The 55,603-nt window shown below is 73.0% G+C and carries 58 protein-coding genes (2 of these 58 running past the window's edge); 39 read left to right on the top strand and 19 right to left on the bottom strand.

The annotated features are described in order from the left end of the window. Together AC2H4J_RS18375 and AC2H4J_RS18380 are read left to right on the top strand one after the other, a co-directional pair. Window positions 1–200 carry the 3' portion of a Dabb family protein gene (locus tag AC2H4J_RS18375; RefSeq protein ID WP_487466337.1) on the top strand. The gene continues 94 nt to the left of window position 1, outside the view, so only the last 200 of its 294 coding nucleotides appear in the window; its start codon lies beyond the left edge, outside the window; its stop codon occupies window positions 198–200. 95 nt (window positions 201–295) lie between these two features. Beyond that, window positions 296–1,384 carry a DUF4192 domain-containing protein gene (locus AC2H4J_RS18380; RefSeq protein ID WP_487466338.1) on the top strand — a complete coding sequence of 363 codons (1,089 nt, stop codon included), beginning with the start codon at window positions 296–298 and terminating at the stop codon, window positions 1,382–1,384. Between the two features lie 19 nt (window positions 1,385–1,403). Here AC2H4J_RS18380 and AC2H4J_RS18385 read toward each other — a convergent pair whose 3' ends face one another. Both AC2H4J_RS18385 and AC2H4J_RS18390 read right to left on the bottom strand, forming a co-directional pair. After that, window positions 1,404–3,473: a S9 family peptidase gene (locus AC2H4J_RS18385; protein WP_487466339.1), complete on the bottom strand. Its 2,070-nt coding sequence runs from the start codon at window positions 3,471–3,473 to the stop codon at window positions 1,404–1,406. 69 nt (window positions 3,474–3,542) lie between these two features. Further along, window positions 3,543–4,268: an iron-dependent transcriptional repressor DtxR gene (locus tag AC2H4J_RS18390; RefSeq protein WP_487466340.1), complete on the bottom strand. Its 726-nt coding sequence runs from the start codon at window positions 4,266–4,268 to the stop codon at window positions 3,543–3,545. Between the two features lie 159 nt (window positions 4,269–4,427). Between AC2H4J_RS18390 and AC2H4J_RS18395 the strand changes: the two genes are divergently transcribed. Together AC2H4J_RS18395 and AC2H4J_RS18400 are read left to right on the top strand one after the other, a co-directional pair. Then, entirely contained in the window at window positions 4,428–5,609 is a 1,182-nt protein-coding gene (locus tag AC2H4J_RS18395; RefSeq protein WP_487466341.1) for an acetoin utilization protein AcuC, read from the top strand. Beyond that, window positions 5,602–8,301 carry a bifunctional acetate--CoA ligase family protein/GNAT family N-acetyltransferase gene (locus AC2H4J_RS18400; RefSeq protein WP_487466342.1) on the top strand — a complete coding sequence of 900 codons (2,700 nt, stop codon included), beginning with the start codon at window positions 5,602–5,604 and terminating at the stop codon, window positions 8,299–8,301. The genes AC2H4J_RS18395 and AC2H4J_RS18400 overlap by 8 nt, the downstream gene beginning before the upstream one ends. Before the next feature lie 167 nt (window positions 8,302–8,468). On the opposite strand, the gene sigB is transcribed toward AC2H4J_RS18400, so the two are convergent. Both sigB and dtd read right to left on the bottom strand, forming a co-directional pair. Then, a complete protein-coding gene (gene sigB / locus AC2H4J_RS18405) occupies window positions 8,469–9,461 on the bottom strand; it encodes an RNA polymerase sigma factor SigB (RefSeq protein WP_487466343.1) in 993 nt (330 codons plus the stop codon). A gap of 288 nt (window positions 9,462–9,749) precedes the next feature. Continuing rightward, window positions 9,750–10,181 (bottom strand): D-aminoacyl-tRNA deacylase, encoded by a 432-nt coding sequence (gene dtd, locus AC2H4J_RS18410; protein WP_487466344.1) that lies wholly within the window; start codon window positions 10,179–10,181, stop codon window positions 9,750–9,752. Window positions 10,182–10,256: 75 nt separating this feature from the next. Between dtd and AC2H4J_RS18415 the strand changes: the two genes are divergently transcribed. The 13 genes from AC2H4J_RS18415 to AC2H4J_RS18475 all read left to right on the top strand — a co-directional run bounded on the left by AC2H4J_RS18415 (window position 10,257) and on the right by AC2H4J_RS18475 (window position 19,129). Further along, entirely contained in the window at window positions 10,257–10,613 is a 357-nt protein-coding gene (locus tag AC2H4J_RS18415; protein ID WP_487466345.1) for an ArsR/SmtB family transcription factor, read from the top strand. Beyond that, on the top strand, window positions 10,606–11,049 hold the full coding sequence (locus AC2H4J_RS18420) for an SRPBCC family protein (RefSeq protein WP_487466346.1): 444 nt from the start codon (window positions 10,606–10,608) through the stop codon (window positions 11,047–11,049). Before AC2H4J_RS18415 ends, AC2H4J_RS18420 begins: the two co-directional genes overlap by 8 nt. Continuing rightward, window positions 11,049–11,672 carry a maleylpyruvate isomerase family mycothiol-dependent enzyme gene (locus AC2H4J_RS18425; RefSeq protein WP_487466347.1) on the top strand — a complete coding sequence of 208 codons (624 nt, stop codon included), beginning with the start codon at window positions 11,049–11,051 and terminating at the stop codon, window positions 11,670–11,672. Before AC2H4J_RS18420 ends, AC2H4J_RS18425 begins: the two co-directional genes overlap by 1 nt. Before the next feature lie 78 nt (window positions 11,673–11,750). Then, window positions 11,751–12,104: an STAS domain-containing protein gene (locus AC2H4J_RS18430; protein WP_487466348.1), complete on the top strand. Its 354-nt coding sequence runs from the start codon at window positions 11,751–11,753 to the stop codon at window positions 12,102–12,104. A 55-nt stretch (window positions 12,105–12,159) separates the two neighbouring features. Then, a complete protein-coding gene (locus AC2H4J_RS18435; protein ID WP_487466349.1) occupies window positions 12,160–12,624 on the top strand; it encodes a hypothetical protein in 465 nt (154 codons plus the stop codon). A gap of 98 nt (window positions 12,625–12,722) precedes the next feature. Further along, window positions 12,723–13,745, top strand: coding sequence for an FUSC family protein (locus AC2H4J_RS18440; RefSeq protein WP_487466350.1), 1,023 nt, complete (start codon window positions 12,723–12,725; stop codon window positions 13,743–13,745). Between the two features lie 62 nt (window positions 13,746–13,807). Further along, window positions 13,808–14,188, top strand: a complete 381-nt coding sequence (locus AC2H4J_RS18445; protein WP_487466351.1) for an ArsR/SmtB family transcription factor — start codon at window positions 13,808–13,810, stop codon at window positions 14,186–14,188. A gap of 20 nt (window positions 14,189–14,208) precedes the next feature. After that, window positions 14,209–15,891 (top strand): SulP family inorganic anion transporter, encoded by a 1,683-nt coding sequence (locus AC2H4J_RS18450; protein ID WP_487466352.1) that lies wholly within the window; start codon window positions 14,209–14,211, stop codon window positions 15,889–15,891. Between the two features lie 355 nt (window positions 15,892–16,246). Continuing rightward, on the top strand, window positions 16,247–16,888 hold the full coding sequence (locus AC2H4J_RS18455) for a DUF5994 family protein (RefSeq protein ID WP_487466353.1): 642 nt from the start codon (window positions 16,247–16,249) through the stop codon (window positions 16,886–16,888). Window positions 16,889–17,061: 173 nt separating this feature from the next. Continuing rightward, window positions 17,062–17,496 (top strand): LapA family protein, encoded by a 435-nt coding sequence (locus AC2H4J_RS18460; RefSeq protein ID WP_487466354.1) that lies wholly within the window; start codon window positions 17,062–17,064, stop codon window positions 17,494–17,496. Between the two features lie 218 nt (window positions 17,497–17,714). Then, window positions 17,715–17,954: a hypothetical protein gene (locus tag AC2H4J_RS18465; RefSeq protein WP_487466355.1), complete on the top strand. Its 240-nt coding sequence runs from the start codon at window positions 17,715–17,717 to the stop codon at window positions 17,952–17,954. Between the two features lie 163 nt (window positions 17,955–18,117). After that, window positions 18,118–18,699 carry an HhH-GPD-type base excision DNA repair protein gene (locus tag AC2H4J_RS18470; RefSeq protein ID WP_487466356.1) on the top strand — a complete coding sequence of 194 codons (582 nt, stop codon included), beginning with the start codon at window positions 18,118–18,120 and terminating at the stop codon, window positions 18,697–18,699. Between the two features lie 88 nt (window positions 18,700–18,787). Then, window positions 18,788–19,129, top strand: coding sequence for a DUF3099 domain-containing protein (locus tag AC2H4J_RS18475; protein WP_487466357.1), 342 nt, complete (start codon window positions 18,788–18,790; stop codon window positions 19,127–19,129). A gap of 3 nt (window positions 19,130–19,132) precedes the next feature. Here the strand turns inward: AC2H4J_RS18475 and AC2H4J_RS18480 are convergent, their stop codons facing one another. Next, window positions 19,133–20,005: a carbohydrate kinase family protein gene (locus AC2H4J_RS18480; protein ID WP_487466358.1), complete on the bottom strand. Its 873-nt coding sequence runs from the start codon at window positions 20,003–20,005 to the stop codon at window positions 19,133–19,135. Then, on the bottom strand, window positions 20,002–20,946 hold the full coding sequence (locus tag AC2H4J_RS18485) for a pseudouridine-5'-phosphate glycosidase (RefSeq protein ID WP_487466359.1): 945 nt from the start codon (window positions 20,944–20,946) through the stop codon (window positions 20,002–20,004). The genes AC2H4J_RS18480 and AC2H4J_RS18485 overlap by 4 nt, the downstream gene beginning before the upstream one ends. Window positions 20,947–20,994: 48 nt before the next feature. Between AC2H4J_RS18485 and AC2H4J_RS18490 the strand changes: the two genes are divergently transcribed. Then, entirely contained in the window at window positions 20,995–21,222 is a 228-nt protein-coding gene (locus tag AC2H4J_RS18490) for a DUF3039 domain-containing protein (RefSeq protein WP_487466360.1), read from the top strand. A gap of 119 nt (window positions 21,223–21,341) precedes the next feature. On the opposite strand, the gene AC2H4J_RS18495 is transcribed toward AC2H4J_RS18490, so the two are convergent. The 5 genes from AC2H4J_RS18495 to ppgK form a co-directional block, all read right to left on the bottom strand. Beyond that, window positions 21,342–22,391, bottom strand: a complete 1,050-nt coding sequence (locus tag AC2H4J_RS18495; protein WP_487466361.1) for a YihY/virulence factor BrkB family protein — start codon at window positions 22,389–22,391, stop codon at window positions 21,342–21,344. Window positions 22,392–22,500: 109 nt separating this feature from the next. Further along, window positions 22,501–24,675, bottom strand: a complete 2,175-nt coding sequence (locus tag AC2H4J_RS18500; protein WP_487466362.1) for a VanW family protein — start codon at window positions 24,673–24,675, stop codon at window positions 22,501–22,503. A gap of 139 nt (window positions 24,676–24,814) precedes the next feature. Further along, a complete protein-coding gene (locus AC2H4J_RS18505) occupies window positions 24,815–25,039 on the bottom strand; it encodes a DUF7455 domain-containing protein (RefSeq protein WP_487466363.1) in 225 nt (74 codons plus the stop codon). Window positions 25,040–25,561: 522 nt separating this feature from the next. Next, window positions 25,562–26,944, bottom strand: a complete 1,383-nt coding sequence (locus AC2H4J_RS18510) for an RNA polymerase sigma factor (RefSeq protein ID WP_487466364.1) — start codon at window positions 26,942–26,944, stop codon at window positions 25,562–25,564. A 337-nt stretch (window positions 26,945–27,281) separates the two neighbouring features. After that, entirely contained in the window at window positions 27,282–28,028 is a 747-nt protein-coding gene (gene ppgK, locus AC2H4J_RS18515) for a polyphosphate--glucose phosphotransferase (protein WP_487466365.1), read from the bottom strand. A gap of 97 nt (window positions 28,029–28,125) precedes the next feature. Between ppgK and AC2H4J_RS18520 the strand changes: the two genes are divergently transcribed. After that, the gene (locus AC2H4J_RS18520; RefSeq protein ID WP_487466366.1) at window positions 28,126–28,956 is read left to right on the top strand and encodes an inositol monophosphatase family protein; all 831 of its coding nucleotides are present in this window, start codon (window positions 28,126–28,128) and stop codon (window positions 28,954–28,956) included. Here AC2H4J_RS18520 and AC2H4J_RS18525 read toward each other — a convergent pair. Beyond that, window positions 28,953–29,489: a LytR C-terminal domain-containing protein gene (locus tag AC2H4J_RS18525; protein ID WP_487466367.1), complete on the bottom strand. Its 537-nt coding sequence runs from the start codon at window positions 29,487–29,489 to the stop codon at window positions 28,953–28,955. The genes AC2H4J_RS18520 and AC2H4J_RS18525 overlap by 4 nt on opposite strands. Before the next feature lie 72 nt (window positions 29,490–29,561). Continuing rightward, window positions 29,562–30,608, bottom strand: a complete 1,047-nt coding sequence (locus tag AC2H4J_RS18530) for a phosphotransferase family protein (protein WP_487466368.1) — start codon at window positions 30,606–30,608, stop codon at window positions 29,562–29,564. Between the two features lie 264 nt (window positions 30,609–30,872). Between AC2H4J_RS18530 and AC2H4J_RS18535 the strand changes: the two genes are divergently transcribed. The 6 genes from AC2H4J_RS18535 to AC2H4J_RS18560 all read left to right on the top strand — a co-directional run bounded on the left by AC2H4J_RS18535 (window position 30,873) and on the right by AC2H4J_RS18560 (window position 34,521). Further along, a complete protein-coding gene (locus AC2H4J_RS18535; RefSeq protein ID WP_135159094.1) occupies window positions 30,873–31,172 on the top strand; it encodes a DUF4193 domain-containing protein in 300 nt (99 codons plus the stop codon). Between the two features lie 42 nt (window positions 31,173–31,214). Then, window positions 31,215–32,099, top strand: a complete 885-nt coding sequence (locus tag AC2H4J_RS18540) for a hypothetical protein (RefSeq protein WP_487466369.1) — start codon at window positions 31,215–31,217, stop codon at window positions 32,097–32,099. Window positions 32,100–32,165: 66 nt separating this feature from the next. Next, on the top strand, window positions 32,166–32,660 hold the full coding sequence (dut, locus tag AC2H4J_RS18545; RefSeq protein ID WP_487466370.1) for a dUTP diphosphatase: 495 nt from the start codon (window positions 32,166–32,168) through the stop codon (window positions 32,658–32,660). A 1-nt stretch (window position 32,661) separates the two neighbouring features. Next, window positions 32,662–33,378 carry a DUF3710 domain-containing protein gene (locus AC2H4J_RS18550; RefSeq protein WP_487466371.1) on the top strand — a complete coding sequence of 239 codons (717 nt, stop codon included), beginning with the start codon at window positions 32,662–32,664 and terminating at the stop codon, window positions 33,376–33,378. Continuing rightward, entirely contained in the window at window positions 33,375–33,752 is a 378-nt protein-coding gene (locus tag AC2H4J_RS18555; RefSeq protein ID WP_487466372.1) for an OB-fold nucleic acid binding domain-containing protein, read from the top strand. The genes AC2H4J_RS18550 and AC2H4J_RS18555 overlap by 4 nt, the downstream gene beginning before the upstream one ends. After that, window positions 33,742–34,521 (top strand): DUF3159 domain-containing protein, encoded by a 780-nt coding sequence (locus tag AC2H4J_RS18560; RefSeq protein ID WP_487466373.1) that lies wholly within the window; start codon window positions 33,742–33,744, stop codon window positions 34,519–34,521. The genes AC2H4J_RS18555 and AC2H4J_RS18560 overlap by 11 nt, the downstream gene beginning before the upstream one ends. 4 nt (window positions 34,522–34,525) lie before the next feature. Here the strand turns inward: AC2H4J_RS18560 and AC2H4J_RS18565 are convergent, their stop codons facing one another. Beyond that, complete coding sequence (locus AC2H4J_RS18565) at window positions 34,526–35,197, bottom strand: potassium channel family protein (RefSeq protein WP_487466374.1); 672 nt, start codon at window positions 35,195–35,197, stop codon at window positions 34,526–34,528. After that, window positions 35,197–35,865, bottom strand: coding sequence for a potassium channel family protein (locus tag AC2H4J_RS18570; protein ID WP_487466375.1), 669 nt, complete (start codon window positions 35,863–35,865; stop codon window positions 35,197–35,199). Before AC2H4J_RS18570 ends, AC2H4J_RS18565 begins: the two co-directional genes overlap by 1 nt. A gap of 183 nt (window positions 35,866–36,048) precedes the next feature. On the opposite strand from AC2H4J_RS18570, the gene AC2H4J_RS18575 reads away from it, so the two are divergent. The 8 genes from AC2H4J_RS18575 (at window position 36,049) to AC2H4J_RS18610 (ending at window position 43,355) form a co-directional block, all read left to right on the top strand. Continuing rightward, window positions 36,049–38,088, top strand: a complete 2,040-nt coding sequence (locus tag AC2H4J_RS18575) for an APC family permease (RefSeq protein ID WP_487466376.1) — start codon at window positions 36,049–36,051, stop codon at window positions 38,086–38,088. Next, window positions 38,081–39,379 (top strand): class I SAM-dependent RNA methyltransferase, encoded by a 1,299-nt coding sequence (locus AC2H4J_RS18580; RefSeq protein ID WP_487466377.1) that lies wholly within the window; start codon window positions 38,081–38,083, stop codon window positions 39,377–39,379. The genes AC2H4J_RS18575 and AC2H4J_RS18580 overlap by 8 nt, the downstream gene beginning before the upstream one ends. A gap of 38 nt (window positions 39,380–39,417) precedes the next feature. Beyond that, entirely contained in the window at window positions 39,418–39,648 is a 231-nt protein-coding gene (locus AC2H4J_RS18585) for a DUF4177 domain-containing protein (protein ID WP_487466378.1), read from the top strand. Between the two features lie 40 nt (window positions 39,649–39,688). Continuing rightward, a complete protein-coding gene (locus AC2H4J_RS18590) occupies window positions 39,689–40,021 on the top strand; it encodes a hypothetical protein (protein WP_487466379.1) in 333 nt (110 codons plus the stop codon). A 119-nt stretch (window positions 40,022–40,140) separates the two neighbouring features. After that, window positions 40,141–42,051, top strand: a complete 1,911-nt coding sequence (gene dxs, locus AC2H4J_RS18595; RefSeq protein ID WP_487466380.1) for a 1-deoxy-D-xylulose-5-phosphate synthase — start codon at window positions 40,141–40,143, stop codon at window positions 42,049–42,051. A gap of 76 nt (window positions 42,052–42,127) precedes the next feature. Continuing rightward, window positions 42,128–42,328, top strand: coding sequence for a thiamine-binding protein (locus AC2H4J_RS18600; RefSeq protein WP_487466381.1), 201 nt, complete (start codon window positions 42,128–42,130; stop codon window positions 42,326–42,328). A gap of 164 nt (window positions 42,329–42,492) precedes the next feature. Continuing rightward, the gene (locus AC2H4J_RS18605; RefSeq protein ID WP_487466382.1) at window positions 42,493–42,813 is read left to right on the top strand and encodes an ArsR/SmtB family transcription factor; all 321 of its coding nucleotides are present in this window, start codon (window positions 42,493–42,495) and stop codon (window positions 42,811–42,813) included. After that, window positions 42,810–43,355 carry an SRPBCC family protein gene (locus AC2H4J_RS18610; RefSeq protein ID WP_487466383.1) on the top strand — a complete coding sequence of 182 codons (546 nt, stop codon included), beginning with the start codon at window positions 42,810–42,812 and terminating at the stop codon, window positions 43,353–43,355. The genes AC2H4J_RS18605 and AC2H4J_RS18610 overlap by 4 nt, the downstream gene beginning before the upstream one ends. Window positions 43,356–43,415: 60 nt before the next feature. Here AC2H4J_RS18610 and AC2H4J_RS18615 read toward each other — a convergent pair whose 3' ends face one another. Continuing rightward, window positions 43,416–45,503, bottom strand: coding sequence for a 3-hydroxyacyl-CoA dehydrogenase NAD-binding domain-containing protein (locus AC2H4J_RS18615; RefSeq protein WP_487466384.1), 2,088 nt, complete (start codon window positions 45,501–45,503; stop codon window positions 43,416–43,418). Further along, a complete protein-coding gene (locus AC2H4J_RS18620; protein WP_487466385.1) occupies window positions 45,500–46,723 on the bottom strand; it encodes a thiolase family protein in 1,224 nt (407 codons plus the stop codon). Before AC2H4J_RS18620 ends, AC2H4J_RS18615 begins: the two co-directional genes overlap by 4 nt. A gap of 206 nt (window positions 46,724–46,929) precedes the next feature. Here AC2H4J_RS18620 and AC2H4J_RS18625 point away from each other — a divergent pair, with 206 nt between their 5' ends. From AC2H4J_RS18625 to AC2H4J_RS18635, 3 genes are all read left to right on the top strand, one after another. Further along, window positions 46,930–48,033 (top strand): sugar ABC transporter substrate-binding protein, encoded by a 1,104-nt coding sequence (locus tag AC2H4J_RS18625; RefSeq protein ID WP_487466386.1) that lies wholly within the window; start codon window positions 46,930–46,932, stop codon window positions 48,031–48,033. Window positions 48,034–48,117: 84 nt separating this feature from the next. Next, the gene (locus AC2H4J_RS18630; protein ID WP_487466387.1) at window positions 48,118–48,924 is read left to right on the top strand and encodes an ATP-binding cassette domain-containing protein; all 807 of its coding nucleotides are present in this window, start codon (window positions 48,118–48,120) and stop codon (window positions 48,922–48,924) included. Between the two features lie 7 nt (window positions 48,925–48,931). Beyond that, window positions 48,932–50,221 (top strand): sugar ABC transporter permease, encoded by a 1,290-nt coding sequence (locus tag AC2H4J_RS18635; protein WP_487466388.1) that lies wholly within the window; start codon window positions 48,932–48,934, stop codon window positions 50,219–50,221. 127 nt (window positions 50,222–50,348) lie between these two features. Here AC2H4J_RS18635 and AC2H4J_RS18640 read toward each other — a convergent pair whose 3' ends face one another. Both AC2H4J_RS18640 and AC2H4J_RS18645 read right to left on the bottom strand, forming a co-directional pair. After that, the gene (locus tag AC2H4J_RS18640) at window positions 50,349–51,599 is read right to left on the bottom strand and encodes a ribonuclease D (protein WP_487466547.1); all 1,251 of its coding nucleotides are present in this window, start codon (window positions 51,597–51,599) and stop codon (window positions 50,349–50,351) included. A 66-nt stretch (window positions 51,600–51,665) separates the two neighbouring features. Then, a complete protein-coding gene (locus tag AC2H4J_RS18645; protein ID WP_487466389.1) occupies window positions 51,666–52,307 on the bottom strand; it encodes a DUF3000 domain-containing protein in 642 nt (213 codons plus the stop codon). A gap of 116 nt (window positions 52,308–52,423) precedes the next feature. On the opposite strand from AC2H4J_RS18645, the gene hemE reads away from it, so the two are divergent. From hemE to hemQ, 3 genes are all read left to right on the top strand, one after another. Next, complete coding sequence (gene hemE, locus AC2H4J_RS18650) at window positions 52,424–53,467, top strand: uroporphyrinogen decarboxylase (RefSeq protein WP_487466390.1); 1,044 nt, start codon at window positions 52,424–52,426, stop codon at window positions 53,465–53,467. A 22-nt stretch (window positions 53,468–53,489) separates the two neighbouring features. Next, entirely contained in the window at window positions 53,490–54,869 is a 1,380-nt protein-coding gene (hemG, locus tag AC2H4J_RS18655; protein ID WP_487466391.1) for a protoporphyrinogen oxidase, read from the top strand. 286 nt (window positions 54,870–55,155) lie between these two features. Next, window positions 55,156–55,603 carry the 5' portion of a hydrogen peroxide-dependent heme synthase gene (hemQ, locus tag AC2H4J_RS18660; RefSeq protein WP_487466392.1) on the top strand. It continues 272 nt past the right edge of the window, so only the first 448 of its 720 coding nucleotides appear in the window; the start codon lies at window positions 55,156–55,158; its stop codon lies off the right edge, out of view.

Genomic DNA, 55,603 nt, shown 5'->3' on the forward strand with positions numbered 1-55,603 from the left:
AGGTCGGCGGCATGACGTCGCTCGTGGTCGCGGACGATGCCGGGCTCTCCGACGGCAACGCCGACACCGTGCTGATCGCGGACTTCCCGGACGTCGAAGCGTTCTACCGCTACGCCCAGGACCCGGTGCACCTGGCGGTACTCGCCGAGCACGTGCGCCCGTGGCTGGCTCAGCGCACCGCGGTCCAGTACCAGATGTGACCCGGATGGGGTTGACGGTCGTCCACAGCGGGGCCGCTGTCCACAGATGACGGTCGGGTGACCTCACGGGGTCGCCGCGCGGCCAGGGTCGGGGCATGAGCAAGCGCACCCGTCGACAGCCCGCCCCGCCGGACGAGCCGGTCGTCGTCCGCATCCGCGACGTCGGCGAAATCGCCGCCGGCCTGCCGCACCTGCTGGGCTTCCGGCCACGGGAGTCCGTCGTGCTGCTGGCGCTGGGCGGGCAGAGCGGTCGCCGGGTCGGGCTGACCGTACGGGCCGACATCCCGCCGCCGGAGCACGACGGTGCCCTGGCCGGAATGCTGTCCGGGAGCCTGAAGACCGACCGGCCGGCCGGCGCCGTGGTCCTCGTCGTTTCCGAGGCCGCGAACGAGACCCGCGCCGGGGAGCCCGCGCTGCCGCACGCCGAGCTCGTCCGGGAGATGTGCCGGGGACTGTCAGGGGTGGGGGTGCCGGTCGCGGACACGGTCCTCGTGCGCGGCGGCCGGTGGTGGTCCTACGACTGCTCCGACCCCTGCTGCGCGCCCGACGCCGGCACCGCCCTCCCGGGTGGGGTCAGCGAGCTGGAGGTCGCCTCGATCGCGACCGGAACCGTCGTGCAGGACGCCCGGGAGGACCTCGTCGCCCTGATCTCGCCGCCACCCGGCCACGACGCCTCGGCCATGGCGGGGGCCTGCGCGCGAGTGGGTGTCGCGCTCTCGGCGGACCTACTCGACACCGGCCCGGAGCCGGCCGGCCTGGAGTCGTGGACGGCGATCATGGGCGGGATCGACCGCTGCCGTGTCGGCGCGGCGCTGCGCAGACCGCTCGCCGACGAGGAGGTGGCGCGCATCGTGTGGGGCCTGCGCGACGGCGAGGTCCGTGACCTGGCGCTGCAGCTCGCACTGGACGAGTACGACGCGGAACTGCCGGCGGCCGCCGAGCAGTTGTGGGCCGAGTGCACCCGTCGCGCACCCGCGCCGCTGGACGCGGCACCGGCCAGCCTGCTTGCGGTCAGCGCCTGGCTGCGTGGCGACGGCGCTATGGCCAACGTCGCCCTCGACCGGGCACTGACCAGCGCCCCCGACTACGCCCTGGCCGCCCTGCTGCGCGACGCGCTGGGGGCATGCATGACACCGGGCGACCTGCGTGCGTTGCTCGTCCGGGCTGCGGCGTCGGTCTGCTGACGGCGGCGCAGCCATGGACTCAGAGCAGCTCGGGACGCTTCCAGGGCTCGCCCAGGACGTGCTCGGCGAGGAAGGCGATCACCGTCTCGTACCAGACCTGGGAGTTGCCCGGCGCGAGCACCCAGTGGTTCTCGTCCGGGAAGTACAGGAACTTCGAGGGGATGCCGCGCTTCTGCAGGTCGTACCAGAGCCGCAGGCCCTCGCCGATCGGCACGCGGTAGTCCTTGTCGCCGTGGATCACCAGCATCGGCGTGCGGATCGCGTCCGCGTAACGGTGCGGCGAGTTCTGCTCGTAGCGCTTGGGTTCGCGCAGCGGGTCGCCCCACTCCTTCTCCCAGTAGTAGGCGGCGTCGGTGGTGCCGGTGAAGGAGTCGAGGTCCCACAGGCTGGCGTGCGTCACGATCGCCCGGAAGCGGTCGGTCTGGGTCGCCACCCAGTTGGCCATGTACCCGCCGAAGGAACCGCCCATCGCCGCCGTGCGCGACGCGTCGATGTCGGGGCGCCGCTCGACCGCGTCCACGGCCGCCATGAGGTCGGTGAAGGGCGCGCCACCCCACTCGCCCCAGCCGCGCCGCACGAACTCCTGGCCGAAGCCCTGGGAGAGCGCGGGATTGGGCAGCAGGACCGCGTAGCCGCGGGCGGCGAGCACCCAGGGGCACCAGCGCCACGACCACGAGTTGAAGCTCATCAGGGGCCCGCCGTGGATCCAGAGCACCAGGGGTGCCGGGGAGTCCGCGGAGGCGCCCTCGGGGAGGACCAGCCAGGACTGCACCCGGGCGCCGTCGGCGGCGGTGGCCTCCACCTCGAGCACGCGGCCCGGCAGCGGGTCGACGCCGCCGGGGCTGGGCAGCACGGTCGGGTCCTGCAGCGGGGCGAGCGGGTCCAGCCGCACCGGCAGCGGCGGCGAGTCGTAGGCGGACCGCAGCGCGTACAGCGCGCTGCCGTCGCGGGCGACCTGCAGGTCGCTGTACGCGCCGTCGTCGGTGAGCCGCACGGGTTCGCCACCGGACAGCGCCACCCGGAACACGGCGTGCCGGCCGTCGTCGTCGGCGAGGAAGTAGACCGCCGCGCCGTCGGTGGCGAACTGCGGCGCGCTCGGCCACCGGTCGAAGCCCGCCGTCACGTCGCGGGCGTCGCCCGTGGCGACGTCGACCACCAGCAACGTGTAGTCCGGCGGCTCGGCGTAGGTCGCGAGCCGCTCGCGGACGCAGACAAGGGACGTGCTGTCGGGGGAGAACGCGGGGGCGTACACGTCGGCCAGTTCGTCGTCGACGAGCACCCTCGTGTCCCCGGTCGTCGGGTCGGTGAGCAGTACCCGGGTGCGGCGCCCGGCGGGACCGTCGGGGACCTGCTCGGTGCGGGCCAGGAGACGACCGTCGGGGGAGAGGGCGAAGTCGTCTCCGGCACCGTGCGGAGGAACGGCGTCCGGGGTCAGATCGCGGAGCTCGGCGCGGCCTGCCGTGGTGCCGTCGTCCGCGGGGATCTGTCCCGCCCAGAAGAGGTGTGGGGCAGCGGGCCCCAGGTCGTGGTCCCAGTACCGCACCGGATACGTCTCGTGCAGGACCGCGGTGACCCCGGCGTCCTTGCGCTGGGTGCGGTGCTGCTCGTCGGCCGCGGCGTCGGTCGCGCCCGGCATGGTCGCTGCGGCGACGACCAGGTCGCCGGTGTCGGCCGCCACCGCGAACCCGGCGATCCCGGCCGAGCGGGTGACCACCGGTCGGGCCTCGCCCCCACCGGCCGGCAGGCTCCACAGCGCCGGCGTGGGGTCGCCGTCCTCCTTGGCGCCCGGCACCGGGCGGGCCGACGTGAACAGCAGCGAACCGTCCGGCAGCCAGGCGGGCGCCGACTCACCCGGCGCGCTGCGGGTCAGCCGGCGTGCCGCCGCCGCGCCCGCGGGATCGACCTCCCAGAGCGCGGACTGCCACTTCTTCTTCTCCGGATCCAGCGTGGCGACCGACACCGCCAGCCGCGTGCCGTCGGCGGAGAGCGCGAGGCCGGCCAGCCGCGGGATCGCCAGGAAGTCCGACATCCGGTGGAACGGGCTGGGCGCGGCGTCGGACTGCTCGGGCGCAACGGAGGGCGTGCTCACCTGGCGGGCCTCTTCTCACATGTTCGTCGGTCGACCGCACACGGTAGGTCGACCGCGCACGGTAGTGAGTCAGGCGAGCGTCGCGGCCTCGAATGCGGCGGCCTGTTCGTCGGCGAGGGTGACGAAGAGGTGGTGGGCGACCCCCGCCGGCAGTGGCGTGCCGTCGAGGCTCACCGAGCCGTCGACGAGCCGGGCGATCATGGTGGCGCCCGGCCGCACGCCCTGGTCGGCGAGCACGCGCAGGAGGTCGGCGTTCTCCTGCAGCTGTTCGCTGATCCGCCGGATGACGACGGGCCGGCCGCCGGTGGTCGCCGTCGTGGAGAGCAGGGACAACGCGGGCACTGCCGCGGTCGCCTGCCCCGCCGCCGGCGCGTCGCCGCGCAGCGCCTCCAACCCCGGGATGGGGTTGCCGAACGGGGAGACCGACGGGTTGCCCAGGAGGGTCAGCAGCTTGCGCTCCACCGCCTCGCTCATGACGTGCTCCCAGCGGCAGGCCTCCTCGTGGACGTCGGCGTAATCCAGGCCGATGACGTCCACGAGCAGGCACTCGGCCAGCCGGTGCTTGCGCATCACGGCGGTGGCGAGCTGGCGCCCCTCGTCCGACAGCTGCAGGTGCCGGTCACCCTCGACCGTCAGCAGGCCGTCGCGCTCCATGCGGGCGACCGTCTGGCTCACCGTGGGGCCGCTCTGGTGCAGCCGCTCGGCGATCCGTGCCCGCAGCGGGACGATCCCCTCTTCCTCCAGCTCGAAGATCGTCCGGAGGTACATCTCGGTCGTGTCGATGAGGTCGTTCACAGGTACTCCTCCGTGTCGGCGGCAAGTCTACGGGCGGGCCGCGCCGCGCCCGGTCAGCCGGACGGGTGGGCCGGTCGACCGGGGCCCCGCCTGCGACGTCACCGGGTAGCGTCCGGAGCGAGCCGAGGCACGGCAGCGGCGAGAGTGCGAGGGGGCCCGATGAGCGACTCGGTCGCCGTGGTCTGGGACGAGTCCCTCCTCGGCTACACCATGGGTGGGGACCACCCGCTGCACCCCGTCCGCCTCGACCTGACCATGCGGCTGGCCGACGGCCTGGGCGTGCTCGCGACCGACCGGATCCGGATCGTGACGCCGACCCCGGCCGACGTCGGCCTGCTCACCCTGGTGCACGACCCCGCCTACCTGGACGCCGTCCGCCGGGCGCCGGCCGACCCGTCCGTGGGCCACGGCATGGGCACGCCGGACAACCCGATCTTCGAGGGCATGTACGACGCGGCGGCGCTGATCACCGGCGGCAGCGTGCAAGCCGCTCGGGAGGTGCACGAGGGCACCGCGCAGCACGCGGTCAACATCTCCGGTGGGCTGCACCACGCGATGCGGGACGCGGCCTCCGGCTTCTGCGTGTTCAACGACCCCGCCGTCGCGATCGCCTGGCTGCTCAGGCAGGGGTACGAACGCATCGCCTACGTCGATCTCGACGTCCACCACGGCGACGGCGTCCAGGCCGCCTTCTACGACGACCCACGCGTGCTCACGGTGAGCATCCACCAGACGCCGCTGACCCTCTTCCCCGGAACCGGCTTCCCCGAGGAGACCGGCGATCCGCACACGGCCATGGGCAGCGCGGTCAACCTGGCCCTGCCCAACGGCACCGACGACTCCTCCTGGCTGCGCGCGTTCACCGCCGTCGTCCCCAGCGTGCTGCGGGCGTTCCAGCCGCAGATCCTGGTCACCCAGTGCGGCTGCGACGCCCACCACGAGGACCCGCTGGCCGACCTGGCCCTCACCGTCGACGGTCAACGCGCCAGCTACAAGGTCATGCACGACCTGGCCCACGAGATCTGCGACGGCCGTTGGGTGGTGCTCGGCGGGGGAGGCTACGGGCTGGTCCGGTGCGTCCCGCGTGCGTGGACTCACCTGATCGCCGAGGTCAGCGGCGACCGGCTCGACCCGTCCACCGAGATCCCGCAGTCCTGGCGGAACGACGTCGAACGTCGCGGCCTGCGCGCGCGGCCGCCCACGCACATGACCGAGGGCGGCTACACGGGCTTCTCGGCGTGGGACCCGTTCACCGAGTCACGCGTCGACCGGGCCATCCTGCGCACCCGCCGGGCCTGCTTCCCCTACTTCGGACTCGACCCGGACGATCCCCGTGACTGAACAGCCTTCCCAGCCGCAGGCCGACAACCCCACGCCGCCGCCGCACTGGGAGGCCGACATCGTCGCGGCCGACGGCGGGACGGTGCACCTGCGGCCGATCTGCCCGGAGGACGCCGACGGCATCAACGGGCTGATGGAGCGCAGCAGCGACCAGACCCGCTACTACCGGTTCTTCGGGCCGATGAAGAGGCTGTCGGAGAAGGACCTGCACCGCTTCACCCACGTCGACCACGTCGACCGGGTGGCGTTCGTCGTCCTGCTCGGCGACCAGATCATCGCCGTGGGCCGGTTCGACCGCTATCCCGGCACCGACGACGCGGAGGTCGCCTTCCTCGTCGAGGACGCGCACCAGGGGCGTGGGCTGGGCTCGGTGCTGCTCGAGCACCTCGCGGCGGCGGGCCGCGAGCAGGGCATCAAGCGCTTCGTCGCCGAGGTGCTGGCCCAGAACAGCAGGATGGTGCGCGTCTTCCAGGACGCCGGCTACCACTCCGAGCGCTCCTACGAGGACGGCGTCGTCCACCTCACCTTCCCGATCGACCAGACCGAGGACGCCCTCGCCGTGTCCTACGAGCGGGAGCAGCGCAGCGAGTCCCGCTCCATCGCCCGGCTGCTGACGCCGTCGTCGGTGGCCGTCGTGGGCGCCAGCACCGATGAGCGCAAGATCGGCAACGCCCTGCTGCGGCACCTGCTCGACTACGGCTTCGCCGGACCGGTGTACCCGGTGAACCCGGGCGCCCGGCACGTGCGCGGCGTGGCCGCCTACGCCGACATCGAGTCCATTCCCGACGACGTCGACCTCGCCGTGCTGGCGGTGCCCGCCGACGAGGTCGCCGGCGTCGTGGAGGCCTGCCGCCGCAAGCGCGTGCGGGGCCTGGTGGTGGTCTCGGGCGGGTTCGGCGAGTCCGGTCCGGAGGGCCGGGCCGCGGAACGGCAGCTGGTCGCCGCGGCCCGCGCGTCGGGGATGCGGGTGGTCGGCCCCAACTGTCTCGGGATCGTCAACACCGATCCCGAGGTGCAGCTCAACGCCAGCCTGGCGCCCATGATCCCCGGCCGCGGCCGGGTGGGGTTCTTCGCCCAGTCCGGATCACTCGGCGTGGCGCTGCTCGAACGGGCCCGCAGCCGACACCTCGGGCTGTCGACCTTCGTCTCCGCCGGCAACCGCGCCGACGTCAGCGGCAACGACCTGCTCCAGTACTGGGCCACCGACCCCGCCACCGAGGTCGTGCTCCTGCACCTGGAGAGCTTCGGCAATCCGCGCAAGTTCGCCCGGCTGGCCCGCAGCGTCGGCCGGACCAAGCCCGTGGTGGCGGTGAAGAGCGGCCGGCACGTCCAGGTCACCCGCGGGCTCGCCGGCACCTCGGTGGCGGTGCCCGAGCAGTCCGTGGCGGCGCTGTTCGCCTCCGCGGGAGTGATCCGCGTCGAGACCGTGGCGCAGATGTTCGACGTCGGCTCGCTGCTGGCCCACCAGCCGCTGCCGGCCGGCCCACGGGTGGCGATCGTCGGGAACTCGACCGCGATCGGCTGGCTGGTCGCCGATGCGGTGCTCGAGGAGGGCCTCGAGCTGGCCCACGAGGAACCGGTGGACATCGGCGCCGGCGGCACCCCGGAGGACTTCAGTGCCGCGCTGCAGGCGGCCATCGACGACGACGGCGCCGACGCGGTGGTCGCTGTCTTCCTGCCGCCGCTCATGTCCGGCTCCACGGAGTTCGGCGCGGCCCTGCGCGAGGTCGCCCGGGGCTCGGACAAGCCGATCGTCGCGAGCTTCCTGTCCACCGAGGGCATCCCGGACGAGCTCACCGTGCTGGGCGAGGACGGCATGCCGGCCCGCGGCTCGGTGCCCTCGTACTCCACCCCGGAGCGAGCGGTGATCGCGCTGGCCAAGGCCGTGGAGTACGCCCGCTGGCGGCGCCGGCCGGTCGGCGAGCTGCCGGAGCTGCCCGACGTCGACGCGGCGACGGGCAAGGCCGTCGTCCACGCGGCGCTGGGTGACGCCCCGAAGGGTCGCGAGCTGACCGACGACGAGCTGATCGCCCTGCTGGCCGCCTACGGCGTTCCGCTTCTCGGCACCCGCACCGCCACCGACGCCGAGGAGGCGGTCGCGGCGGCCCGGGAGATCGGCTACCCGGTCATCCTCAAGTCCACCGCGCCCTGGCTGCGGCACCGCGCGGATCTCGGCGGCGTCCGCCTGGACCTCGCCGACGACGACGCCGTCCGGACGGCGTTCGGGGCGATCCCCTCCGGCGACCCGGTGATCGTCCAGCAGATGGCCGCCCCCGGCGTCGCCACCGTGGTCGAGATCGTCGACGACCCGTCGTTCGGCGCGCTGGTCAGCTTCGGCCTCGGGGGAGTGGCCACCGACCTGCTCGGCGACCGCGCCTACCGCACCTTGCCGCTGACCGACCTGGACGCCGCCGAACTGGTCCGGGCCCCGCGCGCCTGGCCGCTGCTCGACGGTTACCGGGGATCCGAGCCGGTCGACGTGGCTGCGCTGGAGAACCTGCTGCTGCGGGTCGCGCGCCTGGCCGACGACCTGCCCGAGGTGCTGCGATTGCGGCTGGAGCCGGTGCTCGTCGGTCCGGCGGACCCGTGGCACGGGGGACGCTCGCTCGTCGTCGCCGGGGGCACCTGCTCGGTGGGCCCGCCGACCGCGCGGGTCGAGCCGGGGCCCCGCCGAATGCGCACCGCGGACTGACGACGGCGCGTCGCGGTGCCCGGGCGCTGCGTCGCGGGCGTTGGGCACGCATGCGGGGTCTTGCAGAACCCGCAGAGCGTGCACGACACCCCCGGAGCGGCCGAGAGCCGGTCACCCGATGGTGACCGGCTCTCGATCTCAGGGCCCCGTTCTCAGGGCTGTGCCACTCAGGCCAGGTAGTCGCGCAGGGCGTCGGCCCGCTCCGGGTCGCGGAGCTTGGCCATCGTCTCCCGCTCGATCTGCCGCACCCTTTCGCGGGACAGACCGAACTGCTTGCCGATCTGCTCGAGCGTGCGGGGCTGGTGGCCGTCGAGCCCGAATCGCAGGATCACCACGTCCCGCTCGCGGTCCTCGAGGGTCTCGAGCACGTTGCGGACGTCGCCCTTCATCATCTGGAAGGCGACGGCGTCCTCGGCCACCGCGGCGTCGGCGTCCTCGATGAAGTCACCGAGCCGCGACTCCTCGTCGGCGCCCACGGTCTGGTCGAGGCTGACCAGGTCGCGGCTGTACTCGAGCAGCTCGACGATCCGCGCCTCCGGGATGTCCAGCTCGAGACCGAGCTCCTCGGCGGTGGGCTCACGCTCCAGCTCCTGGTGCATGCGCCGGCGCGTGCGGACGACCTTGTTGACCTGCTCGGCGAGGTGGACGGGCAGCCGGATGGTGCGGCCGGAGTCGGCCATGGCGCGGGTGATCGCCTGGCGGATCCACCAGGTCGCGTACGTCGAGAACTTGAAGCCCTTGGTGTAGTCGAACTTCTCGACCGCACGGATCAGGCCGACGTTGCCCTCCTGGATCAGGTCCAGGAACGTCATGCCGTGGCCGGTGTAGCGCTTGGCCACCGACACGACGAGACGGAGGTTGGCTTCCAGCAGGTGCGCCTTCGCGGCCTTGCCGTCGATGGCGAGCGTCTTGTAGTCGCGCTGCTTGGCGGGGGAGAGGCCCTGCTTCTCCGCCAGGAGCTTCCCGGCGTACAGGCCGGCCTCGATCCGCTTCGCGAGCTCGACCTCTTGCTCGGCGGTCAGCAGCGCGGTCTTGCCGATGGTGTTGAGGTACACGCGCACGAGGTCCGTCGACACCAGGCCGGTGGTGTCGGGGTCCCGACGGGGCGTGCGCGAGCGCACCCCTAGGGTGTCGTTGGGGGAAGACTGAAGCAGCGTCACGGTGTGTCTTCGTCCTTGCCTTCGGTTCGGATGGGATGCCGCGTCGTCGGTGGCGGCGGCGATCCGTCCGGGCGTCAAGTGCGGGGGCTCCGGGGTGGCCGGGTGAGGCCCCTAGCTCTTCTGTCCGATGTGGTACGTCCTGCACAACGGTTCGCACCGGGCTCCGTGTTCCATGAACCGGCGCTTCACAGCAAATCGGCAGGGAGTGTCTTCCGTCACCCCCCTTACCCGGCCCCGTCCACCCTGCAACACGGACACGCCGGCCGGGTAGTTCAGCCAGGAGCGGGGTCAGGTCTCCAGCAGCAGGGTCATCGGACCCTCGTTGACCGACGAGACCCGCATGCTGGCCCCGAACAGCCCGGTCGCCACGGTGCAGCCGCGTGCCCGCAGTTCCGCCACGACCGCGTCCACCAACGGCTCGGCCAGCTCGCCGGGGGCGGCCTCCTGCCAGGACGGACGACGTCCCTTCCGCGTGTCGGCGTAGAGCGTGAACTGGCTGACCACGAGTACCGGCAGGCCGAGGTCGGACGCCGACAGCTCGCCGTCGTCGCCGGGAAAGATGCGCAGTTCGTGGATCTTGCGGGCCATGGCGGCGGCCGCCGTCCCGTCGTCCTGCCGCCCGACGCCGACCAGTGCCAGCAGGCCGCGGCCGATCTCGCCGACCACGACGTCGTCGACGACTACAGCGGCTGTACCGACCCGACTCACCACGGCGCGCACCAGGGCATCGTGCCTCCTCGACCCTGCGGTCATAGTTAGCTTGACAGCTAAATAGCTCGCTGGTTAACTACGCCCATGACGGCAGCGGTCGACGAACGGCTCGACGCGACCTTCGCTGCGCTCGCCGACCCGACGCGACGGGCGATCGTGGCGCGGCTCGCAGAGGGCGACGCGACGGTCAACGAGTTGGCGGCGCCCTTCGCGCTGAGCCTTCCGGGCATCTCGAAGCACCTGAAGGTCCTCGAACGCTCGGGGCTGATCACCCGCCGCCGGCAGGCGCAGTTCCGCCCCTGCCACCTGGAACGGCACGCCCTCGATGCCGCAGTCGACTGGATCGAGGCCAATCGCCGCCTGTGGTCGGAGCGCTTCGACAAGCTCGACGACCACCTCCGAACCCTCCACACACCCTCGAACGGAGCTCCCCATGACTGAGCAGGTCCTGCGCTTCACCCGCGAGTTCGACGCCCCTCGGCACCTCGTCTTCAGCTGCATGGTCGAGCCCGAGCACCTGACCCACTTCTGGGGTCCGATCGGGGTCAGCGCACCCCTGGACGCGATCACGGTGGACGCCCGCCCCGGCGGCGCCTTCGCGACCGTCATGGTCAACGACGCCGACGGCAGCAGGTACCCGACCAGCGCCCACTACGTCGAGGTGAGCCCGCCGGAGCGGCTGGCCTGGGTCGAGGACGCCTCGGGGATGACGGTGACCATCACCTTCACCGAGCTCGGCGCGGACCGCACGCAGGTCGACATCGAGCAGACCGACGTGCCGGCCCGCATGATGGAGCCCGCCAACCAGGCCGGTTTCCGCACCTCGCTCGACCGTTTCGCCGCCCATCTGGCGCGGCTGACCGCAGCGGAGCGGTGATGAGCGACGACCTGCGGACGACGATCACCGCCGAACGACGCGCGTTCGGGGACGTCCTCGCCGCGCTGTCCGAGGCCGACTGGGACGCCCCGTCGCTCTGCGCGGGCTGGCGCACCCGCGAGGTGGTCGCCCACATGACGATGCCCTTCCGCTATCCCGCGCCCCGGTTCCTCGCCGAGCTGGCCCGCTCGCGCGGCAACTTCGCACGGATGGCCGACCGTCTCGCCCGCCGGGACGCCGGGACGTCGACCGCCACGCTGCTCGACGGCTGGCAGAGCAACGTCGGCCACCCGTGGAAGCCACCGGGCGGCGGCCTCCCGGGTGCCCTGACGCACGACGTCGTCCATGGTCTGGACATCACCGTCCCGCTGGGGCTGGAGCACCCGGTCGGCGAGCGGGCCCTGCGCGTCGTCCTCGATCACGCGACCGCCCCGTCGAGCCGGAAGCACTTCGGGGCGGACCTGGCCGGCATCCGGCTCGAGGCCGACGACCTGGACTGGGCCTACGGCGACGGTGAAGTGCTCCGTGGCGCCGCACGGCACCTGCTCCTGGTCCTCATGGACCGCCGACTGCCGGACGGCGTCCTCACCGGCGCCGCGACCGGCCGGTTCACCGCCGGCTGACCCTCCCTCCGCAGGGCCCACGGCCCTTCCGCCCCGCGGACGACGGTCGTAGCGTCCGCGGCGGGCGAGGAGGCGCACATGGACGTCTGGGAGCACCCGCGGCCTCCGGCGGGAGCCATCACCATCGAGCGCGAGGAACCCGACCGCCGCGTGCTGTGCCTGCGCGGCGACGTGGACACCGCGGTCGCCACGCAGTTCACCAGCTCGCTCCGGCGCGAGCGGATCGTCGTCGACGCGATCGATGCCGCGGGCGTGACCTTCATGAGTTCGTCCGCCCTCGCGCTGCTGCTGACCGCCGTGGAGGCGTCGACCGCCGCCGGTCGGCACCCGGTGCTGCGCGCCGCCTCGCACCAGGTCGACCGCGCGCTGCAGCTCGCCGGCATCGACAGCGTCTTCACTCGGCCGGAACCGGGCGTGCCGTCGCCACCGTGAAGCCGCTGCGCGGGTCACGGCTACCCTCCGCGCCGTATACGTCGAGGAGGTCCAGGTGCCACAGGTCGTCGATTTCGAGAACGTGTCCACCGCCGGCCTGGAGTCGTCGCCCGTCGCGGACGCGCTCGCCGGGCTCCGGGCCAACGAGGCCCGCTACTACAGGAACAAGTTCGGCCACGTGTTCGCCGTCGACCCTGCGGACCAGGTGCAGGACGCCGTCGACTACGTGCATCGCGTCCTGAAGGAGGAGCGCGACCTCGTCATCGCGTCCCGACCCCTGGAGGCCACCTCCTTCGAGGTCGACGGCACGCGGATGACCTACGTGTTCTACGAGTCCGGTTTGTCGATCAACGTCATGTACGGCCTGGCGGACGGCACGAAGCGCGCTGTCGGGTTCAAGCTCTCCGACGGGATGGAGGTCCCCGAGGAGTTGGCGTCCCGCTTCAAGTTCGCGCGCCAGAAGTCGAAGCTGGCCGGCACGATCCGCGGATCCTTCTTCGTGATCAAGGGCGAGTACTGACCCTCGTCCGTGCTCGTGCAGCTCCCGTAGCGACGGACGACACGTCCCGAGCCGGAATCGCAGCCCGTCCGGACCGCGCTGTGCAGGCGGAGGTGCTCATGAGGGAGCCGTTGCAGCTGAGGGTGCGGGACCTCCTGGAGGTGCGCCCGGGTCCGTCTGCGCACCGGGTGGCCCTGCGCGCCGGCGCCAGCGTCCTCGTCCCGCTGCTGGCGGTGGTGGCGCTCGGGCATCCGGAGTGGTCGGCCTACGCCGCGTTCGGCGCCTTCACCTCGCTGTACGGGCGCAATCACATCCACCTCTCCCGGGCGACCATGCAGCTCAGCGCGGGCACCCTGCTGGTCGCCGCGGTGGTCGCCGGCGTCCTGGTCGGCACGCTGGACTCGCGGGCGTGGGTCGCCGTCGGGGTGACGGCCGGGTTCGCCGTCCTGGGCTCGATGGTCTCGGCGGCGCAGGACTGGCACCCGCCGGGCCCGATCTTCCTGGTGTTCGGCTTCGGCGCCGTGGCCTCCGCGCCACACACGCTCGCGGACGTGCCGGTCGCGGCCGCGGTCGCCGGGGCGAGCGCGGCCTTCGCCCTGCTCGTCGGCAACGCGGGCGCGGTCCTGCGGCACCAGCGCAGCCGCCCCCGCCCGCTCGCCTCCCCGCGGCCCGCGGAAGCGGTCCGCAGCGGACTGGCCGTGCTGGTGGCCGGCAGCCTGGCCACCGCGATCGGGATCGGGCACCCCTACTGGGCGATGGTCGCGGCCGTGGTGCCGCTGGCGGCGCCGGGGCTGCGCTCCCAGGTGCTGCGCGCCGGACACCGCGTGTCCGGAACCCTGCTCGGGCTGCTGACCAGCGCGGCGCTGCTGGCCCCGGGATTCGGTCCGCTCACCACCGTCCTGATCGTGGCCGTCCTGCAGATCGTCACGGAGCTGGTCGTGGGGCGGCACTACGGCGTCGCGCTGCTGTTCATCACCCCGATGGCAATGCTCATGGGGCAACTCGCGGCGCCGCTGCCCGTACGGTCGCTCTTGTTCGACCGAGGGGTGGAGACGGTGATCGGCGCCGTCGTCGGAATCCTGCTCGTCATCGCGCTGGAGTTGGTCCGACGACGGGCTCGTGATGCCTCGCCGGACGCCTGACGTCGCCGAGGTCACACGGCTCGGAACTGTTTGACAGATCTGTCAACTCCTAAAGTGTTGCCGTGCCCTTCACCCCTGGCCGTCCCGTCGCCGACGCGAAGGCGGACCTCTTCAAGGCCCTGGCCCACCCCGGCCGGGTGCGCATTCTCGAGCTGCTGGCGGAGCGGGAGCGCACCATCGGCGAGCTGTCCGCCGAGACGGGGATGGAGCTCTCCCACCTGTCCCAGCAGGTGACGGTGTTGCGCCGGGCGGGGGTGGTGGACAGCCGGCGGCTCAAGAACACGGTCATCTGCTCGCTGCGCGACCCGCAGACGGCGGAGCTGCTGGCGGTCGCTCGCCGGATGCTGACCCGCACGCTGCGGGACGACCAGGAACTGCTGGCCGCGCTCGGTCAGGCGGACGACGCGGTGGCCCTCGTCGACCCGGCTCGGCCGTCGGCATGATCGGCGGGCGGTTGCGCACCGTGCTGCGGCCTGCGCTCGGCCTGCTGCCGCGGCGCGCCGACTACGCGGGGCTGCGCCGCTCCTGGCCCCGCGATCTCGCCGCCGGGGTGACCGTCGGCGTGGTCGCACTGCCGCTGGCACTCGGCTTCGGCGTCGCCTCCGGCGTGGGCGCCGGGCCCGGCCTGGTCACCGCCGTCGTGGCGGGCGCGGTCGCGGCGATCTTCGGTGGCTCCTCGCTGCAGGTCTCCGGCCCGACCGGTGCCATGACCGTGGTGCTCGTCCCGTTGGTCGCCGAGCACGGACCGGGGGTGGTCTACCCGGTCGCGCTGATGGCCGGGGTGCTGGTGGTGGCCGCGGCGGTGCTGCGGCTGGGGCGGCTGCTGGCCTACGTGCCGTGGCCGCTCGTGGAGGGCTTCACCCTCGGCATCGCGGTGGTGATCGCCGCCCAGCAGATGCCCAGCGCCCTGGGCGTCGCGAAGCCCGACGTGGAGAACGCCGTGGGGGCGGCGGCGTTGGTGGTCGCCCGGTTCGCGGTGCGACCGGACTGGGCGATGCTGGCCCTCCTCGCGCTCTCGGTGCTCCTGACCGCTGTGCTGCCACAGCTGCACCGGTCGCTGCCGGCCGGGCTGCTGGCGGTCGCCGTCGTCACGGTCGTCGTCGAGGTGTCCGGGGCGCACGTCGCCCGGATCGGCGCGTTGCCCTCCGCGCTGCCGATGCCCGCGCTGCCCGACCTCGGCAACGCGCGCGACCTGGTCGGTGCGGCGGCCGTCGTCGCCTTCCTCGCCGGCCTGGAGAGCCTGCTGTCGGCGCGGGTCGCCGACGGCATGACCGACGCACCGCGGCACGACCCCGACCGGGAGCTGTTCGGACAGGGGCTCGCCAACATCGCCTCGGGGCTCTGCGGCGGCCTGCCCGCCACGGGCGCGATCGCCCGGACGGCGGTGAACGCGCGAGCCGGGGCGAGCACCCGCGTCGCGGCCCTGACCCACGCGCTCGTGCTGGCCGCGATCGTCTACGCCGCCTCGGGGCTGGTCGGACGGATCCCCCTGGTCGCGCTGGCCGGCGTCCTGCTCGTCACCGCCTACCGGATGGTCGAGCGGCACACGGCCCGGGCGGTGCTGGGGTCGACCCGCGGCGACGCGCTGGTCTTCGTGCTGACCGCGCTGTGCACCGTCGCCTTCGACCTGGTCACGGCCGTCGAGGTGGGCCTGGGTGTCGCGGCCGTCCTCGCCCTGGCGCGGCTGGCCCGCACTGCCCGCGCCGTTCCGGAACCGCTGACCGACGACGGCCTGGACCCGGCCGCCGAGCACGAGTTGCTCGCGGGACGGGTGCTCGCCTACCGGCTGGACGGCCCGCTGTTCTTCGCCGTCGCCGACCGGTTCCTCCGCGAGATCACGGCGACGACCGCCGTCAAGGTGGTGATCCTGCGGCTGGCGTCGGTGGCGATGCTCGACGCCACCGGCGCGCACGTGCTCGGCGAGATCGTCGAGGACCTGCACCGGCGAGGGATCACGGTGCTGGTGAAGGGCGCCAGCGGCGAGCACCGGCGGCTGCTCGCGGCGGTCGGCACCCTGGCGCCGCTGGTCGAGCGGGGCCATGTCTTCGCCACGTTGCCCGAGGCCGTGGCGCACGCCGCCGAGCACGTCGCCGCCGACACCGGCGTCGTGGGCGCTCGGGCGGCTGAACGTCGAGCCGCCGGGTGATCGCACCGGGACCGCACGACAGCACCATCTCCGGTGTGCCGACCCTCCGCATCGCCCACGACCCAGCTGCCGACGAGCTGCTCGGCCGCGACCCGCTCGCACTGCTGATCGGGATGCTGCCGGGACCAGCATGTGTCAAGAGGAACAGTAGAGTCCTCGATCTGGGCGGTGCGCTGACCTGGGCCCAGCAGGGAAAGGAGCTGGCGGTCGGCCGCCTGTCGACGCGCGGGATGCGCGTAGTGTCGCTGATGACGCCAGCTCGGCGTCCAGCCCCTCCGCTGGCGGAGGGAGATCGGCGGTCCCCGATGGGACCCACCACGATCCGGACAACCCACCCGCGCCCAGCCGACCGGTCATGACAACCATCCGGCGCACGCGCGTTCCCGCGAACCCGGCGGTGGACACCGACAGCACGACGCGGAGGACTGCCGGCACGCCGCACCCTCGCACCGGCGATGCGGACCCGGTCCGGCTGGCTCTCATCGACCCACCCGGGAAGCGCACCACGTTGGACGGGGCATGGTGGCCGCGGACCCGCAGCCTGAGCGACGAACTCCCGGGTCTCGTCCAGGAGTTGCACCGCCGGGGAGTCCGGGTGACCCGGGTCGCCTACAACCCCGACGCCTGGGAGACCGCCCCGCGGCGACTGGCAGCCGACGGCCGGACCATCCGCCTGGGATGGTTCCGCAGCATCGACCCGCAGCTGCTCGACCTGACCGGCGACACCACCCGCGGCCGGCTCGACCTGCTCGTCGTTCCACCGGACACGGCGGCGGCAGCCGCCCGGCAGGCCTTCACCGCCGCTTCCGACCGCGCCAACCGGCACACACCCACCGCGGTGCTCGCCGCGCTGCACCCGGCTGCGGCGCCGGTCCCACCCGCGCAGCCGGCCGTCGACCGGTTGCCCGTCGACCAGGCGGCCCCGGCTGGGGTGGCGGCAGCGAGGGACGCCGAGACGGCAGTGTGGGACTCCGAGGGCGGCCACCCACTCAACTGAATCCGACCTCCCGACGGTCGACCCGCGACCGTGCCCGCAGGGACGACCGCGCGTGGAGGACACAGGTCCGCCAGGACCCGCACGACTGCCTTTCCCATCTGGGCCCGAAGTCCCGTCGCCGAGGCTGGAAGCGCGTAGCGTTCATCCTGTCCGGCACGAGTGACGTCCTCTCCGTGGTGCCCACCGAACCGGCTGACAGCACCATTGCGGAGCGGACCATGTCCCTTCTCCATCCCGACACCAACTCCACCCCGCCCCCCAGCCCCGACGTGGTGCCCGTCGACGCGGCGCCGGTTCCCCCGAGCGAGGCGTCGGCCGGGCAGGGAAACCCCGCCCCTCCCTCCTCCCAGCCACGCCAACGAGTACGCGGCACGCGCACCGGCCGGGTCTGGGTCGGGGTCTGCGCCGCCGCGCTGATCACCGTTGCCCTGATCATCTTCATGATCCAGAACACCCACACCGTGCAGGTGACGTTCCTCGGGCTGACCGGCAGTACCTCACTTGCACTCATGCTGCTCATCGCCGCGGTCGGCGGAATCCTGCTCACCCTCATCCTCGGCAGCGCACGCATCCTGCAGTTGCGACACTCGGTCCGCAAACGCCGCTGAGGGCCCAGGCCGGAGGCCCGGGCGTGCCGTGCTGTCCCCCGGGCGTGGGGCCGGGGCGTGTGTCTCCTCGCACTCAGGATGCCGGATGACCGCGCCATACGTCTCTGATGGCTCTCGCGCCGGCGGCGAACCGATCGAGACTCGAGCTGTCCGATCCCCGCGGTGGCGAGCATGATGCCCGGCTGGTGCTGTGAGTTCTGCGACTGATTGGCTGAGACATGCCGAAGATTCTGCGGATGGCCGGGACGGGTCTCTTCTGGGAACTGGAAGACTCCGTCGATCTGACCAGTCGCGCCGGGGAGATAGAGACAGCCCGGGCGAGCAACCAGTTCGTGACGCTCAGCGCGCGTCTCCCGGGCCAGACCGAGTTCGCCCATCTGACCCTGGCCCCCGGCCAGCTCGCATGGTGGTCGCTCGGCGAGGAGAACAACCCGAGCGCGATGGGCTGGGGCCGCTGACAACCGGGAGCCACCAAGCGGCCCCGTCCGCTACCGGGGAGGCTCGGATGAGGGGGGCGGGCTCCCCCCCGGCCCGGTGACATCGGCTGATCCGCCGACAGATCGAGAGTGCCTGTGACATACCGCGGCGTCGGCACCTCGCTCGCTGCGGCACACTGCCGGCGTGCCTCAGTTGTGCATCGCCCAGGACGCCGCCGCCGACCAGCTTCTGAGCCGCGACCCGCTCGCACTGCTGATCGGGATGCTGCTCGACCAGCAGTTCCCCATGGAGCGCGCCTTCGGGGCGCCCCGGCTGCTCGCCGACCGGCTCGGCGTCGAGTCGCTGTCCGCCGCCGACCTCGCCGCCGCGGACCCCGAGGAACTGGTCCGCGTCTTCCAGGGGCCGCCCGCACTGCACCGGTACCCCGGCTCGATGGCGGGGCGCACCCAGGACCTCTGCCGGCTGCTGGTCGAGCGCTACGACGGACGCCCGGAGAATCTCTGGGCCGATGTGCCGGACGGCGCGACGCTGCTGCGACGGCTCGGGGAGCTGCCGGGCTTCGGCGCCCAGAAGTCGAAGATCTTCCTGGCGCTGCTCGGCAAGCAGTACGGCGTCACCCCGCCGGGCTGGCGGGAGGCCGCGGGCGACTACGGCGCGGACGGCTCACGGCGCTCGGTCGCCGACATCACCGGCCCCGAGACGCTGCTCGAGGTGCGGGCCTTCAAGAAGGAGCAGAAGCAGGCGGCGAAAGCGGCCGCGAAGTAGCTTCCGGCAGGGCGCGGGGGCGCTCGCCGGTGGCACGATGGGTGTGGACGCACGGGCCTGACGCGAGGGTCCGGCAGCGAGGGGATGGATGCCCGTGGCTTCGAGCCAGCAGTTCCCGCGGTCGCGCCGACCCGAGCCCGTGCTCATCACCGAGGCCCAGCCGAGCCAGGCCGAGCTGCATGCGGCCCGGAAGAGGCGTTACGCGCTCACGATGGGCATCCGCGCGGTGTCCCTGGTGCTCGCGGCGGTCTTCTACCACGTCGTCTGGTTGATGCTGATCTTCGCCGTGCTCGGCACGGTGCTGCCCTGGATCGCGGTGGTCATGGCCAACGACGGGCCCCCGAAGAAGCGCGTCGACCCGAACCGGTACACCCACCGGCCCGACCGCGAGCTGGAGGCGCCGCGCCCCGCGCGGGTCATCGACGGCTGACCGTCAGCGCGCCCCGGGATGCCGGACGACGGCGGCGGCCAGCGTTTGGCCCGCGTCCAGCGCAGCGGCCGGGTCGACATCCGGGTTCGCCAGCCACGCCGCGAGCAGACCGGCAGCGAAGGCGTCGCCGGCGCCGGTCGTGTCCACGACCGTCGTCGGCCGGGCCGGCCGATGCACCAGCAGGTCGCCCGAGGCCCACAGCGCGCCGTCGGCCCCCAGCTTGACCGTCACGATCGGATAGCGCGCCGCGAGCGCCCGCGCCGCGTCCGCGGGGTCCCGGCAGCCGGTCAGCAGCCGCGCCTCCGCGGCGTTGGGCAGCAGCAGCGTGGCGCCCGTGGTGTCGTCGAGCCACCGCTGCGTGCCGTACAGCGCCAGGGGACCGGTGGATGCCGGGTCCACCGAGACGGTGCAGCCGACGGCCAGTGCGTCGCGCAGCGCCTGCAGCCCGGCGGCTCGGGGTCGCGGGTGCAGCAGCGCGTACCCGGAGAGGTACAGGTGGCCCCCGGGGCGCGGGGCGGGTACGTCCCCGGCCGCGAGTTCCAGGTTGGCCCCCCGGTCGGCCAGGAAGCTGCGCTGGCCGCCCGGCTCGACGAGGCTCACGATGGTGCCGGTCGGGACGCCGGGCGTCGTGCGCAGCGCCAGCGTCACCCCGGCCGCGCTGAGCTCGGCGGCGAGCCCAGCGCCGGGCGGATCGTCCCCGACGCACCCGGCCAGGGCGACCGGCGTCCCGAGCCGGGCCAGGTGCGTGGCCACGTTCGCCGCGGCCCCGCCGCCGCGCGTGCTGATCGACGCAGGGCGGTCGGACCCCGGCGCGGGTTCGCCCGCGAGGACGACCACCACGTCGGTCGCGACGTCCCCGACGACGACGACCGTCACCGCGGCAGCTCGCTGAGGGCAGCGGCGATCCGGCCCGCGAGCTCCGCGTTGCGCAGGACCAGCCGGACGTTGACCGCCAGGGTGGCGCCCTCGCTGGCCCGGTGCAGGTGGTCGAGGACGAACGGCGTGACGTCCTTGCCGCGCACGCCGGCCTGCTCGGCGGCGGCCAGCGCGCCGGCGATCACCCGGTCGTGCAGTTCGGGGTCCAGCTGCTCCTGCTCCGGCAGCGGGTTGGCGACGACGACCGCTCCGGGCGCCAGCGCGCGGCGGGCGGCGAACACGGCGGCGGCCTGCGCCGGGTCGGCGACCGACCAGTCCAGCGTCGAGCCGGAGTCGGCGACGTAGAACCCGGGGAAGGTCGTCGTCCGGTAGCCGACGACGGTGACCGAGAGGGACTCCAGCCGTTCCAGGGTCGCCGGCACGTCGAGGATCGACTTCACCCCGGCGCAGACGACGACCAGCGACGTCCGGGACAGCGCGGTCAGGTCGGCGGACTCGTCGAACGTGTCGGCCGCCTGCCGGTGCACGCCGCCCAGGCCGCCGGTGGCGAAGACGCCGATCCCGGCGGCGGCCGCCAGCAACGCGGTGCTGGAGACGGTGGTGGCCCCGCTGCGACCGAGCGCCGCGGCCACCGGCAGGTCCCGGACGCCGAGCTTGGCGAGGTCGGGGTCGGCGCAGACGCGGTCCACCTGCTCGGCGGTGAGGCCCACATGGGGGACCCCGTCCAGCACCGCGATCGTCGCGGGGACCGCGCCGCCGGCCCGCACCGCGGCCTCCACGTCGTCGGCCGCCGTCCGGTTGTCGGGCCGCGGGAGCCCGTGGGCGAGCAGCGTGCTCTCCAGCGCGACGACGGGGCGGCCGGCCCCCAGCGCGGCGGCCACCTCGGGGGAGAGGACCGTGCCGGCCGGGAGTTCGGGAGGGGAGACGGATGGGCGATGCACCCTGTCATCATGGTGGGCGGACACCACCAGCCGAGCAGGGAGTACGCCATGAGCAGTTCCGACATCCTGGAGCGCCCCGACGTCCGCGACTCCGACACCGGCAACGCCAACGAGGTGTTCCACTACGTCAAGAAGAACAAGATCGCCGAGAGCGCGGTCATGGGCACCATGGTCGAGGCGCTCTGCGGCGAGGTCTTCCCGGTGACGAAGTCGCCCAAGCCCGGCAGCCCGGTCTGCCCGGCCTGCAAAGAGGTCTACGAAACGCTCAGGAAGTAATCGGGACCGAGGCATGTCGTCCCGAGTGGGCCCGGAGGGTCCGCGCAGGGGACGACGGAGGGGCTCCGCGCAGCAGCGGCACGGCACCTGGCCGCGGTGCGATCCGGAGGATCGCAATGTCACAGCCCGAGCTTGCGCGCCTCGGCCTCGAGCTTGGCGGCGCGCCGCTCGCGCCGGCGCCGGTCGTGTCGGCGTAGCGGCGCCGGCCACCGGGTCTGGATGGTGGCGTTGAGTTCGGCGCCGAGCAGGACCGCCATGCCGAAGAAGAAGGCGAACAGCAGGACGCCGATCGGGGTGGCGAGCGCTCCATAGGGCAGCGCGGTGGTGAGGACGTCGGCGACGTAGGCCCGCAGGAGGACGGCGGCGACGAGGAAGAAGGCGGCCGCGAAGACCGCCCCCGGCAGGTGCCGCCGCCACGGGAGCCGGTTGGGCAGCACCACGTTGTAGAAGGTGGTCAGCGCAAGCAGCAGCCCGAGGACCACCAACGGCAGGTAGACGGCGTTGACCAGGACCGTCGCCGTCGCCTGCCACCGGTCCGGCAGGAGACCGACCAGGGCGCCGCGTCCGAGCACCAGCAGCGGCAGGGTCAGCACCGCCAGCACCATGCCGACGACGAACAGCCACAGCGCCTTCAACCGGGTGCGGATCGGGCCGCGCACGTCGCGCTGGTCGTAGGCGATGACGACGGTGTTCATGAACGTCGCCGTGGCCGACGACCCGGCCCACAGCGAGAGCAGGAAGCCCAGGCTGACGACGTCCAGCCGGCCGGAGCCGAGGATGTCGGCCAGCGTCGGCCGCACGAGGGAGTCGACGACGTCGGGCGTGAGCACCTTGGCGGAGGCGTCGAGCAGCCGGTCCTCGATCTGGGTGACCGAACCGGCACCGATGACGTTGCCGAGGTAGCCGAGCGACCCCAGGAGCCCGATCAGCAGCGGCGGCACCGACAGGATCTGCCAGAACGCCGCCTCGCCCGACAGGCCGAGGATGCGGTCCTGCCACGCCTTGGCGATCGTCTTCCCGAGGACCTCCAGCGGCACCCGCACCGGCGCGGGCCAGTCGGCCAGCCGGCCCGGGCGCGCCGTCGCGCCCCCGTCGTCCTGTCGTGCGTCGTCGTCCGCCGCCGGCGTCCCGGCGCGCGCCGGGACGCCTGAGGGCAGGACGGTGCTCACCTGCCCAGTGTGCACGCCGCGGTCCTGGTCGGTGCCCGACCAGGGCCGCGACGCGGGCCCGGTCCCGTGCCGCGGAGGACTCAGCCGTCGGCGGGCCGCCGGTCAGTTGTCAGTTGGCGACCACCGGCGTCGTCCCGTCCGGGGCCGGCGCCACGCAGTGGATGACCGCCTCGGGGATGTAGTGGGTGTTGAACCGCTCGCGCCGGATCTCCGCGCCGGTCTTCAGGTCCTTGAACACGCGGGTCACGGTGATGTCGAAGCCCGCCGCACCCGACTGGGGGATGCAGTCCTCGCCGGCCGGCTTCTCCTGCACCGCGGGCTGGGTGACGTTGCGCTTCTCGCCGCTCACCGACTCGATGTCGTAGTGCTTGGTGCCCCAGAACGTGACGGTGATCGAGCCGCCGGACGCCCACTGGGTCTGCACGTAGATGCCGGTGTCGGTGTCGTTCTTCCAGGCCAGGTCGATCACGCCGTCGAAGACCGTGGCCTCCCGGCCGGCCGGGTAGCGGCTGATGTAGAAGCTGTGCGTCTTGTGGTGTACGTCTTCCAGCCCGGCGAAGAACACGGCGTTGAACATCGTGGTCGCGAACTGGCTGATGCCACCGCCGACCGCCTTGGCGAGCTGGCCGTGCTCGATCACGTTGGCCGGGATGTAGCCCTGGGCCGTGCCGCGTGGGCCGGTGAAGCCGTTGAGGCTGAACGTCTCGCCGGGCTTCACCACCGCGCCGTTGACCTTCTCGGCGATCACGCGGATGTTGGTCGCGCTCGGCGACATCGTGAAGTTCGTGGTGAAGCTGCTGACCTTCTCCACGATGCCCAGCGCCTGGGCCTCCTCGGTGGTGAAGTCGGCCGGGACCGGGCCGAGCTCGGCGGTGAGCGTGCGCGGCGCGGGCTGGGTCAGGACCGTCATCAGCTGCTCGGCGAGGTGGTCGGGCGCGATCCCGACGCCGTCGACGGACGGCACGACGGTGACCGAGTCCCCGGACACCTCGAACCGGGCGTCCTTCGCGCCGCTGCCGAAGACCTTCAGGTCGTCACCCATGGCCGTCTGCAGCGCGGCCGGATCGATGGCCACGGCGAGCGTGCCGTCGTCCTTCGGCGTGAAGGTCAGGGAGGCGGCGATCGCCGACACGGGAACGGCGGCGGTCGTCCCGTCGGAGCCCTGGATGGTCACCGGGGCCGACAGCGCCGGCGTGACGGTCTCGTCGAGGACCTTCTGCGCGCCGGCCTTGTCCACCTTCACCTTGGCGACGTCGACCGGCAGCTCGATCGGCGTGCTCGGATCGTCGCCGGACGCGAGGGCCGCGGTGATGGCCGCGCCCGCGCCCTTCTGGTCCAGGGTGCGGCCGTCCGCCGGGTCGACGACGGTCGGCGTCGTGCCGTCGATGGTGATCGTGGCGTCGACCGGCGCGCGGTCGACCTGCTCGGCGAGGGCGTCCAGCTGGGCGCCGAGCGCCGTCCGGTCGCGGGAGATGACCGCCTCGATCTCGCGGTCGCTGAACAGGCTGGTCAGCCGGGTCCACGGGTTCAGCGGCTGGTCGTCCGCCGCGTCGACGGTGCCGTCGACGTCGAGCGCGAGCCCGGCCGAGGCCGGGTGGAGTGTGGCCTTCACGTCCTCCGCGACGACGGTGCGGTCCGCCTGCACGCGGGGAGCGAGCTGCTTCTCCAGAGCGCCGGCCGCAGCGGCGGGGGAGAGGCCGCCGATGTCGATGCCGGCGACCACGGTGGAACGCGGGATGTCGCCGGAGGAGATCAGCAGGTCCCCGCCGTAGAGGGCGGCCAGGACGGCGATGGCGCCGGCCGGGACGAGTACCGCCCGACGGCGCCACCAGGGGCCGCGGTCCTCGGGTCCCGGGGGTTCGTTCCCCGGCGGGGGACCGGCGGGCGTCGACGGTTCGTCGTCGCCGAACTCGTCGGGGACGGCGCCCAGGGTGGTGGTCGCGTCCTCGTCGTCGTCCGACGCGGCGGGCGCCTCGACGGCGGCCGTGCGCTCGAACGCCTCGGTGTTCCAGTCGTCGGACGCCGGCTGGGACGCGTGCGCCGGCGGGGTCGCCGCAGGCGTCGGCGCGGCATTCGCGGCACCCGGGTCGGTGTCGGGAGCGCCGAGCAGCCAGTCGCGGGTCACCGGACGGGTGTCGTCGGCGGCGTCGATCGGAGGCCGGGTGGGACCGCCGTCCGGTGCCGGGCCGTCGGTCCGCATGCGCACGGTCTCGTCGGGCAGCGGGGCGTGCTTCACCGTGTCGTCCGACAGCCGATCGTCGGAGAGGGCAGGGTGCTGGGGCATGGGGGAGTCCTCCGGAGGTCGCCGACCGGGGGTTCCCGGAAACGACGGAGCCGCCGGCCCCCCGGCCCCGTGAGGGGTGGAGGACGCGGCGGCGTCGTCGGGTGAGGCGGTCATCGCGGGCGCGACGATACCTACTCCATCACGCTGTCACGTGCTGCTCGCCGTCCGTGTCGATGATGTCGACCGCGATATCGCGCAACTTCGTCTCGTACTCGCGGGCGTGGTGCCCGCAGAAGACGAGGTCGCTGCCGCTCGCGAGTACGACCCGAACCTTGGCGAGAGCTCCACAGCGGTCGCAGTGGAACGGAATGACGAGGTCATCGGTGGGCGGGGTCGTCGTCAGCGTCTGGGTCATCTGGCTCATCACTCGCTCTCTACCGCACGGATCCGCGAATGCGGATCGGCCTCCTGCACAGCGCCAGGATGACCCCTCGTGTTCCCGATCCGATGGCCTGTGACCGCGGACTCGCCGAAAGAGATGAGTCCGTGACCGTTGGGACACCTGGGTGGAACGGGTTCAGCAGGGGACGTCACTGGGGTGGAACCGGTGCTGCACGTGCTGGTTGTCATGTGCCGGCCGACGGGATGTCGGCCGACCGTGGGTCCACTGCTGTCTTGACGACACCCACGCTACGCCGTCTACCCGACACGATGCCGCGCACACTGGTCGTCACCCGATCGCGATGACACTGTGACCCGTCCGGGTCACGCGCTCAGCCCGATCCACGGGCCTCGGCCTCGTCGGTTGCTCTGGGGGTCCTGTGCACGCTCTCGGGGAACTGCACAACGCCCGAAGCGTCAACAACACCCCGGAAGCTGCCCCGGACGCAGCGAGGCCCCCGACCGGAAATCCCGTCGGGGGCCTCGCGAAGAGCAGTCCTACCGCTCAGTCCAGGTAGTCCCTGAGGACCTGCGAGCGGCTGGGGTGGCGCAGCTTCGACATCGTCTTGGACTCGATCTGCCGGATCCGCTCACGGGTGACCCCGTAGACCTGGCCGATCTCGTCCAGGGTGCGGGGCTGACCGTCGGTGAGGCCGAACCGCAGGCGGACGACGCCCGCCTCCCGCTCCGACAGCGTCTGCAGCACGCTGGTCAGCTGGTCCTGCATGAGCGTGAAGCTCACCGCATCGACCGCCACCACGGCCTCGGAGTCCTCGATGAAGTCACCGAGCTGGCTGTCGCCCTCGTCGCCGATCGTCTGGTCCAGGCTGATCGGCTCCCGGGCGTACTGCTGGATCTCCAGCACCTTGTCCGGGGTGATGTCCATCTCCTTGGCCAGCTCTTCCGGAGTGGGCTCGCGGCCCAGGTCCTGGAGCAGCTCGCGCTGTATGCGGCCGAGCTTGTTGATGACCTCGACCATGTGCACGGGGATGCGGATGGTGCGAGCCTGGTCGGCCATGGCGCGGGTGATGGCCTGGCGGATCCACCAGGTGGCGTACGTGGAGAACTTGTAGCCCTTGGTGTAGTCGAACTTCTCGACCGCGCGGATCAGGCCGAGGTTGCCCTCCTGGATCAGGTCCAGGAACGCCATGCCGCGGCCGGTGTAGCGCTTGGCGAGGGATACGACGAGGCGCAGGTTGGCCTCGAGCAGGTGGTTCTTGGCGCGCTCGCCGTCGCGGACGATCCAGTTGAGGTCGCGGCGCATCTGCGGCGACAGCTTCTGGTTCTCCTCCTCGACCTGGCGGAGCCGCTCGGCGCCGTAGAGCCCGGCCTCGATCCGCTTGGCGAGGTCGACCTCCTCCTCGGCGTTGAGCAGCGCGACCTTGCCGATCTGCTTGAGGTAGGCGCGGACGGAGTCGGCAGAAGCGGTGAGCTCGGCGTCCTTGCGGGCCTGCCGCAGCGCCTCGGACTCCTCCTCGTCGTCCCACTCGAATTCGGCGCCGCCCTCGGCGGGTGCCTCCTCCTCGGCGTCGACGGCGACACCGTCGGGACCGGCGACGACCGTCTCGTCGAGCTTGAGACCCTCGGTCCCGGCAGCGACCACCGCGACGGCGGAACCGTCCGTGGCGACCGCGGTCAGGACCGCGCCCTCTGCGGCGCCCGGCGACGGGGCGATCGTCGGCTTGGCGCGGGTGCCCTTGGCGGCGGTCTTCGCCGGGGCCTTCTTCCGGGCGGCCGGCGCGGCGCCGGCCGTGCCCGCATCGGCCGTCACGCTCTTGACCGTCTTGGCGGCGGCGGCGCTGGTGCGGGGAGCCCGGGTACCGGTGGCGGCCTTCGTCGAGCGGGTGCTCGCTACGGCTTCGTCCGGTGCTGGCTGGTCGGCGGGCACTCAGGTTCCTTCCCGTGCTGGGTTCGTTCCCCGGAGGACCGTGTGGTCCCCGGACAGCGGCTCCGGTTCTCGCTGCCCGGCAGTGAGAGGTCCCGGCAGACCGCACGGCGTTTGGCCGCTGGACGGGCGGGGGATCCCTCCCGGCTGGAGGGCGACGGGCTGGGGCTCTCTCATTGTAACGACGTGCTGGCGGTATTCCACCGTCCCGGATACCCGGACCTCGCTCCGACGAGGCGAACCCGGACGTTCCAGGACGTTCTTCACTCTGCGTGTGCCATCGGCTCCCGACGGCGGGTGCTGAAGGCCAGGACCTCCTGCTTCACTCCAGCATCACCCGTCAGGTCGACTCCTTGCCTTCCGCAGCGGCCAGTGCCGCCCCGACGATGCCGGCGTCGTTCTGCAGCTGCGCCGGGACGACGGGAGTGCGGGTGGTGAGCAGCGGCACCCACTTGTGCGCCTTCTTGCTCACACCGCCGCCGACGATGATCAGGTCGGGCCAGAGGCCGGCCTCCAGCACGTCGAGATACCGGTCGACCCGCTGGGCCCAGTCGGGATAGTCGAGGTCCTCCCGCTCGCGGGCGGCCGCCGAGGCGCGCCGCTCGCCGTCCTCGCCGTCGACCTGGATGTGACCGAACTCGGTGTTGGGGACCAGATGGCCGTCGACGAACAGGGCGCTGCCGATGCCGGTCCCGAACGTCAGCATCAGGACGACGCCCTGCTGGTCCCGGCCCGCGCCGTAGCGCATCTCGGCGATCCCGGCGGCGTCCGCATCGTTGAGCGTGACGACGTCGCCCGGGATCAGCTCCGACAGGCCGGCGTCGACGTCGGTGCCGATCCAGCTCTTGTCGACGTTGGCGGCGGTGTGCGCGACGCCGTGCTTCATCACACCCGGGAACGTCACGCCGATCCGGCCGCTCCAGCCGAAGGAGCTCACGATCTGCGCGACCACCCCGTAGACGAGGTCGGGCAGCGACGGCTGCGGCGTCTCGATGCGCACCCGCTCACCGATCAGCTGGCCCACGTCGAGGTCGACCAGGCATCCCTTGATGCCGCTGCCGCCGACGTCCACTCCGAAGCCCTGCACGCCGGACAGGGTAGTAGAAGGACACCCTGGCCCCCCGTCGGAGAAGGACCCCGTACGGGCCCCTGCCAGGGGGCCGACCTGCGGCAGGATCGGTTCCGTGACCTCGACTCCCGCCGCAGCCGACGATCCCCGGGCGCTGCTCGACCTCGCCGTCGCCACCGCCCGCGCTGCGGCCGAGCTGGTCGGCCGCGGCCGCGCCACCGCGGCCCAGCAGGTGGACCTCAAGTCCAGCCCGACCGACGTCGTCACGGCGGTGGACAAGGCCAGCGAGGAGCTGATCGTCGGGCGGCTGCTGGGCGCCCGGCCCGGGGACGGCGTGCTGGGGGAGGAGGGTGCGTCGAGGTCGGGTTCCAGTGGGGTCCGCTGGGTGGTCGACCCGATCGACGGCACCGTCAACTTCCTCTACGACCTGCCGGCCTATGCGGTCTCGATCGCCGCGGAGGTGGCGGGCGAGGTCGTCGCCGGTGTGGTCCTGAACGTCGCCACCGGCGACCTGTTCACCGCCACCCGCGGCGGTGGCGCCTACCTGTCCGCACCGGCCCGGCCCGAACCGGTGCGACTGGAGGGCAGCCGACCCGGGTCGCTCGACCAGGCGCTCGTCGCCACCGGGTTCGGCTACCGGGTGGAGCAGCGGCGCGCGCAGGGCGCGGTCGTCGCGCAGCTGCTTCCGCGGATCCGCGACATCCGCCGGTTCGGCAGCTCCGCGCTCGATCTCTGCGCCGTGGCCGCGGGCCGGGTCGACGCCTTCTACGAGCTCGACCTCAACCCGTGGGACCACGCGGCCGGGGCGCTCGTGGCCGCCGAGGCCGGCGTCGTGGTCACCGGGCTGCCGGGACGCCCGTTCGCCGAGCCGATGGCGATCGCGGCGGCGCCGTCGATCGCCGTCCCGCTGGTCGACCTACTGGCCGAGCTCTCCGCCGCGGGCTAGCAGGTGGCTGCGGCGGCCTTCGCGGGAGCCAGCGCCTTGGCGACCTCGTCGGCGGTCGCGAGCGTCTTGAAGTCCGGGCCGATCACCACGTCGACCGTGTCGTCGGCGCGGGTGTCGGGGTAGTCGCCGGCGCCGGGGACGAACAGGCGCACGTAGTCGGCCTTGTCCTTGCCGAGGGAGCCGTGCCGCAGCTCACCGACGCCGGTGACCTCGCGGCCGCTGGTGTCGTTGGCGATCTCGCCGACGGTGAAGCCGCGCTCCTTGAGGGAGTTGGCGACCGTGGTGGCGAGGCCGGCGGTGTCGGTCGCGTTGTAGACGCGCAGGGTCACCGTGGCCGGGTCGAGCGAGGGTGCGGCCGCCGAGACGGTGGAGCAGGCGGCCTGCTGCTTCGCGACGTGCGCCTCCTCCTGGCGGATGACGTACCACCAGACGGCGACGGCGGCGACGGCCAGCACCACCAGGAAGATCAGCGGCGGGAGCGGACGGCGGCCGCTGCGGGGACGCACCGGGGGGCGGTCGGTACGCAGCGTCACGGGCACTCTCCTCGGCGGGACCCGGCGAGAATCCCGGATCGGTCGGCAGGAGTTTAGGGCCGCACCGGGGCGCTAGATGGCACCGTCGTCCAGCGCGGCGCGTCCCAGCTCCACGCACGGGTCGATGCGCTCGGCGTAACCGCTGGTGTCCTTGCCGGCCATCGCCCCGGCCGCCGACCGTGCGACGATGCCGGCGATGATCGCGGCGAACTTGAAGAAGGCGAAGCCGACGTACCAGTTGAGGTCGGACAGGTCGGCGCCCGTCCGCTGCGCGTAGCGCTCCGCGACCTCGCGCCGGGTCGGGAAGCCCGGCAGCGTGGTCACGGGGCTCATCGTCGACGCGCGTTCCTCACCGGCCTCCGGCCAGTAGACGAACATCATGCCGATGTCGGTGAGCGGGTCGCCCAGCGTCGACATCTCCCAGTCGAGGACAGCCTTGATCTCCCCCGGTGTGGCGGGGTCGAGCAGGCAGTTGTCCAGCCGGTAGTCGCCGTGCACGATGCTCGAACGCTGCGTCGCCGGCACCGTCTCGGCGAGGCGGGCGGCCAGCGCGTCGAGACCCGGGCGGTCCCGGTCGCGGGTGGCGTCCCACTGCTTGGTCCACCGGCGCACCTGTCGCGCCGCGAAGCCCTCGGGCCGGCCGAAGTCGCCCAGGCCGACGGCCTCGTAGTCGACCGAGTGCAGGTCGGCCAGCACGTCGACGAGACGCTCGCCCACCGCCCGGCGCTCGGCCGGCTGGTCGGCGTAGCCGGGCGGGAACTCGCGGACGACGTGGATGCCCTGGACGCGCTCCATCACGTAGAAGGGCGCGCCCAGCACGTCGGTGTCGGTGCACAGGTGCAGCGTCCGGGGGACCGGCACCGGGGTCGGCGCCAGCGCGGAGATCACCCGGTGCTCGCGCGCCATGTCGTGTGCGGTGGCCAGCACGGCGCCGGTCGGGGGCCGCCGCAGGATCACCGCATCGTCGCTCGACCCGCCGTCCGGGGTCACGATGTATGTGAGGTTCGACATACCGGCGGCGATGAGCTCGATGCTCACCGAGCGCCAGCGCTCGTCGTTCAGCGCAGAGGCCAGGTACGGCCCCACGACGCTCGGATCAGCACCCACGGGACTCGCCACCGCGGCAGGGTAACCTCTGGCGCTCCGCGGCCCCGGCGCCCGGATCGGTCGGGTGCGGAACTGGTTTCCACGGGCGGGCACAAACTCCGATCGCACGGCGTTGGGGGGTCGCCGGTCCTTTCCCTCCACCGTCCACCGGACGTCGGAGGAGGGGCCGACCCGGAACCAACCGGCCGCCACCGCGGCCGGCCGGACCGAGGCGCATACCCCGCGCCGCGGTCACACGAGCGGGCACGACGCCCGCTGGAACAGAGGAAGGCACCCATGGCCACCGACTACGACGCCCCGCGCCGCAACGAGGCCGACGAGCTCGGCGAGGACTCGCTCGAGGAACTCAAGGCGCGGCGCGCCGAGGCGCAGTCAGCATCCGTCGACGTCGACGAGACCGACTTCAACGAGAACCTCGAGCTCCCCGGCGCCGACCTGTCCGGCGAGGAGCTCACCGTCCGCGTGCTGCCCAAGCAGGAGGACGAGTTCACCTGCTCCAGCTGCTTCCTCGTGCAGCACCGCACGCGGCTCGCCTCCACCCGTGGCGACCAGATGCTCTGCCGCGACTGCGCGTGAGCAGCGCGGGGTAGAGCACCCCGGACGACGGAAGGGGACCCGATGACCGAGGACGGCTTCCGGACCGGCGCGGTGCGCGACGTGCCGACGCCGCGCCCGGTCCCGCCGGCCCTGTCCGCTGCTCCGGCCGAGGAGTCCGGCCTGGGCCGGGCGGCCCGCGCCGTGGCCGACGCCGTGGCCGGTCTGATCGGGACCGCTCCGGAGGGTTCTCCGGACGCGGGCGGACGGCGTGCCGCGGCGTCCGGCCTCCGCGACGTGCTCGGCGCGGTGGCCGGGGCGGTGGGCGGTGCGTTCGCGCCCGGCCGCGACGAGCCGACCCCGCCGGCCGGCGACCGGTCGCCGGGCGCGCTCCTGGGCGACCTGCTCTCAGCGGTCGTGCCCCGGCTCCCCATCCGCGACGGCGACCGGTTGCGGGCGGCGTTCCCAGGGTCGACGGAGGACGAGATCGCCGACGCCCTGGTCGCCCGCGCCGCCCGGCTGACCTCCGGCGTCGGCGCCGCCGTCGGTGGGCTGTCCGCCGCCCAGTGGTTCGCGCCGGCGTCGCTGCTCGCGCTGCCGCTGGAGCTGGGCGCCGAGACGGTGCTCATCGCCGGGGTCGAGGTGGTCCTGCTCGGCGAGCTGCACGAGCTCTACGGCCGCCCGGCCACCGGCGACCCCGGAACCCGCGCGGCGGCCTACCTGGCGAGCTGGTCGGCCCAGAGCTCGGTCCAGGGCCTCGGGGGCACCGGCCTGGCCGCGCTCCTGGGCAGCGCGGGCATCCGTGCGCTGCGTCGCCGGCTCACGCGCAAGCTCGCCGGCGCGGTGCCCAGCGCGGCGCCGTTCCTGATCGGTGCCGCCATCGCCGGTCGCAGCAACCGGCGGGCGACCGAGACCCTCGCCCGGCGGGTGCTGACCGAGCTCCGGGGCCCCGCCGCGACGTCCGGCTGAGCCGGTCCGGTGGGTGGCCGGACCGTCGCGCGCAGGGGCGCGACGAGCGCGGTTAAGGTCGCCGACGTGCCCGAGATCCCCGAGCTGGACGTAGCCGTCCGGCTCACCCACGCTGACGCCGTCCCGCCCCGGTACGCCCTGCCCGGTGACGCCGGCGCGGACCTGTCGGCGGCCGAGGACGTCGAGCTCGCGCCGTTCCAGCGGGCCCTCGTCGGCACCGGCGTGGCCGTGGCCATCCCCGAGGGGTACGCCGGTTTCGTCCACCCGCGCTCGGGGCTGGCCCACCGGCTCGGCCTGAGCATGGTCAACGCGCCGGGCACGATCGACGCCGGCTACCGGGGCGAGATCAAGGTCAACCTGATCAACCTCGATCCCACCACTTCGCTCACCCTGCGCCGCGGCGACCGCATCGCGCAGCTGGTCGTCCAGCCGGTCGTGCGGGCGCGCTTCCTCCCCGTCGCCGACCTGCCCGACAGCGAGCGCGGCACCGGCGGTCACGGCTCGACGGGCGGCACCACGGCCGGTTCGGCCGAACCGGCAGTTCTCGAAGGGCGGGTCTGACATGCCGTTGGGACGACGGCGCAACCGGATCGACCGCAGCCTGCGCGAGCGGGGCGTCCCTCCGGAGCCGCAGCACCGCGAGCGGGAGGTCGAGGAGACCACCGGCCCCTGGGACGAGGCCGACGCGCCGCAGGACGGCGTCAACCGCATCGACCTGGGCGCCCTGCGGCTGCCGGCGCTGCCCGGGATGGACCTGCGTGTCGAGCTCAACCAGCAGCAGCGGGTGATCGCGGCGACCCTGAGCGACGGTGAGTCGTTCCTCCAGGTCTCGGTGTTCGCCGCGCCGCGCGCCGGTGGCATCTGGGACAGCGTCCGCGAGGACCTCGCCGCGAGCGCCTCCGGCCAGGGCGGCTCGCTGCGCGAGGTGGACGGCCCCTTCGGCCCCGAGCTCGCCGGCACGATCCTGGCCACCCCGCCGGCGCAGCCCGGCCAGCCCACGCCCCAGCCGGTGCGCCGTCCGGCCCGGTTCCTCGGCGTGGACGGCCCCCGCTGGTTCCTCCGCGGGATGATGAGCGGGCCCGCGGCCGCCGAGCCGGCCGCGGCAGCCACGCTGGAGGAGGCGTTCCGGGCGATCGTCGTCGTCCGTGGCACAGACCCGATGCCGGTGCGCGAGCAGCTGCCCCTCACCCTGCCCGCCCAGGCCGCCGCGCAACTGGCCCAGCAGCAGGCGGCGGCCACCGCCGCCCCGGCCACCGACGGCCGTACGCTGGAGTCGTGACCGAGACCCGTCCCACCGGCTGGTTGTCGAGGACGCTGCAGCGCCTCACTGCCGACGACCACACGATCGACGCCGAGGAGCTCCGCGCCGGCGCCGCCAGCGCCGGCTGCGAACCGGTCATCTCCTGCCGCAAGGGCGCACTCGTGACCGTCACCGGCCGACTCAGGTCGGTGGTCTACACCCCCCGCGAGAACGTGCCCACGCTGGAGGCGGAGCTGTTCGACGGTTCCGGCTCGGTGACGCTGGTCTGGCTGGGGCGCCGGCGGATCCCCGGCATCGAGCCGGGCCGCACGGTCACCGCCCGCGGCCGGTTCGCTGCGGTCGAGGGCAAGCGGGTCATCTACAACCCCTGGTACGAGCTCGGTGGCGGCTGACGCAGAGGACGGCGGGCACGGGCCCGCCGAGGAATCTGTCCCGCCGGCATTCGTCTTCGACCGCCACCTGGTGCTCGAGCAACTCGGTGGCTGGCGCGGGATGGTCGACGCCACCCTCCCGACGCTGGCCTTCATCGTGGCCAACGCGGTCGACGGCCTGCGCACGGGCATCTGGGCGGCGCTGGCGGCCGCGCTGCTGGTGTTCGTCCTGCGCCTGGCGCGCCGGGAGAGCGTCCAGCAGGCGGTCAGCGGGCTGTTCGCCGTCGGCATCGCGGTGGCCATCGCCGCCTTCTCCGGGCAGGCCCGCAACTTCTTCGCCTTCGGCATCGCCCGCAACGCCGCGATCGCCGTCGTGCTGCTGGGCTCCATCCCGCTCCGCCGCCCGCTGGTCGGGGTGATCGCGGAGTTCCTGGCCCCGAGCCACCTCGGCGCGATGTCGAGCCACCGCGCACCGGGCCTGCGCGGGGGGCTGCGGCGGGCCGGCGCCGTCCTGCAGCCCGCGCGAGGCGAGCCCGAGCCCGAGGCGGAGCTGCACTGGCGCGAGGACCGGCGCCTGATGCGCGCCTACAGCTGGCTGACCGTGCTCTGGGGCGTCACGTTCCTGCTGCGCCTGCTCGTGCAGGGCGTGCTGTACCAGGCGAACGACGTCTCGCTGCTCGGCACGATGTCGATCGTCCTGGGCCTGCCGCTGACCGCCGTCGACGTCGTCGTCACGCTGTGGGTCGTGGCCCGGCTGCACCGGCACCGCTGCCCACCCGAGGAGGCGTAGGGGCTCAGCCCCGCGTCGACTCGGGCGCCAGCACCGACTTGAGCTGCTCCTCGACGTCGGCGTGCGTGACGAACAGCAACTCGTCGCCGGCCTCCATCGGCTCGTCGGGGGACGGGGTGATGACCCGCTCGCCGCGGAGGATCGCGGTGAGCACCGTCTCGCGGGGGAGCGGCACGTCACGGAGGGGGCGGCCCACCCAGGGGGTCTCCTCGGAGAGGGTGATCTCCACCAGGTTCGCCGCGCCCTTGCGGAAGCTCATCAGGCGGACGACGTCGCCGACGGTCACCGCCTCCTCCACCAGCGCCGCGAGCACGCGGGGGGTCGAGACGGCGACGTCGACGCCCCAGGCATCGGTGTAGAGCCACTCGTTGCGCGGGTCCTTGACCCGGGCGACGACGCGGTTGACCGCGAACTCGGTCTTGGCGAGCAGCGCGAACACCAGGTTGACCTTGTCGTCGCCGGTGGCCGCGATCGCGACGTCGGAGGTGGCCAGCTGGGCCTCCTCGAGGGTGGACACCTCGCAGGCGTCGGCCTGCACCCACTCGGCGCCGGGCACGGCGCGGGTGCGCACCTTCCGGCCGTCCTTCTCGATGAGCATCACGCTGTGCCCGTTGGCCAGCAGCTCTCCGGCGATCGAGCGGCCGACGGCGCCCGCACCGGCGATGGTGACGCGCATCAGTGCTGCCCTCCGGAGGTGCTGGCCTCGACGACCTCGTGGACGCGGGTGGCGATCTCGTCGGTGACGGCGACGACGAGCTGGTCGCCGTCCTGGAGCACCGTGCTGGCCGTCGGGAGCTGGGCGTCGCCGAAACGGACCAGCCACGCGGCGCGGGCGCCGGAGGCCGACTCGAGCTCGGCGAGCTTCCGGCCCACCCAGCCCTCGGTGACGGTGATCCGCATCAGCAGGATGTTGCCGGTGGGCTCGCGCCACAGCTCGCTGACCTTCACCGAGAGCAGCTCGCGCAGCAGCCGGTTCACCGTCCACGGCACCGTGGCCACGCTCGGGATGCCCATGCGCTCGTAGACCTCGGCCCGCTTGGAGTCGTAGATGCGGGCGACGACGTGCTGCACGCCGAAGGTCTCCCGCGCCACCCGGGCGCTGATGATGTTGGAGTTGTCGCCGCTGCTCACCGCGGCGAATGCACCGGCGGAGTCGATGCCGGCGTCGAGCAGCGTCTGCCGGTCGAAGCCCAGCCCGGTGACCTGGCGGCCGGTGAACTCCGGGCCCAGCCGGCGGAAGGCCTCCGGGTCCTGGTCGATGACGGCGACGCTGTGCCCGACCTCTTCCAGCCGGCGGGCGATGGCGGAGCCGACGCGGCCGCAGCCCATCACGACCACGTGCACGAATGAACTCCCGGAGCCTCGTCGCGCCGGCGACGTCCGCGGCGCGTATCGGCGCGAAGCTACACCCGGGGGCGGCCGGTCACGCGCCGCGACGGGCCCGGCGTCCTCCGTCCGGAGGGGCACGCCGACTCGGAGCGCCGGCCGGAACGGCAGTTGGAGCCACAGCGTCCGTACCATCGCGCCGTGCCCAGCCTGTCCGACCTCGGACAACTCCCCAAGCGTCTCGTCCTCGGCCGTCCGGTCCGCAGCGACCGGGCGGGTGAGTCGTTGCTGCCCAAGCGCCTGGCGCTGCCGATCTTCGCCAGCGACGCGCTCTCCTCGGTCGCCTACGCGACCCAGGAGATCCTGATCATCCTGACCCTCGGCGGCCTGGCGTACCTCTACCTGGCCCCGTGGCTGGCGGCCGGCGTCGTCGTGCTGCTGGTGACGGTGGTGCTGTCCTACCGGCAGGTGGTGCACGCCTACCCGTCCGGCGGCGGCGACTACGAGGTCGCCATGAAGAACCACGGCCAGTTCGCCGCACTCGTGGTCGCCAGCGCGCTGCTCACCGACTACGTGCTCACCGTCGCGGTGTCGGTCTCCTCGGGCACGGACAACATCATCTCGGCGTTCCCGTCGCTCAACCAGCACCGGGTGCTGATCGCGATCGGGCTCGTCTCGGTGCTCGCCGCGGCCAACCTGCGCGGCCTGCGCGAGTCGGGGAAGACCTTCGCCGTCCCGACCTACCTGTTCGCCACCGGCATCATGGTCATGATCGTCACGGGCCTGGTCCGGCAGTTCTTCGGGACGCCGATCGTCGCGGAGAGCGCGCACTACGGCATCACGCCCGACCCCGCGCACACCAATCTCACCGGCCTGGCCCTGCTGTTCTTCGCGCTGCGGGCGTTCGCGTCCGGCACCACGGCGCTGACCGGCATCGAGGCCGTGGCGAACGGCGTACCGGCGTTCAAGCCACCGAAGAGCCGCAACGCGGCCATCACGCTGACCCTGCTCGGCGGCATCGCGGCGACCATGTTCGCGGGTGTCACGGCGCTGGCCCTGCTCGCCCACGTGCGCTACGTCGACCCGCTGCGCGCCTGCGACCTCGTGGGCTTCGCCCACTGCGAGACCGCGCCCCAGCGCACCGTGATCGCCCAGCTCGCCGCGGCCACGTTCGGCGGCGACGGCTCGATCGGCTTCTTCTACATCCAGGCGGCCACCGCGCTGGTTCTGGTGCTCGCGGCCAACACCGCGTTCAACGGCTTCCCGCTGCTGGGCTCGGTCCTCGCGCAGGACCGCTTCCTGCCCCGGCAGCTGCACACCCGCGGTGACAAGCTCGTCTATAGCAACGGCATCCTGCTGCTCGCCGGGTTCGCGTGCCTGCTGATCTTCGCGTTCGACGCCGACGTCACGCGGCTGATCCAGCTCTACATCATCGGGGTGTTCACCAGCTTCAGCATCGGCCAGTGGGGCATGGTGCGGCACTGGAACCGCGAACTGGGCACCGAGCGCGACCCGCAGCAGCGCCGGCAGATGCGCCGCTCGCAGATCATCAACACCATCGGCGGATCGCTGACCAGCGTCGTCCTGGTGATCATCGTCATCACGAAGTTCACGCACGGCGCCTGGCTCGTGCTCCTCGCCATGCCGATCCTGTTCGGCCTGATGAAGGCCATCAACCGGCACTACTCCAACGTGGCCGAGCAGCTGGTGCCCGACAGCGACTCCCGGATGCTGCCGAGCAAGGTGCACGCGATCGTGCTGGTGTCGAAGGTGCACAAGCCGACCCTGCGGGCACTCGCGTTCGCCCGGGCCACCCGCCCGGACCACCTGACGGCGCTCACGGTGAACGTCGACGACGCCGAGACGCGCGCACTGCAGACCTCCTGGGAGCGCTACGACCTCCCGGTGCCGCTCACGGTCCTCGAGTCGCCGTACCGGGAGATCACCCGGCCGGTCGTGGACTACGTGAAGGACATCCGCCGCTCCAGCCCGCGGGAGATCGTGGTCGTCTTCGTGCCGCAGTACGTCGTCGGGCACTGGTGGGAGAACGTGCTGCACAACCAGAGCGCCCTGCGGCTGCGCGCCCGCCTGCAGTTCCAGCCGGGCGTGATGATCACGACCGTGCCGTGGCAGCTGGAGAGCTCGGTCGGACGGGACGTCGACGCCGGTGACGGCCCGCGGCCCGGCGACCTGCGCCGCGGCGTCACCGACGACCAGGTGGACGCCACGCCTTATGGGTGAAGGACCACGTCGCCCCCCACGCCTCGCAGGCTCGGCGCGGGTCCCTGCGACGGGCCTGGAATGGGTCGGCCGGGAATTCGAGGTCACTGTCGGTTCCGTGGCGCACGGCGGCCACTGCGTCGCCCGGCACGAGGGCCGCGTCGTGTTCGTCCGGCATGCGCTGCCCGGTGAGCGGGTGGTGGTGCGGGTCACCGAGGACCGCCATCCCGGCTTCTGCCGCGCCGACGCCGTGGAGGTGCTCGAGGCCTCGCCGGACCGCGTCGAGCGGCCCTGCCCCTACAGCGGCCCCGGCCGGTGCGGCGGATGCGACTGGCAGCACGTGGCGCCGGCGGCGCAGCGTGAACTGAAGGCGGCGGTCGTCCGGGAGCAGCTGGCCCGCCTGGCCGGGTTGGCCGACGTGGACCTGACCGTCGAGGAGCTGCCCGGGGGACCGTTGCGCTGGCGGTCGCGGGCCCGGTTCGCCGTCGACCGGTCGGGGGCCGCGGGACTGCGCCGGCACCGCTCCCACGACGTCGTCGTCCTCGACGACTGCCCGATCACCGTCGAGTCCGGCGCCCGGGCGGTCCTGGGGCAGCGATGGCCGGGGGCGGGGGCGGTCGACGTCTCGGTCGACTCGACCGGCGCGGTGACCACGACCCGGCTCGACCGGCGCGGCCGTCCGACGTCCAGCCGCGTCGTCCGGCCGGGCGGCGACCTGCCCGAGGAGCCCTCGACCCGCGCCGAGCGGCACGCGGGCGGGCGTGACTGGGAGGTCGAGGGGACGGGTTTCTGGCAGGTGCACCCGGCCGCCGCGGACGCCCTGGTCGACGCGGTCGCCGGCTTCGCGCACGTGCGGCCGGGGGAGACCGTACTGGACCTCTACGCCGGCGTCGGCCTGTTCGGGGGCGCGCTGGCGCCGGCTGCCGGACCGGACGGGCGCGTCGTGTGCGTGGAGTCCGACGAGGCCGCCTGCGCAGCGGCGGACGCGAACCTCGCCGACCTGCCGCAGGCCGAGGTCTGGCAGGGCGAGGTGGACGCCGAGGGGCTGGGGGAGCTGCTGACCGAGCTCGGCGGCGCCCCGGACGTCGTCGTCCTCGACCCGCCCCGGGCCGGGGCCGGCCAGGCCGTGAGCCGGCTGCTGGCCGCGACCGGCGCCCGCGCGGTCGTCTACGTCGCCTGCGACCCGGCGGCGCTGGCCCGCGACGTCGCCGCGTTCGGCGAGGCCGGCTACCGGCTGGCCGCCGTCCGCGGGTTCGACGCCTTCCCGATGACCGCCCACGTGGAGTGCGTGGCCCTGCTGGTCCCGGCCTGACGGACCGGCCGGACACCGCCGTTCGTTACGGTCTGGAGGTGCCCACATGGGAATACGCCTCCGTCATCACTGCCAACGACGCCGAGTCCCAGCGCGCCGGCGTCAGCGTCAAGCTCCCCGGCGGTCAGTCCGAACGCCAGCAGGGAGACACCAGCTCCGTGCTGAACAAGCTGGGCGCCGAGGGGTGGGAGCTGGTCAGCTACCACTCCAGCGGCGCCGGCACCTGGGGCTTCGAGCAGTTCTGGCTCAAGCGGCAGTCGGGGTCCTGAGCTGACGGACGGGACGCTGCCACCGGGCTGGCCCGAGGAGGTGCGGCCCCCCGGGGCGCCCGACTGGGAGCAGAGCGCGGTGGCCTGGCTGTTCGACCTCGTCCCGCCGGACTACCGCGCGCACGAGGTGCTGCGCCGGTACCCGGTGCTGCTCGCCCGCTTCGCCGGCGACCACGTCGCCGCCGGGCTGGAGGCGGCGCGGGCCGGCTGGCGCACCGTGCGGGTGGAGCTGGCCGACCAGCTGCCACCGGATGCGATCGAGGCCGCGATGGTCGCCTACGAGCGGGAGGGCGCCCGGCTGGCCGCCGCCGCCCGCGGCGTGGAGGTGGTGGCCGGGGCGCTCCGCGGCGAACGCTGGGTGCCGCGGCTCTGACCCTCCGGGGTGGGCGACGGTGATCACGCGGACACCCCGGTCGGGCGCGGTTACAGTGGACCGACGGCGATCACCGCGCTGTCGACGTGCTGTCGAAGGAGAGAGGACACCGCCGAGCCGTGCCGCTCCTGCCATCGCTGCGGGGTCCTGAGGATCTGCGTGCGCTGCCCGCCGAGCAGCTGCCGACGCTCGCCGCGGAGATCCGCGACGCGCTGGTCACCAGGGTGGCGAAGACCGGTGGCCACCTCGGTCCCAACCTCGGCTGTGTCGAGCTGACCATCGCAGTGCACCGGGTGTTCGACTCCCCACGGGAGCCGATCGTCTTCGACACCGGTCACCAGGCGTACGTGCACAAGATGCTCACCGGCCGGGTGGAGGGCTTCGAGCGGCTCCGGCAGCGCGGCGGTCTGTCCGGCTATCCGAGCCGCGCCGAGAGCGACCACGACTGGGTCGAGAACAGCCACGCGTCCACGTCGCTGTCCTACGCCGACGGGCTGGCCAAGGCTTACGCCGTCCGCGGGGACCAGCGCCCGGTGGTCGCGGTGATCGGCGACGGTGCGCTCACCGGCGGCATGGCCTGGGAGGCGCTGAACAACATCGCGGCCGCCCAGGACCGGCCGGTCGTCATCGTGGTCAACGACAACGGCCGGTCGTACTCGCCGACGATCGGGGGGGTCGCCGACGCGCTGGCCACGTTGCGGCTGCGGCCGGGGTACGAGCAGGCGCTCGACGCCGTCCGGCAGGCCCTGCATCGCGCCCCGGTGGTCGGCTCGGCGCTGTACGACGCCCTGCACGCCATCAAGAAGGGCCTCAAGGACGTCCTCTCACCGCAGGGCATGTTCGAGGACCTCGGCCTGAAGTACGTCGGGCCGGTTGACGGGCACGACATCAAGGCCATGGAGTCGGCGCTGCGCCGGGCCCGTTCGTTCGGCGGGCCGGTGATCGTGCACGCGGTGACCACCAAGGGCTACGGCTACCCGCCGGCCGAGACCGACCAGATCGACGCCTGGCACGCGACGGGCGTCTTCGACCCCGACAGCGGGGCATCGACCGCCGCGGCCCGGGACTGGACGGCGGCCTTCTCCGACGAGCTGGTGCGCATCGGCACCGAGCGGGCCGACGTCGTCGCCATCACCGCCGCGATGCTGCACCCGACCGGTCTGGCCGCGTTCGCCGAGCGCTTCCCGGAGCGCACGTTCGACGTCGGCATCGCCGAGCAGCACGCGCTCACGTCTGCGGCGGGCGTCGCGATGGGCGGCATGCACCCGGTCGTGGCGGTCTACTCGACGTTCCTCAACCGGGCGTTCGACCAGCTGCTGATGGACGTCGCGCTGCACAGGCAGCCGGTGACCGTCGTCCTGGACCGGGCCGGCGTGACCGGTACGGACGGCGCCTCGCACAACGGCATGTGGGACATGTCGATCACCTCCGTCGTCCCGGGCCTGCGACTGGCCGCGCCCCGCGACGAATCGACGCTGCGCGAGGCCCTGCGCGAGGCGGTCGCGGTCACCGACGGCCCGACCGTCGTGCGGTTCCCGAAGGGCGCCCCGCCGGTCGACATCCCGGCGCTGGAGCGGCGGGGGCCGGTCGACGTGCTGCGCCGCGGCCAGCGGCCCGACGTGCTGCTGGTCGCCGTCGGCTCCATGGTGCCGATGTGCCTGGCCGTGGCGCAGCGGGCCGCCGACCACGGCATCGAGGTCACCGTGGTCGACCCGCGCTGGGTGCTCCCGGTCTCCGGCGACCTCGTGACGCTCGCCGCGGGCCACCGGCTGGTCGTCACCGTCGAGGACGGCGGCCGGGCCGGGGGAGTGGGGGCGACCCTCACCCAGGCGCTGCAGGACCGGGAGTGCGACGTCCCGGTCCGGGCCGTGGGGCTCCCGCAACGATTCTTCGAGCACGGCAGCCGGGGCGAGGTGCTGGCCGACGCCGGCATGACCGAACAGGACATCGCCCGGCGGATCGCGGAGTGGACGGCCAAGCTCGCCGACCGCGTCGACAACCACGTGGCCGAGCCGGTCGACAACCCATGATCGCCGAGATCCAGTAGAAGGACCGTCCCTCTCCCGCCTCGCAAGCTCGGCGCGAGCCTCCGGACGGGGCCACGCCGTGATCCGGGCGTGGGGGCTGCGCTACGAGGTCGGCGCGCTCGGCACGACGCTGGAGGGCGACGACGACGAGGTCTGGGCGACCCTGCGCGCGGCCCACGAGGCGATGCTCGCCGCCGGCGCGACCGGCGGCATCTCCCACGTGAAGGTCGCCTCGGTGAACCGCACGATCGAGAGCCTCCCCCACAAGTTCCGGCAATAACACTGCGATCCTCCGGATCGCACCGCGGCCACGAGCCGTCCCCCGATGGCGTTGAGCCGCCCCCTCGCGCCGACCCCTCCGGGGCCCACTCGGCACGACCCTGGGGTCACGTCCCGTTGCCGATCGCATTGACATGTGACCTTATGGTCACCTATTTTGAGCTCGTGACGGACGACGACCGCGTGTTCAAGGCGCTCGCCGATCCGACGCGCCGGTTCCTGCTCGACTCGCTCTTCGCCCGCGAGGGCCAGACGCTCACCGAGCTCGAGTCGGCGGTGCAGATGACGCGCTACGGCGTGATGAAGCACCTGAAGGTCCTGGAGGAGGCCGGCCTGGTCGTCACCCGGCGGTCGGGACGGGAGAAGTTGCACTTCCTCAACGCGGTGCCGATCCGCGAGGTGCACGACCGGTGGATCGACAAGTACACGGAGCGCCACGTCGCGGCGCTCCTCGACCTCAAGAAGGAACTGGAGAGCGGACCATGACCAGCACCGAGACGACCGGCACCGACCAGGCGACCGGAACCACGCAGGTCCACCGCGTCTACATCAGGGCCACGCCCGAGCGGATCTGGCAGGCGATCACCGATCCGGAGTGGAACGGCCGCTACGGCTATTCCGCGCCGGCCGAGTACGAACTCACCGCCGGCGGCGCCTACCGGTCGTTCGCCACCGACGACATGAAGCGGGCGTCCGCCGAGATGGGCTGGGACCTGCCCGAGGTCATCGTCGACGGCGAGGTCGTGGAGGTCGATCCGCCCCGTCGGCTGGTGCAGACCTGGCGCATGCTCATGGACCCGAGCGCGGCCGCCGAGGGCTTCAGCCGGCTGACCTGGGAGATCGAGGGGCCCGGGCAGGACGGCGTCTGCCGGCTGACCGTCACCCACGAGCTGGCCGGTATGCCGAGCGTGTACGCCATGACGTCCGGGAACAACGAGTTCGGCGCCATGGGTGGCGGCGGCTGGCCGTGGATCCTCAGCGACCTGAAGAGCCTGCTCGAGACCGGTGAGGCGTTCCCCAAGGGCTGACGATGTGCGCTGACGCCCCCTTCCGAGGGCTGGAAAGGGGGCGTCAGCGCACACGCTCGGTTACGCCGGCAGCGACGCCACCCCGCGCGGCAGGAATCGCTTGCCGGTGACCTTCTCCGAGACGCCGGTGCGGTCGAGGTAGGCGGAGATGCCGCCCAGCCAGAACGGCCAGCCCGCGCCGAGCAGCATGCACAGGTCGATGTCCTGCACGGCCTGGACGACGCCCTCCTCGAGCATCAGCCCGATCTCCTGGGCCAGCGCCTCGAGGGCCCGCGAGCGCACCTCGTCCTCGGTGAGCGGGGAGTCGCCGGCGTCGATGCCCTCGAGCTCGGGGTCGACGACGCCCGGCTCGCTGTACACCGACGACTTGCCGAGCTCGACCATCTTCTTGAGCCCCTCGCCGACGTGGAACCGGTCGGGGAACGCCTCGTGCATCCGCTCGGCCACGTGCAGGGCCACCGGCGGCCCGACGAGCGTGAGCAGCTCGAACGGTGTCATCGGCAGGCCCAGCGGGTCGAGTGCGCGGTCCGCGACGGCGACCGGCGTCCCCTGCTCCACCGACGCGGTGACCTCGCCCAGGAACCGGGTGAGCAGCCGGTTCACGACGAACGCGGGGGCGTCCGCCACGAGCACGCAGGACTTCTTCAGCGACTTGCCGACGGCGAACGCGGTGGCCAGCGTGGCGTCGTCCGTCTGCTCCGCCCGCACGACCTCCAGCAGCGGCAGCACCGCCACGGGGTTGAAGAAGTGCAGCCCGACCACGCGCTCCGGGTGCTCCAGCTTCGACGCCATCTCGGTCACCGACAGCGCCGAGGTGTTCGTGGCGAGCACGCACTCGGGGGAGACGATCGCCTCCACCTCGGCGAACACCTGCTGCTTGACCGACATCTCCTCGAACACGGCCTCGATGACCAGGTCGGCGTCGGCGAAGACGTCCTTGGACAGCGAGCCGGTGACCAGGCCCTTGAGCTGGTTGAGCTTGTCCTGGTTCAGCCGGCCGCGCTGGGCCAGCTTGTCCAGCTCGCCGTGCACGTAGGCCACGCCCTTGTCGACGCGCGCCTGGTCGATGTCGGTGAGCACGACCGGCACCTTCAGCTGCCGCAGGAACAGCATCGCGAGCTGCGACGCCATCAGCCCGGCGCCCACGACGCCGACCTTGCCCACCTTGCGGGCCAGCTTCCGGTCCGGCGCGCCGGCCGGGCGCTTCGCCCGCTTGTTCACCAGGTCGAACGAGTAGAGCGACGCCCGCAGCGGGTCGCTCATCAACAGCTCGGCGAGCGCGTCGTCCTCGGCCGCCGTCCCGGCAGTGAACGAGTCGCCCTCGACGCCGGCACGCGCGAGCTCGAGCAGCTCGACGGCCCGTACGGCGCCGGGGGAGGCGTTGCGGGTGCGGGCCGCGACCAGTGCGGTGGCCCGGTCGATCGCCGCGTCCCAGGCCGACCGGTCGACGTCCGCACGCTCGACGGTGACCTCCCCGCCGAGCACGCCCACGGCCCACTCGAGCGAGCGTTCGAGGAAGTCGGCCGGCTCCAGGACGGCGTCGGCGATGCCGAGCTTCGCGGCTTTCGGCGCCGGTGTCATCTTGTTCTGCGCGAGAGCGTTCTCGACGATGACGGTGACCGCGGGCTCGATGCCGATCAGGTTCGGCAGCAGCTGCGTGCCGCCCCAGCCGGGAACCAGGCCGAGGAACACCTCGGGGAACGCGACCATCGCCGTCGAGGCGAGGGTCCGGTACCGGCAGTGCAGCGCCAGCTCCAGGCCGCCGCCGAGCGCGACGCCGTTGACGAAGGCGAACGTCGGAACCGACGAGTCCTTCAGCCGGCGGAACACCCGGTGCCCGGCCTCGGCGATCTCCCGGGCCGCGGACGCGTCGGTCACCGACGGGACCCCGGAGAGGTCGGCGCCCACGGCGAAGATGAACGGCTTGCCGGTCACGCCGATCGCCACGGGGGCGGGGGAGTGCGCCGCGATCTCGTCGAGCGCGGCGTCCAGCGAGGCGATGCCGCCCGGGCCGAACGTCGACGGCCGGGTGTGGTCGTGCCCGTTGTCGAGCGTGATCAGCGCGAACTCACCCGACAGCCCGGGCAGGGTCAGGAATCGGACCCGCGCCTCGGTGACGACCTCGTTCTCGAACACCGGCGTGCTCACTTGGCCGCCCCTTCCCAGTTCGGGTTCTCCCAGATAACGGTGGCGCCCATGCCGAGGCCGACGCACATGGCGGTCAGGCCGTAGCGGACGTCGGGCCGCTCGGCGAACTGCCGCGACAGCTGCGTCATCAGCCGGACGCCGGAGGACGCCAGCGGGTGGCCGACGGCGATCGCGCCGCCCCACGGGTTGACCCGCTCGTCGTCGTCGGCGATGCCGAAGTGGTCCAGGAACGCGAGCACCTGGACGGCGAAGGCCTCGTTCAGCTCGAACAGCCCGATGTCCTCGATCGACAGGCCGGTGCGGGCCAGCGCCTTCTCGGTGGCCGGCACGGGGCCGACGCCCATCACCTCGGGCTCGACGCCGACGAAGCCGTAGCCGACCAGCCGCATGCCGATCGGCAGGCCCAGCTCGCGGGCGGTCTCCTCCTCGGCGAGCAGGCAGGCCGTCGCGCCGTCGTTCAGGCCGGCCGCGTTGCCGGCGGTGACGTGCCCGTGCGGACGGAACGGCGTCTTCAGCGTGGCCAGTCCGTCGAGCGTGGTCTGCGGGCGCGGCGGCTCGTCGACGGTCGCGACGCCCCAGCCCTGCTCGGCCGAGCGCGTCGCCATCGTGACCAGCTCGGGGCCGATCTGGCCGTTGGCGACGGCCTTGGCGTACTTCTGCTGGCTGGCCAGGGCGAACGCGTCGGCGCGCTCCTTGGTCAGGTGCGGGAAGCGGTCGTGCAGGTTCTCCGCGGTCGAGCCCATGACCAAGGCGGACTCGTCGACGAGCTTCTCGCTGAAGAACCGCGGGTTCGGGTCGGCGCCCTCGCCCATCGGGTGGCGGCCCATGTGCTCCACGCCGCCGGCGATGGCGACGTCGTAGGCGCCGAAGGCGATGCCGCTGGCCGTGGTGGTCACCGCGGTCATGGCGCCGGCGCACATGCGGTCGATGGAGAACCCGGGCACCGACGTCGGCAGGCCGGCCAGCAGCGCGGCGGTGCGCCCGAGGGTCAGCCCCTGGTCGCCGATCTGCGTGGTCGCCGCGATCGCGACCTCGTCGACCCGCTCGGCGGGCAGGGCCGGGTTGCGGCGCATGAGCTCGCGGATGCAGCGGACGACGAGGTCGTCGGCGCGGGTCTCCGCGTAGATGCCCTTGGGGCCGGCCTTGCCGAACGGGGTGCGCACGCCGTCGACGAAGACGACCTCACGCAACGAGCGGGGACGTCGCTCTTCTGATGACACAGGACCTCCGGAGCGTGGGAGCCGCGCCGGATCGGAGCGCGGCAGCTGCCCCACAAGTTACCCGCCGGTAACCAGGAGGCCAAGTGCACGCCCGCCGAAGGGCGGTGTCTTGGTCACGGTCCCGCAACGGACACCGGACGTGCTTGCCGTCACACGAACAGGGGGCGCAGGATGTGCCGCTGGAATTCCTCTGTAACCCCAACGAAATGACAGGACGACGACTCATGGCGCGACGGCGCACCCTGACGACGGCCCTCGCGGTCGCCACCGTCTTCAGCATTGCCGCCTGTGGCGGCAACAGCGGCAACAGCAGCAGCGCGAGCAGCAGTGGCGGCGGGAGCGCCTCCGGCAAGGTCGGCGTGATCCTGCCCGACACCGTCTCCTCGCCCCGCTGGGAGAGCCAGGACCGGCCGAAGCTCGAGGCGGCGTTCAAGGCCGCGGGGGTCAAGTACGACATCCAGAACGCGCAGAACGACGCGCAGAAGATGCAGACCATCGCACAGCAGATGATCACCGGAGGCGTCACCGTCCTGGCGATCGTCAACCTCGACAGCGCCTCGGGTGCCGCGATCGAGCAGCAGGCCAAGAAGCAGGGCGTGGCGACGATCGACTACGACCGGCTGACGCTGGGCGGCTCGGCGGACTACTACGTGTCCTACGACAACGCCCAGGTCGGCAAGCTCCAGGGTGAGGGCCTGCACAAGTGCCTCGGTGACAAGACGGCGAACATCGCCTATCTGAACGGCTCGCCGGACGACAACAACGCCACCCTGTTCTCCGAGGGCGCGCACTCGGTCCTGGACAAGGTCAGCAGCTACACCAAGGTCGCCGAGCAGGCCGTGCCCAAGTGGGACGCGACCCAGGCCCAGACCATCTTCGAGCAGCTGTACACCCAGGCCGGCGGCAACATCCAGGGCGTCTACGCGGCCAACGACACGCTGGCGAACGCGGCGATCCAGACCCTCAAGCGGAACAACCAGAAGGTTCCGGTCACCGGTCAGGACGCGGCGGTCGTGGGTCTGCAGAACATCCTCTCCGGCGACCAGTGCATGACGGTCTGGAAGCCGGCGGACGGCGAGGCCAAGGCCCTGTCCGACGTCGCCATCGCGCTGCTCAAGGGGAACACCCCGAAGACGACCGGCACGGTCAAGGACACCGAGGGCAACCGGGACGTCAAGGCGATCCTGCTCGACCCGATCTCGGTCACCAAGGACAACCTGGCCGACTCGATCAGCAAGGGTGCGCAGGCGGCCAAGGACGTCTGCACCGGCGACTACGCGGCGATGTGCGCGTCGGCGGGCATCAAGTAGTAGCACCGACGGTCGGGGCGTCCCATCATCAGGGGCGCCCCGACCGCATGCCCCCATTCGCACCTGACGGACGGAAGGAGGGACGTGTCCGCTCCGACGATCCGTCCCGATGACGACACCCCCACGCTCGAGCTCCGCGGCGTCGACAAGAGCTTCGGTGCCATCCAGGTCCTGTACGACGTGAACCTGGCCGCCTACCGCGGCAAGGTCACCGCGCTCGTCGGCGACAACGGGGCCGGCAAGAGCACCCTGATCAAGGCGATCGCCGGGATCCATCCGGTCGACGCCGGCGAGTTCCTGTTCGAGGGGCGGTCGGTGAGCATCTCGGGGCCCCGCGACGCCGCCGCCCTCGGCATCGAGGTCGTCTACCAGGACCTCGCGCTCGCCGACAACCTGGATGTCGTCCAGAACATGTTCCTCGGCCGCGAGCGCCACAACGGCCTGCTGCTCGACGAGGTCTCGATGGAGCAGGCGGCCCGGGACACCCTCGCCAAGCTCTCCGTGCGGACCCTCAAGTCGGTCCGCCAACTGGTCTCCAGCCTCTCCGGCGGTCAGCGGCAGACCGTCGCGATCGCCAAGGCGGTCCTCTGGGAGTCCAAGCTGGTCATCCTGGACGAGCCGACCGCCGCCCTCGGCGTGGCACAGACGCGCCAGGTGCTCGATCTGGTCCGGCGGCTGGCCGACACCGGCCACGCCGTCATCTTCATCTCGCACAACATGGTCGACGTCTTCGAGGTCGCAGACCGCGTGGCGGCCCTCTACCTGGGGCGCGTCGCCGCGGACGTGCCGATCTCCGAGGTCGACCGGACCCGGGTCATCGAGCTGATCACCACCGGCCGGTCGGGCGATCTCGGTATCGCTCCCGCGGCCGCCGTCGAGGTTGGAGCCTGAGATCCCGATGTCCAGCACAGTGCAGCCCTCCGCCACGGACATCCCGGAGACGCCGGCCCCGCAGTCCGGCTTCGAGGGCGACGTCGTCGACGATTCGGTCGGCGGCTACGTCCGCGGCTACCTCAACCGGGTCCGCGGCGGTGACCTCGGCGCGTTGCCCGCAGTCGCGGGCATCGTCGTCCTCGCGATCCTCTTCACCATCCTCCGGCCGGACACGTTCCCGACCCCGCTGAACATCACCAACCTGCTCGTCCAGGCCGTCCCGATCAGCCTGCTCGCGATGGGCCTGGTGTTCGTCCTGCTGCTGGGCGAGATCGACCTGTCCGCCGGCGTCGTGAGCGGCGTCTGCGCGGCCGTCATGGCCGTGATGATGGCCCGCTCCGGCATCGACTGGTGGTGGGCCGTGCTCGCGGCCGGTGCCATCGGCGCGGTGATCGGCCTGTTCACGGGCGTCCTGGTCAGCGTCGTGCGGATCCCGTCCTTCGTCGTGACGCTGGCGTTGTTCCTCGGCTGGCAGGGGGTGACCCTGCGGATCGTCGGTCAGGGCGGCACCGTGCCCGTCCGCGATCCCGTCATCGTGGGCTTCACCAACGACAGCCTGTCGCCGTCGTGGGGCTGGATCCTCGCCGCGGTCGTGATCGTCCTGTTCGCCGGGCTGCAGCTGAACCGCTGGCGGGTGAAGCGGTCCCGCAACCTGGCCAGCCAGCCGATCGTCGTCGTCCTGGCGCGGATCGTGGTCATCGCGCTCGTCACGATCGCGGTCACCTGGGTGCTCAACGTCAATCGCGCGCTCAACCCGAACATCCAGCTCGCCGGCGTGCCCTACGCCGTCCCGGTGGTGGTCGTCCTCCTGCTGCTGCTCACCTTCGTGCTCACCCGCACGCGGTTCGGGCGGCACGTGTACGCGGTGGGCGGCAACGCCGAGGCCGCGCGGCGCGCGGGCATCAACGTGAGCCGGATCCGCATCCTGGTCTTCGCGCTGTCCTCGACGATGGCGGCGGTCAGCGGCATCGCGGCGGCGTCCCGGCTGGCCTCGGTCGACCCGGGTGCGGGCGGGGGCAACACCCTGCTCTACGCGGTCGCCGCCGCGGTCATCGGCGGGACGAGCCTCTTCGGTGGTCGGGGCCGCGTCCAGGACGCCGTGCTCGGTGGTCTGGTCATCGCGATCATCGCCAACGGGCTCGGCCTGCTCGGTGTCGAGGCATACCTCAACTTCATCATCACCGGCGGCGTCCTGCTGCTGGCGGCCAGCGTCGACGCGCTGGCCCGGCGGAGGGCGGCGGCCACCGGGCACTGAAAAACACCCCGTCCTCCCCACCCTTCGTGGAAGGACCCCGTCCTCCTCGCCACTCGCAAGCTCGCGGCGAGCCTCTGGGCGGGGCCTCCCGGGACGGGGCCGCGGCGGGACCCTGCAGCCGGGCCTTTCAGGCCTTGGCGATCGCTTCGGTGAGGACCGCGACCGTCAGCTCGATCTGCCACTCGCGGGCGCCCCCGGCCCGCAGCGCCTCGGTCACCGTCGCGACGTCGCGCGGCTCCGGCGGGCTCCACATGATCCGCCGGACCAGGTCGGGGGAGAGCACGTTCTCCACGGGCACCGAGTGCTTCTCGGAGATCTCGGCGAGTCCGGCGCGGGCGGCCTGCAGCCGGGTGGCCGCGGCCGGGTCGCGGTCGGCCCACCGGTTCACCGGGGGCGGCCCCTCGCCGGGCCGGCTCTGCAGGGGGAGCTGGGCCTCCGGGAGGGCGCGACCGCGGGCGATCGCGTTGAACCAGACCCCCACCAGCCGCCGGTTCGCCCGGCCGCGGAACACCGGCAGCTCCAGCAGCGCGCCCTCGTTCACCGGGTCGGCCTGCACCGCCGAGACCATCGCGGAGTCCGGCAGCACCCGGCCGGGCGCGATGTCGCGCTTGCGGGCCATGTCGTCGCGGGCCTGCCACAGCGAGCGCAGGATGCCCAGCTGCCGGCGGCTGCGCAGACCGTGCACGCCCGAGGTGCGCCGCCAGGGATCGGCCTTCGGTGCGGGCGGTCCGGCGGCGAGGATCGCCTCGAACTCCTGCCGGGCCCAGTCGCTCTTGCCCTGTTCCTCGAGGATGGCCGCGAGCGCATCGCGCAGGTCGACGAGCACCTCCACGTCGAGGGCGGCGTAGACCAGCCATTCCTCGGGCAGCGGACGGGTGCTCCAGTCGGCCGCGGAGTGCCCCTTGACGAGGGAGTAGCCGAGCAGCGACTCGACCACGGCGCCGAGGCCCACCCGGGGCAGGCCGGCGAGGCGGGCGGCGAGCTCGGTGTCGAAGATGCGCCGGGGGACCAGGCCGATCTCGGCGAGGCAGGGCAGGTCCTGGTTGGCGGCGTGCAGCACCCACTCGGCGTCGGCGATCGCGTCCTGGACCACGGACAGGTCCGGCAGCGGGATGGGGTCGAGCAGCCCGGTGCCCGAGCCGTTGCGCCGCAGCTGCACGAGGTAGGCCCGCTGGCCGTAGCGGTATCCGGAGGCGCGCTCGGCGTCGACGGCGACCGGACCGGCGCCGCTCCGCAGCGCCTCGGCGTACTCGACGAGCTGCGTGGACGTCTCGATGACCGGCGGAAGGCCGTCGCGGGGGGCCAGCAGGGGCGTCGGCTCGGGTGCATCCGCCGCAGCCGCGTCGTCCTCCGGCTGGGGAATGGGCTCGGTGCTCAGTTGCCGTCCACCTTCTTGCCGGTCCTCGTCCGTCGGCCGCCGGAGTCCCGACTGGCGGTACCGATGTTAGAGAGTCTCGTTGCCGCTCCGGTCGGAGGGACCCAGGAGGCGCACGCCGGGAGGGGGCAGCCCGGCCGCGTTGCCGAGGACGTCGAGCCACGCCAGCAGGTGGCGATCGAGATGGGTGTCCTCCGCGGTCCAGGAGGCCCGCATCTCGACGTCGACCGAGTGCTCCGGGCCGGCGAGGTCGCCGAACCGGGTGGAGGCGGTGCGGGTGACCGTTCCGCCGACGTTGTGGTGCCCGGCGCCGGCATCGGTCAGGGCGTCGGTCAGCCAGCTCCAGGCGACCTCGGAGAACATGGAGTCGTCGACCAGTTCCTCGTCGGTGGCCGCGGACAGGTAGCCCACGCATCGCGTCGTGCCGTTCCAGGCCTCGTGCCCGTCGGGGTCGAACAGCACGATGAACCGCGCCGTCGCGATCTCGAGGTCGTCGTCGCCGCCGTCCGGGTCCGGCTCGGCGACGGAGGCAGCGACGGCGTGGGCCCACGGCGCCAGTCGCTGCGGAGCCGGGATGTCCTCGAGGACGATCTCGGGCCTCGCGCGGACGCCGGCCAGCGCGTCCAGGGCGGCACGGAACGCGGCCGGGGGTTCGTCCCCGCCCCTGTCCCTGCTTCGGTCCCCGGCGCCGGGCAGGCTGGTGGGCTCCACGTGCGCAGGGTAGGCCGCGGGGTAGCACACCGCGCCCGACGCGCCGCACGTTCCCCGGCCGCGTGTCGCCGGACGGGCCCTCGGCACGGTTCGGCCGTCTGGGAGGATGACTTGTCGTGACTGCCGCTCGCGAGCCTTCCGACTCCGATCTCGTGCGGGCCGCCCGCGGCCTGCCGGTCGGGCGCACCCCTGTCTGGTTCATGCGGCAGGCCGGTCGCTCGCTGCCGGAGTACCGCGCCCTGCGCGCCGGGACGGCGATGCTCGCGGCCTGCCAGGACCCCGACCTGGTCACCGAGATCACCCTGCAGCCGGTGCGCCGGCACGGTGTCGACGCCGCGATCCTGTTCTCCGACATCGTCCTGCCGCTGGTCGTCGCCGGGGTCGACCTGGAGATCAAGCCGGGAATCGGGCCGGTCATCGCGTCCCCGATCCGGTCGGTGGCCGAGGTCGACGCCCTGCCGCCGCTGGAGCCCGAGCGGCTGGATTTCCTGCAGACCGCCGTCCGCCGGCTGGTCGCCGAGCTCGGCCCCACCCCGCTGATCGGCTTCGCCGGGGCGCCGTTCACCCTCGCCACGTACCTGATCGAGGGCGGCCCCTCCAAGGAGCACGCCCGCACCAAGGCCTTCATGTACGCCGAGCCCGAGGCGTGGGGCCGGCTGCTCGACCGGCTCGCGCTGAGCGCCGCGATGTTCCTGCGGGCCCAGGTCGACGCCGGGGCGTCGGCCGTGCAGCTGTTCGACTCGTGGGCCGGCGTGCTCTCGGCCGCCGACTACGCCGAGCGAGTGCTGCCGCACTCGCGCGCGGTGTTCGACGGGTTGGGCGACCGGGGCGTGCCGCGCATCCACTTCGGCGTCGCGACCGGTGAGCTGCTGCCGCTGATCGGGGACGCCGGCGCCGACGTCGTCGGAGTCGACTGGCGGGTGCCCCTGGACGAGGCCGCCCGCCGGGTCGGGCCGGCCCGCTCGCTACAGGGCAACCTCGACCCGGCAGTCCTGCTGGCCGACCGCGCGACCGTCGACCGCGAGGTCCGCCGGGTGGTCGAGCAGGGCCGCGCCGCGCGGGGGCACATCTTCAACCTCGGCCACGGCGTGCTGCCCGACACCGACGCCGGCGTCCTGACCCACGTCGCCGACCTGGTCCACGAGCTGACGACGCGATGACTCTCCCCGCCCGACCCGCCCGATGAGCCGCCTGGTCGTCGTCGGGGCCGGCATCACCGGCCTCGCGGCAGCCTTCGAGTGGCGGCGTCGACGTCCGGACGACGAGATCGTCGTCCTGGAGGCCGCCGACCGGATCGGCGGGAAGCTGCACCGGACCGAGTTGGCCGGCCACTGGTACGACACCGGCCCCGAGGCGGTGCTCGCTCGGGTGCCGGAGGCCGTGCGGCTGATCGAGGACCTTGGCCTCGGGGACCGGCTGGTCGCCCCGGCCACCACCCAGGCCTCGGTGGTCCTGCCCGACGGTCGGCACCGGCTGCCGGGCGGCACGGTGCTCGGGGTGCCCGCCTCGGCCGACGACCTCGAGGGCTTCCTGTCACCCGACGGCGTCGCGCGGGTCCGCGCCGAGGCCTCGCTGCCGCCGCTGCGGCTCGACGGGGACGTCGCCGTCGGCGGCCTGCTGCGCGAGCGGCTGGGCGACGAGGTGGTCGACCGGCTGGTCGAGCCGCTGCTGGGCGGCGTCTACGCCGGCCGGGCCGACGAACTCTCGCTGGCGGCGACGATGCCCGCGCTGGCCGCGCAGCTGCCGGCCGCCGGGTCGGTACTGGCCGCGGCGGCCGCCTCGCGCGATGCCGGCGCCCGGAGCCGGGGGGATGCCGACGGGCCGGTGTTCGCCACCGTCGCCGACGGCATCGGCTCACTGCCGGCAGCCCTGGTGGCCGCGGCCGGCGCCGAGGTCCGGCTCCGCACGCCCACCCACGGCCTCCGGCGGACGACGTCGGGCTTCGAGCTCTCGATCGGGCCGGCCGCGGCGCCGGAGCTGCTGACCGCCGACGCGGTGATCGTCACCGCGCCCGCGCAGAAGGCCTCGCGGTTGCTGGCCGCAGCCGTACCGGGGGCGGTCGAGCCGCTGCAGGGCATCCCGTACGCGTCGATGGCCGTGGTCGCCATGGCCTTCCCGGCCCAGGACGTCGCCGCCGGCTCCGGCCTGCTGGTGCCCCCGGTGACCGGCCGCCTGGTCAAGGGCGTCACGGTGTCGTCGGCCAAGTGGCCGCACCTGGCCGGGCCTCCCGATGGAAGTGGAGCGCTGCTCGTGCGCTCGTCGGTGGGCCGGTTCCGCGACGAGTCCGAGCTCCAGCGCGCCGACGACGACCTGACCGCCGCCGTCGTCGCGGACGTCGCGGACCTGCTGGACCTCTCCCGCCCGGAACCGCTGGAGACGCGGCTGGTGCGGTGGGGTGGGGGATTGCCGCAGTACCTGGTCGGCCATCCGGAGCGGGTCGCGGCGATCCGCTCGGCGGTGGCCGAGGTGCCCGGGCTGGCGATCGCCGGCGCGGCGTTCGAGGGGGTGGGCGTCCCGGCCTGCATCCGGGACGCCCACCGGGCCGTCGAGTCGCTGCTGTGACCGTGGTGGAGCCCACGGTCGACGGCGGGCATGCGTCCCCGCACGTGGCCGTTGGCAACGGGGTGAGCAACTCCCAATCCGTCGTCGGCGCGTCGCCGGCCCGACCCCTCCGTCCCTTCCGATGTCTGCGGCACCGCGCCTGGATGGCCGCCTGCACCGACTGCCGCAGGGCCCACAGCATCAGGATCGCCGAGCGGCACCAGTCCGGCCCGGCCGACTCGTCCCGGTAGGCGGACGTGTCCGACCTCTCGTCCGCGGCTCCGCGGCGACGGACGACAATGAGGTCATGAGCGAGCAGTCGGCGGAACAGCGCAGCATCGGCAAGCGGGCGAACGAACTCAACGCCTCGATCCGGTACACGATGTGGTCGGTGTTCCGATTGGCCCGCCCGCTGCCCGAGGGGGATCGGACCGCCCTGGCCGACGAGGTGCAGGCGCTGGTCGACGAGCTCGCCGGCAAGGACGTCGTCGTCCGTGGGACCTACGACGTCGCCGGCCTGCGGGCCGACGCCGACCTCATGGTCTGGTGGCACGCCGAGACCGCCGACGCGCTGCAGGAGGCCTACGGCCGGCTGCGCCGCACGGCGCTCGGCCGGCACCTGGACCCGGTCTGGTCGCAGATGGCGCTGCACCGGCCGGCGGAGTTCAACAAGAGCCACATCCCGGCGTTCCTGGCCGACGAGCAGCCGCGCCGGTACGTGAGCGTCTACCCGTTCGTGCGGTCCTACGAGTGGT

Source organism: Blastococcus sp. OS1-29 (assembly GCF_057628075.1).

What these genes read in the sequence shown, in the direction of transcription:
- AC2H4J_RS18380 (WP_487466338.1), top strand. Translation starts at nt 296, where the DNA reads ATGAGCAAGCGCACCCGTCGACAGCCCGCCCCGCCGGACGAGCCGGTC.
- AC2H4J_RS18395 (WP_487466341.1), top strand. Translation starts at nt 4,428, where the DNA reads ATGAGCGACTCGGTCGCCGTGGTCTGGGACGAGTCCCTCCTCGGCTAC.
- AC2H4J_RS18415 (WP_487466345.1), top strand. Translation starts at nt 10,257, where the DNA reads ATGACGGCAGCGGTCGACGAACGGCTCGACGCGACCTTCGCTGCGCTC.
- AC2H4J_RS18420 (WP_487466346.1), top strand. Translation starts at nt 10,606, where the DNA reads ATGACTGAGCAGGTCCTGCGCTTCACCCGCGAGTTCGACGCCCCTCGG.
- AC2H4J_RS18425 (WP_487466347.1), top strand. Translation starts at nt 11,049, where the DNA reads ATGAGCGACGACCTGCGGACGACGATCACCGCCGAACGACGCGCGTTC.
- AC2H4J_RS18430 (WP_487466348.1), top strand. Translation starts at nt 11,751, where the DNA reads ATGGACGTCTGGGAGCACCCGCGGCCTCCGGCGGGAGCCATCACCATC.
- AC2H4J_RS18440 (WP_487466350.1), top strand. Translation starts at nt 12,723, where the DNA reads ATGAGGGAGCCGTTGCAGCTGAGGGTGCGGGACCTCCTGGAGGTGCGC.
- AC2H4J_RS18455 (WP_487466353.1), top strand. Translation starts at nt 16,247, where the DNA reads ATGACAACCATCCGGCGCACGCGCGTTCCCGCGAACCCGGCGGTGGAC.
- AC2H4J_RS18465 (WP_487466355.1), top strand. Translation starts at nt 17,715, where the DNA reads ATGCCGAAGATTCTGCGGATGGCCGGGACGGGTCTCTTCTGGGAACTG.
- AC2H4J_RS18475 (WP_487466357.1), top strand. Translation starts at nt 18,788, where the DNA reads ATGCCCGTGGCTTCGAGCCAGCAGTTCCCGCGGTCGCGCCGACCCGAG.
- AC2H4J_RS18490 (WP_487466360.1), top strand. Translation starts at nt 20,995, where the DNA reads ATGAGCAGTTCCGACATCCTGGAGCGCCCCGACGTCCGCGACTCCGAC.
- AC2H4J_RS18500 (WP_487466362.1), bottom strand. Translation starts at nt 24,675, where the DNA reads ATGCCCCAGCACCCTGCCCTCTCCGACGATCGGCTGTCGGACGACACG.
- AC2H4J_RS18505 (WP_487466363.1), bottom strand. Translation starts at nt 25,039, where the DNA reads ATGAGCCAGATGACCCAGACGCTGACGACGACCCCGCCCACCGATGAC.
- AC2H4J_RS18535 (WP_135159094.1), top strand. Translation starts at nt 30,873, where the DNA reads ATGGCCACCGACTACGACGCCCCGCGCCGCAACGAGGCCGACGAGCTC.
- AC2H4J_RS18540 (WP_487466369.1), top strand. Translation starts at nt 31,215, where the DNA reads ATGACCGAGGACGGCTTCCGGACCGGCGCGGTGCGCGACGTGCCGACG.
- AC2H4J_RS18550 (WP_487466371.1), top strand. Translation starts at nt 32,662, where the DNA reads ATGCCGTTGGGACGACGGCGCAACCGGATCGACCGCAGCCTGCGCGAG.
- AC2H4J_RS18565 (WP_487466374.1), bottom strand. Translation starts at nt 35,197, where the DNA reads ATGCGCGTCACCATCGCCGGTGCGGGCGCCGTCGGCCGCTCGATCGCC.
- AC2H4J_RS18580 (WP_487466377.1), top strand. Translation starts at nt 38,081, where the DNA reads ATGGGTGAAGGACCACGTCGCCCCCCACGCCTCGCAGGCTCGGCGCGG.
- AC2H4J_RS18610 (WP_487466383.1), top strand. Translation starts at nt 42,810, where the DNA reads ATGACCAGCACCGAGACGACCGGCACCGACCAGGCGACCGGAACCACG.
- AC2H4J_RS18625 (WP_487466386.1), top strand. Translation starts at nt 46,930, where the DNA reads ATGACAGGACGACGACTCATGGCGCGACGGCGCACCCTGACGACGGCC.
- AC2H4J_RS18635 (WP_487466388.1), top strand. Translation starts at nt 48,932, where the DNA reads ATGTCCAGCACAGTGCAGCCCTCCGCCACGGACATCCCGGAGACGCCG.
- hemG (WP_487466391.1), top strand. Translation starts at nt 53,490, where the DNA reads ATGAGCCGCCTGGTCGTCGTCGGGGCCGGCATCACCGGCCTCGCGGCA.